The organism is Methylobacterium aquaticum, assembly GCF_001043915.1.
GTDB classification, from domain to species: Bacteria; Pseudomonadota; Alphaproteobacteria; order Rhizobiales; family Beijerinckiaceae; genus Methylobacterium; species Methylobacterium aquaticum.
Map to the genome: position 1 here is coordinate 1 of NZ_LABX01000137.1, position 43,381 is coordinate 43,381.

Annotated in this window: 38 protein-coding genes, 1 tRNA gene and 4 pseudogenes; 15 read left to right on the forward strand and 28 right to left on the reverse strand. The window is 69.4% G+C overall.

Annotation, left to right across the window (positions count from 1 at the left end; translation table 11 throughout):
* Positions 1–413: 413 nt before the first annotated feature.
* Positions 414–1,115 carry a response regulator gene (locus VP06_RS17645; RefSeq protein WP_048465095.1) on the forward strand — a complete coding sequence of 234 codons (702 nt, stop codon included), beginning with the start codon at positions 414–416 and terminating at the stop codon, positions 1,113–1,115.
* Positions 1,116–1,471: 356 nt separating this feature from the next.
* Positions 1,472–2,641: a PAS domain-containing protein gene (locus VP06_RS17650; RefSeq protein WP_245291217.1), complete on the forward strand. Its 1,170-nt coding sequence runs from the start codon at positions 1,472–1,474 to the stop codon at positions 2,639–2,641.
* Positions 2,642–2,660: 19 nt separating this feature from the next.
* On the opposite strand, the gene VP06_RS17655 is transcribed toward VP06_RS17650, so the two are convergent.
* Both VP06_RS17655 and VP06_RS17660 read right to left on the reverse strand, forming a co-directional pair.
* A complete protein-coding gene (locus tag VP06_RS17655; protein WP_425350927.1) occupies positions 2,661–3,200 on the reverse strand; it encodes a DoxX family membrane protein in 540 nt (179 codons plus the stop codon).
* A 52-nt stretch (positions 3,201–3,252) separates the two neighbouring features.
* Complete coding sequence (locus tag VP06_RS17660; protein WP_048465097.1) at positions 3,253–4,524, reverse strand: multidrug effflux MFS transporter; 1,272 nt, start codon at positions 4,522–4,524, stop codon at positions 3,253–3,255.
* A 374-nt stretch (positions 4,525–4,898) separates the two neighbouring features.
* Here VP06_RS17660 and VP06_RS17665 point away from each other — a divergent pair, with 374 nt between their 5' ends.
* Complete coding sequence (locus tag VP06_RS17665; RefSeq protein WP_048465098.1) at positions 4,899–6,347, forward strand: mannose-1-phosphate guanylyltransferase/mannose-6-phosphate isomerase; 1,449 nt, start codon at positions 4,899–4,901, stop codon at positions 6,345–6,347.
* A 426-nt stretch (positions 6,348–6,773) separates the two neighbouring features.
* Entirely contained in the window at positions 6,774–7,952 is a 1,179-nt protein-coding gene (locus VP06_RS17670; protein WP_048465099.1) for a GGDEF domain-containing protein, read from the forward strand.
* A 38-nt stretch (positions 7,953–7,990) separates the two neighbouring features.
* On the opposite strand, the gene VP06_RS17675 is transcribed toward VP06_RS17670, so the two are convergent.
* Together VP06_RS17675 and VP06_RS17680 are read right to left on the reverse strand one after the other, a co-directional pair.
* Positions 7,991–8,257 carry a hypothetical protein gene (locus tag VP06_RS17675; RefSeq protein ID WP_048465100.1) on the reverse strand — a complete coding sequence of 89 codons (267 nt, stop codon included), beginning with the start codon at positions 8,255–8,257 and terminating at the stop codon, positions 7,991–7,993.
* 47 nt (positions 8,258–8,304) lie between these two features.
* The gene (locus VP06_RS17680) at positions 8,305–9,015 is read right to left on the reverse strand and encodes a carbonic anhydrase (RefSeq protein ID WP_048465125.1); all 711 of its coding nucleotides are present in this window, start codon (positions 9,013–9,015) and stop codon (positions 8,305–8,307) included.
* A 259-nt stretch (positions 9,016–9,274) separates the two neighbouring features.
* Between VP06_RS17680 and VP06_RS17685 the strand changes: the two genes are divergently transcribed.
* Positions 9,275–10,276, forward strand: a complete 1,002-nt coding sequence (locus VP06_RS17685; protein ID WP_048465101.1) for a 4-hydroxyproline epimerase — start codon at positions 9,275–9,277, stop codon at positions 10,274–10,276.
* A gap of 15 nt (positions 10,277–10,291) precedes the next feature.
* On the opposite strand, the gene modA is transcribed toward VP06_RS17685, so the two are convergent.
* Both modA and VP06_RS17695 read right to left on the reverse strand, forming a co-directional pair.
* Positions 10,292–11,173, reverse strand: a complete 882-nt coding sequence (modA, locus tag VP06_RS17690; RefSeq protein ID WP_082167468.1) for a molybdate ABC transporter substrate-binding protein — start codon at positions 11,171–11,173, stop codon at positions 10,292–10,294.
* Positions 11,174–11,257: 84 nt separating this feature from the next.
* Positions 11,258–13,201 carry a transglycosylase domain-containing protein gene (locus VP06_RS17695; RefSeq protein WP_245291219.1) on the reverse strand — a complete coding sequence of 648 codons (1,944 nt, stop codon included), beginning with the start codon at positions 13,199–13,201 and terminating at the stop codon, positions 11,258–11,260.
* A 1,018-nt stretch (positions 13,202–14,219) separates the two neighbouring features.
* Between VP06_RS17695 and VP06_RS17700 the strand changes: the two genes are divergently transcribed.
* Positions 14,220–15,854, forward strand: a complete 1,635-nt coding sequence (locus tag VP06_RS17700; RefSeq protein WP_048465103.1) for an ABC1 kinase family protein — start codon at positions 14,220–14,222, stop codon at positions 15,852–15,854.
* Positions 15,855–15,916: 62 nt separating this feature from the next.
* On the opposite strand, the gene VP06_RS17705 is transcribed toward VP06_RS17700, so the two are convergent.
* Together VP06_RS17705 and VP06_RS36470 are read right to left on the reverse strand one after the other, a co-directional pair.
* Positions 15,917–16,114 carry a hypothetical protein gene (locus tag VP06_RS17705; RefSeq protein ID WP_048465104.1) on the reverse strand — a complete coding sequence of 66 codons (198 nt, stop codon included), beginning with the start codon at positions 16,112–16,114 and terminating at the stop codon, positions 15,917–15,919.
* A 279-nt stretch (positions 16,115–16,393) separates the two neighbouring features.
* Complete coding sequence (locus VP06_RS36470) at positions 16,394–16,642, reverse strand: hypothetical protein (RefSeq protein WP_156295661.1); 249 nt, start codon at positions 16,640–16,642, stop codon at positions 16,394–16,396.
* A gap of 46 nt (positions 16,643–16,688) precedes the next feature.
* Here VP06_RS36470 and VP06_RS17710 point away from each other — a divergent pair, with 46 nt between their 5' ends.
* The 4 genes from VP06_RS17710 to VP06_RS36475 all read left to right on the forward strand — a co-directional run bounded on the left by VP06_RS17710 (position 16,689) and on the right by VP06_RS36475 (position 18,628).
* Positions 16,689–17,198, forward strand: a complete 510-nt coding sequence (locus tag VP06_RS17710; RefSeq protein ID WP_048465127.1) for a cupin domain-containing protein — start codon at positions 16,689–16,691, stop codon at positions 17,196–17,198.
* 307 nt (positions 17,199–17,505) lie between these two features.
* Entirely contained in the window at positions 17,506–17,850 is a 345-nt protein-coding gene (locus VP06_RS17715; protein ID WP_048465105.1) for a hypothetical protein, read from the forward strand.
* A 113-nt stretch (positions 17,851–17,963) separates the two neighbouring features.
* Positions 17,964–18,053, forward strand: a tRNA-Ser gene (locus VP06_RS17720).
* Between the two features lie 269 nt (positions 18,054–18,322).
* Positions 18,323–18,628 (forward strand): hypothetical protein, encoded by a 306-nt coding sequence (locus VP06_RS36475; RefSeq protein ID WP_156295662.1) that lies wholly within the window; start codon positions 18,323–18,325, stop codon positions 18,626–18,628.
* Here the strand turns inward: VP06_RS36475 and VP06_RS17730 are convergent.
* The 6 genes from VP06_RS17730 to VP06_RS17755 all read right to left on the reverse strand — a co-directional run bounded on the left by VP06_RS17730 (position 18,591) and on the right by VP06_RS17755 (position 25,154).
* Complete coding sequence (locus tag VP06_RS17730; protein ID WP_425350928.1) at positions 18,591–19,631, reverse strand: IS481 family transposase; 1,041 nt, start codon at positions 19,629–19,631, stop codon at positions 18,591–18,593. The two genes, VP06_RS36475 and VP06_RS17730, sit on opposite strands and share 38 nt — an antisense overlap.
* Positions 19,632–19,759: 128 nt before the next feature.
* Positions 19,760–20,533: an SDR family NAD(P)-dependent oxidoreductase gene (locus VP06_RS17735; RefSeq protein WP_048465107.1), complete on the reverse strand. Its 774-nt coding sequence runs from the start codon at positions 20,531–20,533 to the stop codon at positions 19,760–19,762.
* On the reverse strand, positions 20,530–21,780 hold the full coding sequence (locus VP06_RS17740; RefSeq protein ID WP_048465108.1) for a thiolase family protein: 1,251 nt from the start codon (positions 21,778–21,780) through the stop codon (positions 20,530–20,532). Before VP06_RS17740 ends, VP06_RS17735 begins: the two co-directional genes overlap by 4 nt.
* A 15-nt stretch (positions 21,781–21,795) precedes the next feature.
* Positions 21,796–22,578 (reverse strand): enoyl-CoA hydratase/isomerase family protein, encoded by a 783-nt coding sequence (locus tag VP06_RS17745; protein ID WP_048465109.1) that lies wholly within the window; start codon positions 22,576–22,578, stop codon positions 21,796–21,798.
* Positions 22,579–22,582: 4 nt separating this feature from the next.
* On the reverse strand, positions 22,583–23,539 hold the full coding sequence (locus VP06_RS17750) for an NAD(P)H-dependent flavin oxidoreductase (RefSeq protein ID WP_245291220.1): 957 nt from the start codon (positions 23,537–23,539) through the stop codon (positions 22,583–22,585).
* Positions 23,540–23,600: 61 nt separating this feature from the next.
* Positions 23,601–25,154, reverse strand: a complete 1,554-nt coding sequence (locus VP06_RS17755; RefSeq protein ID WP_048465111.1) for a class I adenylate-forming enzyme family protein — start codon at positions 25,152–25,154, stop codon at positions 23,601–23,603.
* Positions 25,155–25,285: 131 nt separating this feature from the next.
* On the opposite strand from VP06_RS17755, the gene VP06_RS17760 reads away from it, so the two are divergent.
* Positions 25,286–25,984, forward strand: coding sequence for a nitroreductase (locus tag VP06_RS17760; protein WP_048465112.1), 699 nt, complete (start codon positions 25,286–25,288; stop codon positions 25,982–25,984).
* A 71-nt stretch (positions 25,985–26,055) separates the two neighbouring features.
* Positions 26,056–26,721: a TetR/AcrR family transcriptional regulator gene (locus VP06_RS17765; protein ID WP_053081888.1), complete on the forward strand. Its 666-nt coding sequence runs from the start codon at positions 26,056–26,058 to the stop codon at positions 26,719–26,721.
* An 18-nt stretch (positions 26,722–26,739) separates the two neighbouring features.
* Here VP06_RS17765 and VP06_RS17770 read toward each other — a convergent pair whose 3' ends face one another.
* The 13 genes and pseudogenes from VP06_RS17770 to VP06_RS17830 form a co-directional block, all read right to left on the reverse strand.
* The gene (locus VP06_RS17770; RefSeq protein ID WP_048465113.1) at positions 26,740–27,510 is read right to left on the reverse strand and encodes an enoyl-CoA hydratase/isomerase family protein; all 771 of its coding nucleotides are present in this window, start codon (positions 27,508–27,510) and stop codon (positions 26,740–26,742) included.
* Positions 27,511–27,774: 264 nt separating this feature from the next.
* Positions 27,775–28,958, reverse strand: a pseudogene (locus tag VP06_RS17775) (IS3 family transposase).
* Between the two features lie 123 nt (positions 28,959–29,081).
* Positions 29,082–30,503 (reverse strand): dihydroorotase, encoded by a 1,422-nt coding sequence (locus tag VP06_RS17780; protein ID WP_048465114.1) that lies wholly within the window; start codon positions 30,501–30,503, stop codon positions 29,082–29,084.
* On the reverse strand, positions 30,500–31,882 hold the full coding sequence (locus VP06_RS17785) for an MmgE/PrpD family protein (protein WP_048465115.1): 1,383 nt from the start codon (positions 31,880–31,882) through the stop codon (positions 30,500–30,502). Before VP06_RS17785 ends, VP06_RS17780 begins: the two co-directional genes overlap by 4 nt.
* Positions 31,879–33,249, reverse strand: a complete 1,371-nt coding sequence (locus VP06_RS17790) for an FAD-dependent oxidoreductase (protein ID WP_053081892.1) — start codon at positions 33,247–33,249, stop codon at positions 31,879–31,881. Before VP06_RS17790 ends, VP06_RS17785 begins: the two co-directional genes overlap by 4 nt.
* Positions 33,246–34,667, reverse strand: coding sequence for an MmgE/PrpD family protein (locus VP06_RS17795; RefSeq protein ID WP_053081894.1), 1,422 nt, complete (start codon positions 34,665–34,667; stop codon positions 33,246–33,248). The genes VP06_RS17790 and VP06_RS17795 overlap by 4 nt, the downstream gene beginning before the upstream one ends.
* Positions 34,668–34,670: 3 nt before the next feature.
* Positions 34,671–35,354, reverse strand: coding sequence for an ABC transporter ATP-binding protein (locus VP06_RS17800; protein ID WP_048465117.1), 684 nt, complete (start codon positions 35,352–35,354; stop codon positions 34,671–34,673).
* 4 nt (positions 35,355–35,358) lie between these two features.
* Positions 35,359–36,117 carry an ABC transporter ATP-binding protein gene (locus VP06_RS17805; protein WP_048436544.1) on the reverse strand — a complete coding sequence of 253 codons (759 nt, stop codon included), beginning with the start codon at positions 36,115–36,117 and terminating at the stop codon, positions 35,359–35,361.
* On the reverse strand, positions 36,117–37,031 hold the full coding sequence (locus VP06_RS17810) for a branched-chain amino acid ABC transporter permease (protein WP_048465118.1): 915 nt from the start codon (positions 37,029–37,031) through the stop codon (positions 36,117–36,119). The genes VP06_RS17805 and VP06_RS17810 overlap by 1 nt, the downstream gene beginning before the upstream one ends.
* A 17-nt stretch (positions 37,032–37,048) precedes the next feature.
* Positions 37,049–38,008 (reverse strand): branched-chain amino acid ABC transporter permease, encoded by a 960-nt coding sequence (locus VP06_RS17815; protein ID WP_048465119.1) that lies wholly within the window; start codon positions 38,006–38,008, stop codon positions 37,049–37,051.
* 30 nt (positions 38,009–38,038) lie between these two features.
* Positions 38,039–39,202, reverse strand: a complete 1,164-nt coding sequence (locus VP06_RS17820; RefSeq protein WP_048465120.1) for an ABC transporter substrate-binding protein — start codon at positions 39,200–39,202, stop codon at positions 38,039–38,041.
* A gap of 93 nt (positions 39,203–39,295) precedes the next feature.
* Positions 39,296–39,994: an isochorismatase family protein gene (locus VP06_RS17825; protein ID WP_048465121.1), complete on the reverse strand. Its 699-nt coding sequence runs from the start codon at positions 39,992–39,994 to the stop codon at positions 39,296–39,298.
* Between the two features lie 12 nt (positions 39,995–40,006).
* A complete protein-coding gene (locus VP06_RS17830) occupies positions 40,007–40,873 on the reverse strand; it encodes an isocitrate lyase/PEP mutase family protein (protein WP_048465122.1) in 867 nt (288 codons plus the stop codon).
* Positions 40,874–41,300: 427 nt separating this feature from the next.
* Here VP06_RS17830 and VP06_RS17835 point away from each other — a divergent pair, with 427 nt between their 5' ends.
* From VP06_RS17835 to VP06_RS17845, 3 genes and pseudogenes are all read left to right on the forward strand, one after another.
* Complete coding sequence (locus tag VP06_RS17835) at positions 41,301–41,993, forward strand: GntR family transcriptional regulator (RefSeq protein ID WP_048465123.1); 693 nt, start codon at positions 41,301–41,303, stop codon at positions 41,991–41,993.
* A 23-nt stretch (positions 41,994–42,016) separates the two neighbouring features.
* A pseudogene (locus VP06_RS17840) lies at positions 42,017–42,709 on the forward strand (IS630 family transposase); the annotation flags it as partial.
* Between the two features lie 107 nt (positions 42,710–42,816).
* Positions 42,817–43,113, forward strand: a pseudogene (locus VP06_RS17845) (transposase); the annotation flags it as partial.
* Between the two features lie 16 nt (positions 43,114–43,129).
* On the opposite strand, the pseudogene VP06_RS35120 reads toward VP06_RS17845, so the two are convergent.
* Positions 43,130–43,381, reverse strand: a pseudogene (locus VP06_RS35120) (IS5/IS1182 family transposase); the annotation flags it as partial.

Consider the following 43,381-nt stretch of genomic DNA (forward strand, 5'->3'; position numbering starts at 1 on the left):
GCTAAGCAGACTTGCGTTGGCAGGCCAACGCTTCGTCCGCTTAGGTTCCTGATTGATCGCAGATTTTTGCCGCCGAACCGGTGACCACTTCGGCGAAATCTGCTGAGGCGTCCTCTCTTCCCGCATCCCGAGGCCGCGCCGCGCATCGCCGTCTCCCCCGCTCGCCTCGTCCCAGCCCGTGCCCGGCTGCGCCGCGGTCCTCGCCCGGGACGGGGCCCCCTGCCACGCCGCAACCGGCGGCCCCCCTCGCCTTGGGAAGACCGCGCGATGGCCGGGAACATCATTTACGGCGACTGTGAACCGTGCGATAGGTCGTTGATATTGCCAGTTATTCCGTGGCTGGAGGGTACCCACCCGCCCCCGACTTGCTCTAGGATGACGCCCGCAAGGACCGGACCCAGAGACGCCACGGTATGACCCAACCGACGCCGCCAATCGCCCTGATCGCGGATGACGACGATTTCTTCCGCCTCGCCGTGGTGGCGATCCTGACCCGCAGCTTCGGCTTCTCCGAGGTCGTCGAGACCGGTTCCCTCGACGCGGCGCTCGACCAGCTCTCGACCCGCCGGGGCGCCGTGACCCTGGCACTGTTCGATCTGGCGATGCCCGGCATGGAGGGCCCCGGGAGCCTGAGTGCGGTGCGCGAGTGCTTCCCCACCGTGAAGGTGGCGGTGGTCTCGGCCTCCACCGAGCGCAACAAGATCCTCACCGCCCTCGAGGTCGGGGTTCACGGCTACGTTCCGAAAGGGATCGGCTCGGCCGAACTGACCCGGGCGGTGGGCATGATCCTCGATGGCCAGATTTTCGTGCCAGCTTCCCTGGCCGTGCTCGACGGCGCGGGGCCGAGGCCGGCGCTCGAGGCGCGGGGTCCCGCCGTCGACGGACGTCACGACGGACGGACCGACGGGCGCCAGCTCCGCATCCCCGACCTGACGCCGCGCCAGCGCGACGTGCTGGCGCTCCTGGTCGAGGGGCGCTCGAACAAGGAGATCGCCCGGCGCCTCCAGCTCGGCGAGGGCACCGTCAAGGTCCATATGGCGGCGCTCCTGCGCAGCCTCGGGGTGCAGAACCGCGCCGCGGCAGCGGTGGTCGGGGCCCGTCTGCTGGCCGACTGAACGCGGCTCGCCCCGTCGTCATTACAATCGCGACGAACCCGACACACCGCAGATTTGCAATAATATAGCATCATCTGCGCGGTCCCGGCGGATCGTTAGCCTTTCGCAGAATGTGCGCTCCTGTCGCACCGCATCAGGCACGCCTCCATCGGTATGTCTGTCGGCGGCGCCCGGGCCACTTGGCGATACTGCCCCTGGGTCAGCTTGTTAGAATGGTTTTTATCTTGACACTGATGGACAATTTCGTATCAGGTTAACATGTGTTGGGGAGGCGCCAGTGGGAGGACGCCTCGCCGGGTATTGAGCGACTGCTGCGTGATGGAGCGCAGCCGCGAGACGGAATGCGGCGGGAACGAATGATGGATCGGGAAGCGATCGGAGCCGAGACCATCAACGCGACCCTGGACGCTTTGCTGACCTTGCCGCCCTTGCGGAAGTCGCCGCAACTCTCCGCTTTCCTGACCTACGTCGTCCGGGAGAGCCTGGCCGGGCGCGGGAGCCTGCTGAAATCCTACACCATCGCGACGGATGCGCTGGGCCGATCGACCAGCTTCGATCCGGCAACCGACGCGATCGTGCGGGTGGAGGCGCGGCGCCTGCGCCAGGTGCTCCAGCAGATCTACTCCGATCCCGCCTGTCCGCTCGAGGTTCGCATCGATCTGCCGCTCGGCCGGTACGAGCCGAGCTTCCGGCAAATCGCGACGGTGGCCGGATCGACGGCGCCGGGCGATCAGCCCGCGCTGGCGGCGGGGGCCGCGCAGGAGAGCGAGCAGCGCTACCGCGCCCTTGTGGAGGCGAGCGCGGCGGTGGAGTGGCGCTCGCGCCCGGACGGCAGCCTGATCCAGACCTTCGGCCTGAGCGCCCGCACCGGCCTCACCGATGCCGAGCTTCAGGGCTTCGGCTGGCTCGACACCCTGCACCCGCATGATCGCGCCGGCGTCGAGGCGCTGTGGCGGGCCTGCTGCCAGAGCGGCACGCCGCTGGACGCAACCTTCCGCGTGCGCCACCGCGGCGGCCGGTACCGCTGGATGCTCGGCCGCGCGGTGCCGCTCGAGACCGCCGAGGGCACGATCCGCGAATGGGTCGGCACCATGGCGGATATCGACGAGCAGATCCGGGCCGCGGAGGCCCTGCGCACCAGCGAGGAGCGGCTGCGCCTCGCCATGGCGGCGGCCGAGTTGATGACCTGGGATATCGATCTGGCGACCCGCGAGGTCAGCTGCTCGGAGATCGGCGTGAGCCTGATGGGCGTGACGACCGGCCCGCTCGATGAATTTCTCGCCATGATCGTGCCGGAAGACCTCCCGAGGGTGCTGGCGAGCCTCGAACCGGCCTTGCGGGGCGAGGGAACCTACGACGCGCAATACCGCATCATCGACCACGAGGGCCGGATGCGGTGGCTCTCGGCCCGGGGCAGCCTGGCGACGGCGCCCGACGGCAGCATCCGGCTCCTCGGCGTCGCCTGCGACATCTCCGACCGCTATGGCAATCCGCGCCACGCCGACGACCAGCGGATGTCGGCCTGACGGGGCCCGCGGCCGCGGCTCAGGCCGCGGCCCTGTCCGGTCGAGGGCCGCGGGGCGCCGCGGCGCGCTTGCGGGGGGCTTTCGGCGCCGGTTCCTTCGCGGCGAGCCCCTTGGACACCGGCCCCTTCGGCGCCGGTGGAGCGGTGCGCTCGACCCCGTGCCACCAGCCCTGCCAGCTCCAGCCGCCCGGCCCCGTGACTGCGTAGAGCACGAAGCCCGCGGCGAGGCCGAGCTGGGCGAGGAAGAGTTCCTGCTCGACCCGGGCGACCGCGCCGGAGAACTCCCAGAACCGGTGCAGCAGCAGCCCAGCGGCCACCGCGTGGAGGGCGAGGCCAAGTCCGACGAGGCGCGGCAGCAGCCCGAGCGCCAGCAGCAGCGGACCGAAGAGGCCGATCACCACCGAGGCGGTCGCGACGGCATTCGGAGCCGGCATCCCGGTCGCGGCGAGCGTCAGGGCGAAGCCCGAGGGATTGAGGGCCCGCCCGATCGCCGCCGGAAGCAGGGCGGAGGCGAGGAGCAACCGCCCGGCGAGCAGGATTCCGTCGTTACGCACAGCCACCCGCCCCCTCATCCGATGCCAGGACGGTGGCGCGGGACCGGTTAAGAGGGCTCTACCGGAGCCCGCTCCCGAACAGCCGGCCGTGCTCGGTCCACAGCACCGTGGCGAGGGCGAGCCCGCTCAGGGCGCAGTAGCCCAGCGCCAGCGGGATGACGGTCCCGTCGAAGGACTGGCCGACCAGGAGGCCGCAGAAGGCCGCGAGCAGCGTGGTGTAGAAGCCGATGAACGACGAGGCGGTGCCGGCGATCGCCGCGAGCGGCTCCATCGCCAGGGCGTTGAAGTTCGGCATCGCGAAACTCATCAGAAACTGGCACGCCGCCAGGGTGGCGATCAGGAGCCAGAGGGGCGGCGTCCCGGCGAAGGCGAGGACCAGGGCGAGCTGGAGGCAGGCGGCGAGAAAAAGCCCGATCGTGCCCGCATGGGCGAGCCGCCGCATGCCGAGACGGCGCACGAGGCGCGCGTTGATCAGGGTCGCGACCCCCATCGCCCCGGCGATCAGCGCGAAGGCGACCGGGAACAGCGGCCCGAGATGGTAGAGGCCGGTATCGAAGACGGGTTGCGCCGAGCCGACATAGGCCATGATGCAGCCGGTCGTGAGGCCGAGCGCCGTGGCGTAGCCGAGGGCGGTCCGCGTCCGCACCGTGACGGCGATGCCCGCCCCGATCGCCCGGGCGGAGACCGGGCGGCGGAAAGCCGGGTGCAGGGTCTCGGGCAGGCGCGTGCCGAACCACGCGAGGGTGAGAAGCGCCAGCGCCAGCATCATGCCGAAGATCATGCGCCATCCGGCGACGAGGAGCACGGCCGCGCCGAGGGAGGGAGCGAGGATCGGCACGATGAGGAACACCATCATGCAGAACGACATCACCCGGGCCATGTCGCGCCCCTCGTGGCGGTCGCGCACGATCGCCACCGCGAGCACGCGGCCGGCCGCGCCGCCGATGCCCTGGATCGCCCGGGCGAGGAGCAGCACCTCGAAGCTCGGCGCCAGCATGGCGAGCACGCTGCCGGCGAGGTAGATGCCGATGCCGGCGATGAGGGCCGGGCGCCGCCCGGTCCCGTCCGAGATCGGGCCGTAGATGAGCTGGGCGGCACCGAAGCCCAGCATGTAGACGTAGACCAGGAGCTGGAGCCGGTTGGGATCCTGGACGGCGAAATCGTGCCGGATCGCCGGAAAGGCCGGCAGGAAGCTGTCGATGGTGACGGCGGTCAGGCCCATCATCAGCGCCATGAGGGCCACGAACTCGGCGAAGCCGGGGCCGGCCGAGCCCGAGTCGGTCCGGGTGGTCTCGGCGGGTTTCGCCTCGCCGCTCGCGCTGCTTGCCATGATCGTCCCGAGGGGCCGGCGCGCGGGAGGACGGCCGGTCACGGCCCCGAGCAGTGCCGGAGCCCGCCGGCTCCCGCAAGACGCGCCGGGGCATGGCAGCGATGCGGCCCATCCCGGCTCTCCGGCGGCGCGCCGACGGGACGTTCGGGTCACGGAAACCATGTGCCGCGACTCCCGGGGGGAGCGACCGGACGCGCCGGGACCCCTCCCTTTCGAGCCGCTTGATCGACGTGCAAAACTCGGCCACGTGGTTCGGCCTCGTGCGCGGCGTCACGATCCGGGCACCATCCGCTTCCCGACACCGGGCGCGAGGACGCCGCCCGCGATGCCCGATTCCCGCAAGGCCCCCTCGGCTGTTGACCCGGAGCCCGACCATGCCCGATGCTGGTGACCTGATCCACCCGGTGATCCTGTGCGGCGGGTCGGGGACGCGGCTGTGGCCGGCCTCCCGCGAGAGCTTCCCCAAGCAGTTCATCGCCCTCGCGGAGCCGGGACGCTCGTCGTTCCAGGCGACCGCTGCGCGGCTCCACGACTCCGCCACCTTCGCCCGGCCGGCGGTCGTCAGCGCCAACGACGCCCGCTTCCTCGTCGCCGAGCAGCTCGCGCAGGAGGGCATCGCGGCCGACATCCTGCTCGAGCCGTGCCGGCGCGATTCGGCCCCGGCGGTCGCCGTCGCGGCGCTTCACGCCGCCGCCCGCGATCCGCAGGCCCTGGTGCTGATCCTCGCCGCCGACCACGCGGTCGGGGACGACGGGGCCTTCGTCGCGGCCGCCCGGGCCGCCCGGGCCGGGGCCCGGGCCGGACACATCATGACGCTCGGCATCGCGCCGACCCATCCCTCCACCGCCTACGGCTACATCCAGCCGGGCGCCCCCCTGGCGGGCGCGGCCGGCACGGCCGGCGCCCGCACGATCGAGCGCTTCCTCGAGAAGCCGGACGCCGACCGTGCCGCCAGCCTGATCGCCGAGGGCGCCCTGTGGAACGGCGGCTACTTCCTGTTCCGTGCCGACGTGATGCTGGAGGAGCTGGCGGCCCACGCCCCGGCGGTGCTCGCGGCGGCGCGGGACGCCGTCGAGACCGCGACCCGCGACCTCGATTTCGTGCGGCTCGGCGAGGCGGCATTCGCCCGCGCCCCGCAGATCTCGATCGACTATGCGGTGATGGAGCGAACCGCCCGAGCCGGCGTGCTGCCGGTGAGCTTCCCGTGGTCGGATATCGGCACCTGGGGTGCGCTGTGGGAGGTCTTGCCCCGGGACGCCGACGGCAACGCGCTGCGCGGCCGGGTGGCGGTGCGGAACACCCGCAACAGCCTCGTCCATGCGTCGGGAGAGATCCTCACGACCGTGGTCGGCCTCGACGACGTGGTCGTGGTGACGACGGACGACGCGGTGCTGGTGACCAACCGCAGCGCCGGAGCGGAGGTGAAGGGCCTGGTCGAGGCCCTGAGGCGGCGGGGCGAGCCGGAGGCGGATGCCCATCGGCTGATGTACCGGCCCTGGGGCTCCTACCAGCGCATCGACATCGGCGCGCGCTTCCAGGTGAAGCGGATCACCGTGAAGCCCGGCGGACGGCTCTCGCTCCAGAAGCACCACCATCGTGCCGAGCACTGGGTGGTGGTGCGCGGCACCGCCGAGGTCACGGTCGACGGGGCGGTGCGGCTGGTCCACGAGAACGAGGCGGCCTACCTGCCGATCGGCTGCGTCCACCGGCTCGCCAACCCGGGCAAGATCCCGCTGGAACTGATCGAGGTCCAGGTCGGCAGCTATACCGGCGAGGACGACATCATCCGCATCGAGGACGTTTACGGCCGTGAAGGCGGCTGAGAATCCGGCAGGGAAGCCCCTCGGCATACCAAATGTGGTGCCAGGCGGATGGATGTGGCGCCGCATGTGGAGGGCGACGGCCCTCTCCAACGGATACGACGATCGACGAGGCCCTCGACCTAATTCGAGTGGTCTATGTCAATTCGGCGGCTTGGCTGAGGTCTGCGGATGGGCGCAAAGGTCGTCGTCGTTCAACCTTTGGTATAAAGAGCCTGATCGGTGCGGGATCCGATTCGGAAAGGCCAGGCCCCGTCGATGAGACGGGACATCCGTTTTGCCGGATCCCGGGTTGTCACGGCGATCGACTGTCGACGAATGGACCGTCAGGCTGATTGAAAAACGGACAACACCGATCACCTTGGGGCGGAAACGGGGTCGACCTTGAATCTCGGTGTTCCCGGAGGGCCGAGCCCGTCCGGAGCGACCATGGCGGTGCAGCTGGACTGGCTGCTGCGGTTCGACCCTGGCGTCGAGGCGCGGCACGAGGCGGAGCATGGCCGCGACCGCGTGGCCGGGCTTCGGCGTCTCGTCCTGTTCGGGATGATCATCTACAACTCCTACAATCTCTCGAGCTTCGCGGTGACGCCGGACATTGCCGGGCTGAGCGTCGTGGCCCGCCTGCTGGTGATCACGCCGATGTCGATCGCGGCCGCATGGCTGATCGCCCGCGTCGGGCCCGCCGCGCGCGAGAACATCCTCCTGTTCGGGATGATCGCCGCCGAGGCGACCCCGATCCTGCTGTTCTGGCTGACGCGGGCGCCTCTCGGCGACTACACGTTCGGCGAGGCGATCCTGGTCATCATCTTCGGCAACGTGCTGCTGGCGATGCGCTTCCGCCATGCGCTCGCCTTCACCCTCGTCTCGTGCCTGGTCGCTGCGGTGGCCGTCTCGACGAAACCGGGCCTCGACCCGGCCTTGCGCGACGTCCTGGCGATGCAGTTCGCCACCGCCTGCGGGTTCAGCCTCTACGCCAATTACCGGATGGAGCGGCTGCGCTGCCGGGACTATCTGCGGACCCTGACGGCCCAGCTCGCCTCGGAGGCCGCCGAGGCGGAACGCCGGATCTACCAGGGATTGTCGGGCACCGACGCCCTCACCGGATTGCCGAACCGCCGCGTCCTCGACGAGACCGCCGATCTCTGGTTCGGCGAGGCGGGCACGGCCGCCGTGCTGATGATCGACATCGATCACTTCAAGCCGCTCAACGACACCCTCGGCCACCCCGAGGGCGACGCCTGCCTGCGCCGGGTGGCGGCCCTATTCGCCACCGTCGCGTCGGGCCCCGACATCCTGGCCGCCCGGTTCGGCGGCGAGGAATTCGTCGTCATCATGCGGGATGCCGGGGGGGCGGAGGCGGCCCGGCTCGCGGCCGCCCTGGTGCGCGCCGTGGAGGCGCTCGGCATCGTCCATCCCGGACGCCCGGACGGCCTCGACGTGGTCACGATCAGCGTCGGCGTCGCGCTCAAGCCCGCGGGCGCCGCCGGCCTACGGAGCGCGCTGTTCGCCGAGGCCGATCAGGCCCTCTACGAGGCCAAGCGCCGGGGGCGGAACCGCTACGCCGTCGCGCCGGGAGCGGATGGCGCAACCGCCGCGACATCCGCCTGATCGGCGGAACTCGGGTGAGCCTCCGCGGCGTCGCCGCGTTACCGCCGCGTGCAGCGCAGGGCTTCGCGCTGGCAGGCGAAGCCCGGGGTCGAGCAGTGGAGGCCATCGCCGTCCCGGGTGCAGACGCGGCAGGAATCGGTCCATTCGCGGCAGCCGGGATCCTCGGCCGGGGACGTGGCGACCGGCCGGGGGGCTGTCCCCCGGGCCGGTGCGACATGGGCCACGAGAACCGTCGCCAGGGTGGCGGCAGCGGCGATCCAGGCGAAGGCGGCGTCGCGGGAGCGGTCGGGTCGGAAATCGGCCATGCCGGGGGTCCTCACCCGCCGCTCCGCGCCTGTCAATCCGGCTCCGTCTATTCGGCCGCCCGGAGGTCGGGCGCGCGCACGCCGGCGGCGGCGAGCCGGGGCGTGGCCGCGGCCTCGGCCACCGGCAGGTCCTGCTCCTCGGCGAGGACCACGAAGCGTCCGGCCTCGCCGTCATAGACCAGCAGGTGCCCGGTCTCGATCTCGAACAGCCAGCCGTGCAGGGTGAGCTGGCCCGCGGCCAGCGCGCTCGCCACCGACGGGTGGGTGCGCAGATGGTTGAGCTGCGCCAGCACGTTCTCCATCGCCAGGGCATGGAGGCGGCGCTTGTCGTCGATGTCGTCCGGGTAGGCGTCGCAGACGATCTTGCGGGCGGCCTCGCCGTGGCGCAGCCAGGCCGCCACGCTCGGCATCGTCTCGGTGAGGCCCGGCGTGAGCAGGCCCTTCATGGCGCCGCAATCCGAGTGGCCACAGACCACGATGTCGCGCACGCCGAGCGCCATCACCGCATACTCCACCGCCGCGGTCACGCCGCCCATCATCGTGGCGAATGGCGGCACGATGTTGCCGACGTTGCGGGTGACGAACAATTCTCCCGGGCCCGCCTGGGTGATCAGTTCCGGCACGACGCGGGAATCGGCGCACGAAATCACCAGGGCCTTCGGCTTCTGGCCGTCATGCACAAGGCGCTGATAAACCGAACGCTGGCTCGGAAACACCTGCTCGCGGAACTGCGTGAACCCCTGAACAATATTGTCCATCATCGGCAATCTCCTCTCTGCGGTCGCAGCGGCACGGGCCCGCCGGGGCCGCACCATGATGCCGAGAACGTCGCGAGAGGCCGCCGGGTTGCTCCGGGGCGGCGCCTCTCTCGCTGCGTCATCTGGCCCGGCGGCCGGCCGGGATGAGACGGCGGTCCTCGACCGTGACCGCTGGTCGGCGGCCGGCCGGCCTGCGTTGACGGCGCGGCGATTTCTGCGACGAAGGGGCGGCCGCGCATCCCCGGAGACCACCCCCGCCATGCACCCGCACACCTTCCTCTGCGTCGACGCCCATACCTGCGGCAACCCGGTGCGTGTGGTCGCCGGCGGGGCACCGGTCCTGCCCAACGTGCCGATGGGCGAGAAGCGGCAGATCTTCGTCGCCGAGCACGATTGGGTGCGCCGGTCCCTGATGTTCGAGCCGCGCGGCCACGACGCGATGTCGGGCTCGATCCTCTACCCGTCCTCCCGGGAGGATTGCGAACTCGGCGTGCTGTTCATCGAGGTCTCGGGCTGCCTGCCGATGTGCGGCCACGGCACCATCGGCACCGTCACGGTGGCGCTCGAGCAGGGCTTCGTGGTGCCGCGGGTCGAGGGGCGCTTGTCCCTCGAAGTCCCGGCCGGCAAGGTCGAGGTCGAGTACCGCCGCAACGGCCGCTTCGTCGACGAGGTCCGCCTCTACAACATTCCGAGCTACCTCCACGCCGCCGACGTGCGGGTCGAGGTGCCGGGCCTCGGGCCGCTGACGGTCGACGTGTCCTATGGGGGCAACTTCTACGCCATCGTCGAGCCGCAACCCGGCTGGGGCGGCCTCGACGCCATGACCTCCGCCGACATCCTGACCTGGAGCCCGAGGGTGCGCGAGGCGGTGCAGCGGGCCGTCGCCCCGGTCCATCCCGAGGATCCGCGCATCCAGGGCCTGAGCCACGTGCTATGGGCCGACCGCCCGAAGCACCCGGAGGCCCATGCCCGCAACGCCGTGTTCTACGGCGACAAGGGCATCGACCGCTCGCCCTGTGGCACCGGCACCTCGGCCCGGATGGCGCAGCGGGTCGCCAAGGGGCTGCTGCGGGTCGGCGAGGATTTCGTCCACGAGAGCATCATCGGCACGCTGTTCCACGGCCGGGTCGAGGCGGCGGCGGAGGTCGGCGGGCGCCCCGCCATCCGCCCGAGCATCGGCGGCTGGGCCCGGGTGATCGGCCACAACACCATCCTGGTCGACGAGCGCGACCCTCTCGCCTTCGGCTTCCAGCTGACCTGAGACGGGCGGGGCGTTCTACTGCGACGCCCCCTCCCCGATCATCGTGAAGCCCCGCGCCTCGAAGAAGCGCCGGGCGGCCTTGCTTCTCAGATAGGCGAGGAAGCGAGCACCGCCCTCGCCCTTGGCCTCCGCCGTCACCGCGAAGGGATAGACCACCGGCGGGTGGCTCCCTTCTGGGAACACTCCCACCACCTTCACCCCCGGATCCGCCTTCGCGTCGCTCTCGTAGACCACGCCGAGCGGCGCCTCGCCGCGGGAGACGAGCGCCAGGGCCGCCCGCACGTTGTCGGCCTGGGCAAGCCGCGGCTGCACCTGCGCCCACAGGCCGAGTCTCTCGAATGCCGCCTTGGCGTATTTGCCGATCGGAACCGAACTCACCTCGCCGGTCGCGAGCCGGCCGTCGGGCCCGAGCGCCCGGGCGAACCAGTCCGGCGTGAACGACGCCTCGGCCACTGTCGCATCCTTCGGCGCCACCACGACGAGGCGGTTGGCGAGCAGGTTCACCCGCGTCTCGGGCCGGATCAGCGTGCGGGCGGCGAGGTAGTCCATCCAGTCGAGGTCGGCGGAAGCGAAAAGGTCGGCCGGCGCGCCCTGCTCGATCTGGCGGGCCAGCGCCGACGAGGCGGCGTAGCTCGCCCGCACCGGGATTCCACTCTCGGCCGTGAAGGCTTTGCCGGCCTCGTCGAGGGCGTTCTTCAGGCTCGCGGCCGCGAACACCGTCGCGGGCTCCGCCGCCGAAGCCGGGGCCGCGAGGAGGAGCAGGCCTAAGCAGACTTGCGTTGCCAGGCCAACGCTTCGTCCGCTCAGGGTCTTGTTTGATCGCAGATTTCTGCCGCCGAACCGGCAACCACTTCGGCGAAATCTGCTTAGGGCCCAGAGGGCCCGGGCAGGGCACATGGCAGGAAGTCCTTCGCACGTCGCGACCCGCAGGTCGGGGCCGCTCCGTTATATGCCGCCATGCATAGCGGAGGCCAGAGGCCGCTACTGCCAGAGGCCGGCCTTGCGCGCCTTCGCATTCGCTTCCGCCGCCTGCAATTCCGGCGGTGCGCCCGCCGCGGCCCGACCCGCCCCGTTGAACAGGACGACCTCGGAGAGGTCCTGGTCCCCGGTGCGGCAGCGGTAGAGATCCGCCCCGCCGGCCGGCTGGCACGTCACCTCGCGCCGACGCAGGTACTGGCGGAACTCGCGGGCGAAGGCACCGCCCTGACCCTCGACGCCGGCAAGCCGCACGCTCTGTCCGTCGAGACGCAGCCGGCCGGTATCGATGACCCGCGGCACGCCGCGCAAGGACGGCGTCGCGGCCGGGCGCTCGTCGGGGCTCTGCCAGGCCAGGCGGCCGACGCTGCGGGCCGTGCTGCCGGTCTCGCGGGCCGCCTCGCGCGCCTCGGCCACCGGCGCCGGGCGGGCCTTCGCCACCTGGGCCGCCAGATCCTGGAACAGTGCCTCGGGCCCGTCTCCGGCCCCGTTCTCGGTGGTCGTGCCGGACAGGGAGATGCCGACCAGGAGATCGCCGACCGGGCCGACGAACATCCCGTCCCGGCTGGCCGGATCGTCGGCGCCCTCCGGGGGGCGAGCGAGGCTGGCGAGCAGCGTGAGCAACGCTCGTCGCCGCTCCGCCGCCGGCATCGGCCCGGCGACGAGCCGGTCGTAGACCGGCCGGCCGTCGCGGTCGAGATGGCGCAGGCTGGCGCTCGCGGCGCGGCGGGCCTCCGGCGTCGGGCCGAGCGGAGCGCCGCCGGCGACGACCGCCCGCACGCCGCCATCGGGACCGAGGACCAGGAGGCCGGCCCGGGCGGCGCCCCGGCCGGCAGCGTCGAGGCGGCGTTCGACCGCCTTCTCGGCCATCGCCTGAAGGTCACGGTCGAGGGTCGTGCGCAAAACCGCCTCCCGCGGCGGCTCGGGGCCGAGACGGTCGGCGGCGGCGGCCAGGACGAGGTCGGGGACGCCGCTGCGGGTCACCGGCGTGGTGCCGGCAGGGCTGAGACCGTCGAGGGTGCGGCTGGCCTCCGCCGCCTCCGCCGCGCTCAGCGTCCCGCGCATCACCATGCCGTCGAGCACGGCGTGGCCGAGAGTCCGGATCGCCGCCACGTCCCGGTCGGGCCGGAGATCGGGGTTCAGGCTCAGCCCGGCGAGATAGGCCGCCTCGGCGGTGCCGAGGGCTGCGGCCTCCTTGCCGAACAGGATTCTGGCGGCGGCGTCGATGCCGGTCAGGCCGGGACCGAACGAGGCGAGGCCGAGGGCACGGGCGAGAATCTGCCCGTCGCTCTCCCGCGCGGAGAGCCACAGGACCAGGATCGCCTCTCGCACCCGGTCGGCGAGGCTGCGGGCATCCCCGGGAGCGGCTCCGATGAGGTCGTGGCGGACCAGGCGCTGGGTCAGGCGCGGACCACCCGAACGGGGGCCATCGCTGATCGTGTCGCGGAAGGAACGACCGACCACCGCCGCGATGCCCCCGGCATCGAGCCGGTACTCGTCCTCGAACCACGGATCCTGCGCGGCCAGGAATGCCTGACGCATGGCCGGCGCCACCGCCTCCAGAGGCAGCAGCTGCCCCTGCACCAGCCCACGACGGGCGACTGGCGTGCCATCCTCCGCCTGCACCGTGATGGTACGGGGCGTGGGCTGCGTCCCGCCTAAGGGCGGCAGCGTCGCGGCGCACCAGCCGAGGAAGACCGCAGCGCCTCCGAGTGCACCCAGGCCCGCGAGCACCAGGGCGCGTCCCCAGGGCAGCGCCCCGGCCCGCCGCGCCGCGCCGGCGACGCGCGACGCGAGCGGATGGGCGCCCACGCGCCCGGCCGCGTCCTGCCATGCGGGGGCGACCCGGCGCAACGGCGCCGCGGCAACGGACATGGCCGGGTGGAGATGCCCGGCGATGGCGCTCCCGGCGCGGGCGGCGCCGGTGCGGATCTGGTCCAGGCCGGTCACGAGCCCCCGACCGACGGCGGAGACGCGGGAGGGAGCGGAAGCCCCCGGCCTCTCCGGCGGCCGCGCCGGTGGGCGCGACAGATCTATCCAGTCCCGCCCGGGCTGCGTCGTCATCGGCTCCGCCACCATCCTGTCCGCTCAACTCCCGTCCCGACGCAGCCGTGCCCATCACGCCGATGCAGACGGCGCAACGGCTACGGTCTCCAGCAACGTTGGCGTTGCGGAAACAGTTCCGCGCCGGCAGGACCGCGCCTGCGCAAAGACCCGCGCCTGCACACAGACCGGCCTCCGGTCAGTCAGAGGGATGTCGCGCGCCGTGGCGGCACGTCTTCGCCCGCATGATCGGCCATCTTCAGGCAATTACGTCAGATGACGCGCGAATAATCTTGAACTATATTTTACTATCAGCATCTCAAGCATCATCGAAGCGCCATCGTGTTCATTCCGGCGCGCGTGAGGCCAACTGGCCCTGAACAGATTGACAGTCGGACGGCCCGCGCGGCTGCTCGGCACTTTGGCCCATGCGCAGAGGACCGGGAGTCCGGGCATGGGTTGAGCGCCGGGGCGCGGCCGCGACATGGGCCGGTCCCGCGCCGAGCCGGGCGCCGGCAGCACGCAGACTGACCGGGCGGACAGCACAGACGGATCGCGCGACCGCGACGAGACCACCAGCACCGCATGGATCGCCGCGGCGACCGGGCGGACCGCGTGGCGGGCAAGGAGTACCGCACCGGGTTGCGGCAATGGACCGCCCGGGTCCCGATGCGATTGTGCTGATCCGGGTCATGCGCTACCGCCGAGGATCTGCGGGCCGCCCCCGTTCCGCCCGGTTGAGGCCGCAGGGATATGGCCGACCATGCCGCGGCGTGCGGGACGTGTTCGGGAGGACCAGGATGCCGGGGCGTGCGCCCATCTCCATCGTCGGCCCGGGCGGTCCACCCGTCCGCGTCGCTCCGTCCGTCCGGCTCGCCCCGGCCGGTGCCCCCATCCAAGCCAGCCGAGCAGAGTCGACGCACCGATGCTGAAGACCGCCATCGTCGCGGCGCGGGACCGCCAGCGCCTCCAGGAAATCGCCGGCATCCTGATCGGGTTCGGGGTCAACAAGGTCGTCGATCGGCTCGGCCTGCGGTCGATCCCGCGGCTCGCCTGGCGCAGCACGCCCGCGGTCGACCTCGCCCGCCTGTCCCAGCCCGAGCGCCTGCGCCGGGCGATCGAAGCCCTGGGGCCGACCTTCATCAAGCTCGGCCAGGTGCTGGCGAGCCGCGCCGACCTGCTCGCCCCGCAATGGACCGAGGAGCTGGGCAAGCTCCACGACAAGGTCGCGCCCCTGCCCTGGGACGTGATCCGTCCGCAGCTCGAGGCCGATCTCGGCGCCCCGCCGGCCGAGATCTTCTCGGAATTCGACACCAACCCGATCGCCTCGGCGTCGATCGCCCAGGTCTATCGCGCCCGGCTGGAGACCGGCGAGGAGGTGATCGTCAAGGTCCGGCGCCCGGGCTTGCAGAAGATCATCGAGGCGGACCTGCGGCTCCTGTCGCACGCCTCGCGCATCGTCGAGACCGAATGGCCCGAGATGTCCCGCTACCGGCCGACCGAGCAGATGCGTCACATCGCCAACGGCCTGCGGGAGGAGCTTGATCTCGCCAACGAGGGCCGCAACTGCGAGATGCTGGCGGCCCTGTTCACCGATCGCGAGGACGTCGTCTTCCCGAAAGTCTATTGGGAATACACCTCCGAGCGGGTGCTGGTGCAGGAATTCATCCACGGCATCCCGCCGACGGACACGCGGCGCCTGGAGGAAGCGGGGCTCGACCGTAAGGTGCTGGCCCAGCGCGGGGTCGACGCCTTTCTGCAAATGGCGCTGATCGAGGGCCTGTTCCATGCCGACCCGCATCCCGGCAACCTGCTGGCGATGTCTGGCAACCGCATCGCCTTCATCGATTTCGGGATCGTCGGGCGGCTGTCGCAGCGTCGGCGTTCGCAACTGCTCGTCCTCATCGGCGCGATGCTGCAAGAGGATGCCGACGGGCTGATGGCGGTGCTGCTCGACTGGACCGGCGCCAGCAATCCGGACCTGACCCGGCTGGAAGCCGCCTCGCAGGCGTTCGTCACCCGCCACAACGGCGCGACGCTCAATCTCGGCCTCGTGCTGACCGACTTCATGACCATGGCGCGCGAGAACGATCTCGCGATGCCGACCGACCTCGCGATCCTCTTCAAGGGCCTCGTCACGGCGGATGGCGTGATGCGCCAGCTCGACCCGGCCTTCGACCTGTTCGCGGCCGCAGGCCCGACGGTGAGCCGCCACATGCGGCAGCAATTCTCGGTCAAGGACCTGAAGGGCCGGTTCCAGGGCCTGGCGACGGGGCTCTACGGGGCAGCCTCCGAATTGCCGACCCTGATCCACCTGATGCTGGTGCGGCTCAAGCAGGGCCGGGTCACGGTCGAGATCGAGCTCAAGGGCATGGACAAGCTGACCCGCGGCATCGAGCGCGCCGCGGCCCGGGTGGCGGTCGGCCTCGTGGTGGCGGCCTTCGCCACCCAGCTCGCACCGCGGCTGATGGAGCACGGCACCCCGGCCTTCGCCACCATCGGCATCCTGGTCCTGACGATCGGGATCGGCTGGATCCTGCTCCTCGCCCGCAACCGCTGACGACGAACAGGGCCGCCCCGCTGCCGGGACGGCCCCCTGCCCTGTCGCCGGGCGCGCTTCGCTCAGGCGGCGAGGCGGCGGTTGCGCTTGCGGGCGTGCAGGTCCTGCGCCGCCCGGGTGGCATGGCGCGGGCTGCGGAAGATCTGGCCGTCCAGGGTCTGGAAGTCCGGATGGGCGGAGAAGAAGCGGAAGCCGTCGGTTTCGGGAACGACGATGCCGGCGGAGGTCTCGCCGACCTCGACGATGCGGGCAGGCTGCATGGGCGTGTGTCTCCGGTCGCGGCCGCCGCTCGGGGCGCCGCGGAAATTCGGTCTCGGGTCGAAGCTCAGCAAAAGTCGGGCCGTCCTTGCGCGGCCCAGGCGGACGGCGCGCCCCTCAGACGCGGCGGCCGCCGCGGCGACACGGTGTCCGGGAAACCAGAACGGCGCAGCCGGCGACGGGGGGGCGGCAGGTCAGCATCGCTGCAATCTCCGGGTTGGACCACTGGCGCCGGGCGGGCGCCAGGGTGCTTTAGCGTTTGGTCTCGCGGCGCAATCGCCTCAAATCACCGCGGCGCCGGGGGCCGTGCGATCGACCCCGGATGCCCAGGAAGAATCGGCCGAATGGGCATCTCTGTCAACGAGAATGTTCTTTTTATAGAACAGCTTGAAAGACAAGGCGCTTTCCCTTGCACCCTCTGCCCGAGAAGAAAGCGATAGGCCGACTCGGTCCGGCGCCGTCGCCTCGCGCACGACCGAGAATCGTTCTATAAAACAAACAAGGCGGCGCAGAGCGGTCTGGCGCATCATCGCCGGGTGGCGCAGGATACGGTCCTGGACGGACCGGAGAATGCCGATGTCGGACGCTCCCCACGATCACCCCCATCCTCATGCCTCCTCTCACGACGGACCGCGCTGGAAGCATGACGGCGTCCGGGTGATCACGGGCGACAAGCTCGACCCCAATACGGCGCAGACCCCCGGGATGTTCCGTCAGGCGGCGATCAACCACGCGCGGGTCGGGGCTCAGAAGATCTGGGCCGGCACCGTGGCGATCGAGCCCGACGCCAAGACCGGGGTCCACCATCACGGCGCGCTCGAGAGCGTGATCTACGTGGTGCGCGGCCGCGCCCGGATGCGCTGGGGCGAGCGTCTCGAATTCGTCGCCGAGGCGGGCCCGGGCGACTTCATCTACGTGCCGCCTTACGTGCCGCACCAGGAGATCAACGCCTCGCCGGACGAGGCGCTGGAATGCGTCCTGGTGCGCTCGGACAACGAGGCCGTGGTGGTCAACATCACCGACATTGAGCCCGTCGAACGGCCGGACGCCGTCTACTGGATCGATCCGATCCACACGCATCCCTGACCCCATGCGCCCGCGGAGGGCATCGACAACGCAGGAGAATAGTCCGGGTTCCATGCTGCCGGTTTCGAGAGCCCGCAGTTTCCCATGGAGCGATGTCGCAGATTTCGCCTCGATCCCGGACCGTCTTCATTGAGGCGGCAGCGGATCGGCCGGGCGGGGGGCGGAATCCGGGGCCAGGCAGGACAGTGCCCCCCGCGCATCACGTCTCAGGACGACTTGCAGGTCCGGGATTTCCGGGCGGTGCTTAACCCCCTGTTAAGCACGCTGCGCGACCCTCGGGGCAATTCCTGATCATCCCGAGGTTCCCATGCCCGCCCCGCAGGCCCGCCTGCCCTTCTCGGACGACTGCCCGGTCTCCCTCGACGTGCTCGGCACGCTCTATCGCGGCGACACGGAGGCGGTGGAAACGGTCCTCGCCGACATCCCGTCGGCGACCCGCGCCCGCCTGGCAGCCTACCTGTACGGCAAGAGCCACCTTCATGCCCTCGGACTGCGCGTCGCCTCCGCCTGCACCGAGACCGACCTCGTGCGGGTGGCCGGCCATGCCGGGGCCGTGCTGTTCGCCCAGTCCCGCACCGCCCCGCCCGCCTCCGAGACCCGCCCGACCGGCCAGCGCCGCATCAGCCTCGCGGGCAGCCGCACGGTGGCCTGACATTGGCCTGTGGGCCGTGCGGGTTTCGCCGGCTTCAGCTTCTCGCCGTTCCCCGCTTGTGGTTCGGCGCGAACCCGTGCTATTGCCCCGCCTGCGCTGGCGATGGCGCCCGCGGAGAGGTGGCAGAGCGGTTGAATGCACCGCACTCGAAATGCGGCATGGGCGCAAGTCCATCGGGGGTTCGAATCCCTCCCTCTCCGCCAAACTTGCTAAAAGCTCAATCATTCCGGTAAGTTGCTGTCCCGCAACGGTTTTGTACGGCCCGCTTGGTACAAACGGGTGGTACAAATGCCCCTACCGATGGCCCGTTCCTGGAAGCACCACAACGGCGTCTACTACGCTCGCAAGGGCGTGCGGGCCCACCTGCAGGCGCTCGTGGGCAAATCGACCGTGATGGTCAGACCTCGGGACGAAGGACTCCGACGAAGCCCGCCGGCTGCACCCCGAGGCGATCCGCGAGATCCAGGAATGGTTGGCGGCGCTTGAGGCCGGACCGAAGGAACTGAGCGAGCGAGAGGCTCACGAACTCGCCTCCCGTGTCCGCGACGACTGGGTCGCCCTTCACCGCGATAATCCGAGCCGCAACCCGTGGCGGACCGATCTCTTGGAGCGCCTGTGGTGGAACAGGAGAGCCGGACTGTGGGGTCGGCCTGACCTGATCCATCAGGTGCTGCATGGCGAGTACGCCGATCGTGGTGAGAACGGGATGGAGGTGCTTTGCTACGAGCAGGCCGATCAGCTCATCGAAGCAACGGGCTTGCCCGCCTCGACCGCATAGGCCACGTCGCGAGCGAGGTGCGCTGGGTGTATGGTCCCGGAGTGAGGTGGTGCGGGTCGATGTTGGACCGGTCTGGATCTTTGGTCCAGGCCTGACAGATGGTTTGGGACGGGGTTTTCCAGCGTAGCGCCTTGAGGTGCTTGGCGAAGTTGTAAGCTGTGACGAAGGCCAGCACGTGCGCCTTCAAGCTCTGCAGGTCATCGTCGTGGAAGACCTTGACGGTCGCATCCTTGATCGTCCGGTTCATGCGTTCAGCCTGACCATTGGTCCAAGGATGGTACGGTTTGGTCAGGCGGTGTTCGATACCATGCTCGATGCAGACGCGATCGAAGATATGCGGACCTAGAAAGCGCCGGCTCGGCCCTGTCCTGTTTTTTGGCAGATCAGCGAAGGCCATGCCATTGTCGGTCAGGACCGTGTGGATCTTGCAGGGAACGGTTGACACAACGTTCCGGAGGAACGCCGATCCTTCGATCTTACTGGCACTCTCGTGGAACTCGACGTAGGTGAACTTCGAGACGCGGTCGATCGCCAGGAACATGACCAGCTTGCCCTGGGCATGGCGCGCCTCGCCGCTGTCGATATGCACGTAGCCGATCTCGTAAGTCTTGAACCGCTTGCGCGTCTGCGCCGTCTCGGCTGCCGGAAGACGAGAGATGCTGTGCCGTTGCAAACAACGATGCAGGGCGGAGCGACTGAGGCTCGGGATCGTGTCACGCAGGCAGGCCAGAACATCGTCGAGTGGCAGCCATATCCGCCGCCGGAACTCAACCACAATCGCTTCTTCGGCCGGTGTCAGGACCGTGCTTCTGGACGTCTTCGGTCCCATTGGCGCATCCGTCGTCACCGTCCGTTTGTGCCATTTCGCGACTGTCTTGGGGTTCAGTCCGTACTGGGCAGCAAACGCGCGGCTACTTTCTTGCGACGCTTGGAGCTCGGCTCGACTACGCGGTGCAGCCGGGAAGAACTCCTGCCATAGTGCATCCTCCGTCTGACGCGTCAGCGCCAATAATGCACCATCACACTCCGGGACCAAACATCTAGGTGGAAACGGCAAGGTGAGCAGGGATGGCTAAGCCCCGTGAACGGCGGCTCATACGGGTTTGCCACACGCCGATTTTTCACCCAGCCTTATCGAGCCGACATCCTGGCCCCGGCGTCGAGGCTGATCGTGGTCGCGTTGAAGTACGTGTTCTCGACGACGTGCCGCACCAGCATCGCGAACTCCGCTGCGTGCCCCATTCGCTGGGGAAACGCGAGATTGCGTTCGATGATGCCTTGTGCCACCGGCGGCGGCAGGCCCGCGACCAGCGGCGTCTCAAACAAGCCAGGGGCAATCGTAACGACCCGGATGCCGTACTCCGCCAGGTCGCGGGCCACCGGCAGCGTCAGGCCGACGATGCCAGCCTTGCTGGCGCTGTAGGCGGCCTGACCGATCTGCCCCTGTGTCGCCGCGCCGGACGCGGTATTGACGATCACCCCACGCTCACCGGTCACTCCGTCGGGGGCGTTGGCCGCCATGGCGACGGCAGCCAGGCGTATGAGGTTGAACGTGCCTGTCAGGTTGATCGCGATCACCTTGTCCCACACCGCCAACGGGAACGGTGTGCCGCGCGACACGGTCTTGGCCGCGTCGCCCACGCCGGCGCAGCTGACGACCACATGAACGGAACCGAACGCCGCGAGCGTCGCATCGATCCCGGCTTGAACGCTCGCCGCCTCCGTCACGTCCGCCGTCATGGTCACGACGCTGCCCTTGAGCGCCTCGTCCAGGTGCCGCAGCCGCTCCGCATCGCGGTCCAGCGCGCCGATGCGCGCACCGGCCTCCGCCAGGGCCCGGCAAGTCGCGAGACCAAGGCCCGAGGCCGCTCCGCTGACGACTGCAACCTTGCCGTTGAGGTTCATGCGCGAGCTCCATCGTGCCGGGCGAGAATGGTGACCACGGCTGCCGCCTCCTCCACGCCGTGGAAGCCGCCGCCGTTCTCCGCAACCGCCAGCCGCGCGCCCTCCACTTGGCGCGGTCCCGCCCGGCCGCGGAGCTGCTGCACCAGCTCGAACACCTGGCCCAGCCCGGTGGCCCCGATTGGGTGGCCCTTCGACTCCAGCCCGCCCGACGGGTTAACCGGAATGCGCCCGCCCAGGCTGGTTTCGCCGCGTTCGGCTATCCAGCCGCCCGCGCCGATCTCGCACAGGCCCAGGTTCTCCACCTGCACGATCTCCGCAAAGGCGGAGGCGTCGTGGACCTCGGCGACGGACATGTCGCCGGGCCCGACCCCGGCCTGTTCGTATGCCTTCAATGCCGCCACCCGGCACAGGTGGCGATCAAACGCATTCCAGGCCCGGTCGCTGCCGCTGGTCAGCACGCTCGCCAGCAGCTTGACGGGGGCCGCGTCCGGGAAGCGGGACAGGGCCGCCTTGGTGCAGAGGACCGCCGCGGCAGCGCCGTCGCTGATGGGCGAGCACATCGGCAACGTCAGCGGCCACGCGATCACCGGGCTGGCGAGCACCTCCTCGACAGAGAATTCCTTCCGGAACTGCGAGAGAGGGTTCATGGTCGAGTGATGGTGGTTCTTCGCCGACACCGCCGCGATCTGTCGCTGCGTGGTGCCGAACGCCTTCATGTGGCCCCGTGCCATGGAGGCGTACAGCTGCATGAAGGGCGAGTGGACGCCGGGCCCGATGCCCTCCGGCGGGGACACGCCCGCGCCGATGCCGGACAGGTTGGCCAGCACGGATTGCGTGTCATGCACGTCCCATGCGCCCTCGAAGATGGCCGAGGACTTGGTCTTGTCCGCGTCGTGCATCTTCTCGACGCCCACCGCGAGCGCCACCTCCGACATGCCGGCGCGCAGGCTGGCGACGGCCTGGTAGAGGGCCGTACTGGCGCTGGCGCAGGCGTTCTCGACGTTGATGATCGGCAGGCCCGAGAACCCCATCGCGCGCAGTGCTACCTGCCCGGCCACGGCGTGCTGGCCTTCCATGATCGCCTGGGTGGTGTTGGAGAAGAGCGCCAGCTCGATGTCGCCGACCGTGGCACCCGCGTCCCGGAGGGCGGCGGTCACGGCCTCGTTCACCAGCGACTTGACCGAGCGGTCCAGCATCTTGCCGAACGCGGTCATGCCGGCGCCGATGATGAAGATTTCCTCTGCCATGCGGTGTCCTCTGATTCATCGTCCCTGAAATGCCGGTTCCCGGCGTTCTGCGAACGCGGCGAGGCCTTCGTTCCGGTCGAAGCTCGCGGCGTAGCCGGCGTTGACGGCAAGCTCCCGCTCCAGCGCCTCCTCCAGCGTCCCGTCCAGGCTGGCCCGGGACAGTTCCTTCATCCGGCGCAGGCCGAGCGGGCTGCGCGCGGCGATCTCGGCGGCGACGAGTTCGGCAGCGGCGGGCAGTTCGGCATCGGGCACCACTTTGTTCACCAGCCCTGCCGCGACCAGCTCCGCTGCGGGCAGCAACGCCCCGGTGAAGAACAGCCAGTTGGCCCGCGACACACCGATCCGCCGGGGAAGGCGGGCGGAGGCGCCGGCGCCGGGCAGCAGGCCGTATTTCGCGTGCCCGTCGCCGATGCGGGCGGTCTCGGCCGCCAGAACCACATCGCAGCACAGCACGAGCTCCAACCCGCCCGCGACCGTCACTCCGTTGACCGCCGCGACGACCGGTTTGGGGCACGCCTCGATGCGCGACATGGTGGCGCTGGCCCGGCGCAGGAACGCCATCGTCGCCGCGTCCCGCTCGGCCATCGGCATGGCGTGGACGAAGGCGAGGTCGGCACCCGCGCAGAAGGCGCGACCGCACCCGGTGACGACGAGGCAGCGCACGGACGGGTCGGCCTCCACCTCGTCGAGGATGGCATGAAGCCGGTCCAGCATCGCGGGGCCGATCGCGTTCAACTCGCGCGGGCGGTTGAGGGTGATCCAGGCGGCCGGGCCGCGCCGGTCCAGAAGGGCATCCATGGCTCTACGCCGCCTCCCGCCGGACGGCGCCGGACGCGATGCGGCCGAGCCGCCCCGCCGCCGCATGGAATTCCCGTTCCAGCCGCGCCACCAGCTCTGCCGCAGGCACCGTATCCCGGGTCGCGCCGACGCCCTGCCCGGCGCTGAGGATGTCGCGCCAGCGCTTGGCCCCCTCGCCCAGAACCCTGGTCACGTCCATGGTGCCGACCGCCGCACCGTCGCGCAGGTTGGTCGTCGGCATGGTCTGCCGCAGCCAGTTGGCACCCACCCCGTCCACCTCGGCCGAGTACTCGATGTCATCGATGTTCGAGGCGATCACCATCTGCTTCATGCGCGCCGAGGCCAGGCTCTCGGTCGTGTTGACGAAGCGGGTGCCGACATAGGCGAGGTCCGCCCCGGCCGCGATGGCGCCGGCGATCGCTGCGCCGTCGATCATGCAGCCCGACAGGATCAGCGCCTTGTCGCCCAGCAGCGGCCGCAGCTCGCCGATGAAGGCGAAGGGATTGTATAACCCGGCATGTCCGCCCGCTCCGGCGCACACGGCGATGATGCCGTCCACGCCCGCCTCCAGCGCGCGTTTGGCGTGCCGCATGTTGATCGCGTCGTGGAACACGAGACCGCCATAGGCATGGACCGCATCCACCACCTCGCGCGTGATGCCCAGCGCGGTGATCAGGATCGGCACCTGGTACTGCACCGTGAGGGCCATGTCGGCGTCCTGGCGGCGGTTGGTGCGATGAATGGCGAACTGCGCCGCCCAGGGCGCTGCACCGGGCGCCGCACCGCCGCCCAGCCGGCCGCGTATGTCCTTCAACCAGGCCTCGTAGCCCTCGGGCGTGCGCTGGTTGAAGCTGGGGAAGGTGCCGACCATGCCGGCGCGGCAGGTTTCCACCACCAGGTCCGGCCCGGACACGAGGAACAAGGGCGAGGCGATAGCCGGGAGGCGCAGGCGGCCGGCCAAGGAAGCTGGGATCATGGGTCAGGACTCCGTTGCACGGTCGCTCGGGTGGCGCGGAGGATGATCAGGGGGCGGTTGCGTGTCCCTCCCAGTACCGGGCGCGGACGGCCCGGCGCAGCACCTTGCCAACAGTGCTGCGCGGCAGCTCGTCCACCACCTCGACGAGCTTGGGCGCCTTCACGCTACCCAGTTCTGCCTTGCAGCAGGCGATCAGCTCGTCCGCGTCCAGTGTGCAGCCGGGCTTCAGCTCCACGGCGGCCAGCACGGCCTCGCCCCACTTGGGGTGCGGGACGCCGACCACCACGCAATCCCGTACGGCCGGGTGGGCCAGGACCACCTGCTCGATCTCGGTCGGGAAGACGTTGAAGCCGCCCGTGATGATCATATCGCTCTTGCGATCAACGATGTAGAGGAAGCCGTCCGCGTCCTTGACGCCGATGTCGCCCATGCGGTGGAAGCCGTTGATGCGCGTGGCCACGGTCTTCTCCGGCTCGTTGTAGTAGCCGGCCATGACGAACCCGCCGCGGATGGCGATCTCGCCCCGCTCGCCCGGCGGCAGTACCGTGCCCTCCTCGTCGATGATCTCCACGCGCGCGAACGGTCCTTCCCTTCCGCACGACGCGATGCGCCCGGCATGGGCGGGCGTGACGAGAACGTCCGCCAGTTCGTCCGGGCGCAGAACGGTGTTCATCACCAGCGTCTCGGTCGAGCCGTACAGGTGGCAGAGGATCGGGCCGAACCGATTGATCGCCTCGCGCAGCTTTTCCGCCGACATGGGCGCGGCGCCGAAAGCGAAGTGCTTGAGGGTGGAGCAGTCGTAGGCGTGGAGCCGCGGGTGGGCCAGCAGCATGTAGATGATCGTGGGCGGCAGGAACAGGAACGTCACCCGGTGACGCTCAATCAGCCCCAGCACAACGTCCGGGTCCGCGGACGGGCTGAGCACGGTGGTGGCGCCCAAGCCGGACAGGGCCCAGTGGATGACGCCCGCCGCATGAGTGAGCGGGGCGACGACCAGGTGCACAGGTGGAGCCGTGAAGTCGAACGCCGCCCAGTAGCCGGCGGTGTTCATCTCGTATGTGCGGTTGGTGTGCACGGCACCTTTGGGCACCCCGGTCGTGCCGCCGGTGGACAGGATGGAGACCGGGTCATCCATCCTGCGATCCGGCAAGGGAGCGCCGGGGGCGAACCCAGCTGCCCACTCCATCATGGCTGGCCCGGCGCCGTCGGGAGCGTCGATGGGAATGGCGCCCAGGAGATCCGGCATGCCCTCGCGCATCGCTTCGACATGGGCGCACAGGCTGGAATGGTAGAAGACCCAGCGCACATCCAGCGAGATGGCCTGACGCACGGTGTCCGCGACCGTGTTGCGGTAGTTGAAAGGAACCCACACGCAGCCGGCTTTGATGATGCCGTACTGCGCGACGAGCCCGAGCGGGTGGTTGGGCGTGAGAAGACCGACATGGAGCCCGGCGCCGGCACCGGCGCGAACCAGGGCATTGGCGACCTTCTCCACACGGGCCGCCATCTCGCGGTGGCTCAGGGTCTGCCTCTCGTCAACGACGAACGCCCGTTCAGGAAAGCGCCGGGCTGCCCTTTCGAATTGTTCGATGACGAGCATGACCCCTCTCCCTGTTCCGCATGCGGCGCCTGCGGCACCTCGCTTTTCACGGATGATAGGCAATATGACTTTCGAGTCAATCGAATTGACTCTATGGTCGGACGACCGTGAGGGTCTCGAGGGAGGAAGGCATGGAAGACAGTGGAACCATTCGCGCTATCGACGGGGTCATCAGAGCCCGACGCTCCGTCCGCGCCTTCCTGAAGCGCTCCGTGCCGACGGCGCTCGTCCGCGAGATCCTAGAGGTGGCCGCCCGCGCTCCCTCCGGCGTCAACACGCAGCCCTGGAAGGTCCACGTGCTGACCGGTCCGGCGCTGAAGGGGCTATCTGACGCGATCGTCGCGGCGTTCGATCGCCCGGACCCTGGCGACCCGCACGTCGCGGAGTTCACGTCCTACCCCGACCAGTGGCTATCCCCTTACCAGGAGCGCCGCCGCAAGCTCGGATGGGACCTCTACGGGCTGCTCGGCATCGCCAAGGGTGACGCAACGCGCATGCACGCCCAGATTCGCCGCAACTACGAGTTCTTCGATGCGCCGGTCGGCCTGATCTTCGTCATCGATCGCGTGATGGCCAAGGGTAGCATGCTGGACTACGGCATGTTCATGCAGAACGTCATGCTGGCGGCCAAGGCGCGTGGGCTCGACACCTGCCCGCAGGCGGCGTTCGCGACCTATCACCGGGTCATCACGCGGCAGCTCGGCATCCCGCCGGAGCAGGTGGTGGTCTGCGGCATGTCTCTCGGCTACGCCGACGGGGACGCCGTCGAGAACACGCTGAAGACGCACCGCGAAACGGTGGACAGCTTCGCCGTATTCCATGGAGGCTGATGCGGCGAGCCGGGACGATGACGGGCGAGCCGGACCGTGGTAGGTCCGCGCACTCATCCCGGAGCCTGCGCTTGAGCCGTTGGAACAACCTGAACACGAACGAGGAGATCCAGCGGCTCAAGCGGGAAGCCGTGCTGCGCGAGGCCGGCCAAGCGTTCGGCCGCAAGGGCTACCACAACACCTCGCTCGACGACGTGGCCCGCGCGCTCGGCATATCCAAAGGCACGCTCTACAATTACGTGCGGGACAAGCAGGAAATCCTGTTCGCCTTCCACCAGCTCGCCTACGACCTGTCGGATCGGGCGTTCGCCTTCGGTCGCGCCCAGGGAGGCACAGGGGCGGAGGTGCTGCGCGCCATCCTGGCGCACTACATCGAGCTACTGACTGGCGAACTGGGGGCGTGCGGCGCGCTGATGGAGGTGGACGCGCTGCGGCCGGAGGACCGCGCCGAGGCAGCCCGGCGCCGAAATGCATTCGAGGCCGCCTTCGTTGCCATCATCGAGGACGGGATCGCGGACGGCTCCATCCGCCCGGTTGACCCCAAGCTGGCCGTGTTCACCTTCATGGGCGCCATCAACTGGCTGCCGCGGTGGTACGTGCCGGGCGGACGCCTCACGGGCAACGAGGTGGCCGAGCAGATGACGGACCTGCTCATGTCCGGCCTCACGGTTGCCGCGGCGCGTGCCGGGAAAGCCGCTCGCCTGCCCGGCTCTTCCGCACGTGCGCCTGCTGCCTGAGGCGGGTCCGCGTCCCGATCAGGCCGGCCGGAACAGGGGCGGCCGCTTCTCGAGGAACGCTCGCGTCCCTTCGACGAATTCCTCGCCGCCCAGGCACGCCGCCGCAGCGGTCATTTCGTCGTCGAGATACCGGTCGAACTCGCCTTCGAGCTGGCGAGTGAGCCACTTGGTTTGGCGGAAGGCGCGCGGTGCGAGGGCCCCGAGCCGGGCTGCAAGCGCCACGCTTTCCGCGTCCAGCACGTCGTCGTCCACCAGCGCATCGCACAGCCCGAGATCCCCGGCTTCCTCAGCACGCACCAGCCGGTCGTCGAGGATCAGTCGGTAGGCGCGGCGGCCGAGCCGCTGCCGCAGCAGAAAGGCCGTGCCCATGTCGGGCGTCAGGCCGATACGCATGAATTGAACGCCGAAGAACGCCGTGCGCGAGCATATTAGGACGTCGGCGCACAAGGCGAAGCCGACGCTGCCCCCGGCGCAGGCGCCCCGCACGGCGGCGACGAGCGGCTTCGGGAACGACGCCAGTTTCCTCACCAGCACGAGCGTGTCGCGGTGAAATGCAAGGGCACCTGCCCGATCCAGCCCTTGGAGGAACGCGATGTCGCCTCCGGCCGAGAAGTGTGGACCATTCCCCGTCAGGATGACCGCTCGCACATCCTTGTCGGCGGCCGCTGCGTCGAGGCCCGCCAGGAGTTCGTCCCGCATTGCCGGGGTGATCGCGTTGCGCGCTTCAGGCCGATTGAGCGAGATGCGGAGGACGCCGGCGTCGAGCCGTTCGCTTTGTGTGGGTGTCACGCCGGAGACCTCGCTTATTGCAACCCGGTTGGTCTGCGTCCGTCAGATCATAGCGACAGTTCGAAGGTAAACGGAGTCTTCAGGCCACGGCTTCGAGGTCTTGCGTGCTGGCTTAGGCCCAGGGCAGCAACTCGTCGAGGCGGCGGTTGGGATGATCCTCCCCCGATTTCGCGGACACAGGTTTTAGAGCCTTCACCAAAACCCGCCTCGGCACCCGCTAAGCGATTGAACTTGCAGCAGAGAATGCGGTTCTGATAGGTGCTCTTAGCTCGCGTTCCGCTCGGCTTGCTCGGGTGTGACGTAGCCGAGAGCCGAATGGAAACGTTGCCGATTGTAGTCGCCCTCGATGTAAGCGAATAGGTCGCGCCGCGCTTCATCGCGGGTCCCCCACCGTCGCTGGTGGACGAGCTCCACCTTGAGGGTGTGGAAGAAGCTCTCCATCGGGGCGTTGTCGTAACAGCAGCCCGTCAGGCTCATGGGTCGCCTCGCCCCCATGCCGGCGAGCTGCTGTCGGCAGGCCTCAGCCGCGTACTGGCTGCCGCGGTCCGGGTGACAGATGAGCCCAGCGGCTGGCCGCTGTCGCTGGGTTGCCATCATCAGAGCAGCCAAGGTTAGCTCGGCCCGCATGTGATCGCGCATCGCCCAACCGACGATCTTGCGCGTAGCAAGATCGGGAACAGCGGCCAGGTAGAGCCAGCCTTCTCCAGTCGGCAGGTAGGTGATGTCGGGCCAGCCAGATTGTGTTGGGCTTCGCGGCCGAGAAATCCTGCTTCAGAAGGTTCGCGGCGACTGGCAGGTCGTGACGACTGTCGATCGTGCAAGGCCGGAGCCGACGCCTTGCCAGGGCCGTGATGCCGTAACGGGGCATCAGGCGCTCCACCCGCCCGCGGCTCACCGTGTGGCCCTCGGCTCGTAGGGCAGCATGCACGGCGGCGCGCCGTAGCGTCTTGTGATGCCCGGCATACACACGCCGGACATCCTTCAGGAACTGGCGCTTGCACGCCGACCGGGCGCTCTCCGGGCGTGATCGCCCTGCGTAGTCGCCGCTGGAGGACACTTCGAGCACGCGGCACATGAGACGCACCGGCCAAATGCGTGCATGCTGCTCGATGAAGGCGAACATCACTTGGGCATCTCCGCGAAGATGCCGATCGCTTTTTTAGCACGTCGCGCTCCACGCGCGTCCGGTCGAGTTCACGCCGCAGGCGGGCGATCTCGGCGACTTGGTCGCCCGGAGATGCAATGGGGCTCACCAGCGAGGTCCCCGCCGATCCTGCCGACCGCTGTCGAGGCCAGACCTCGCTCAGCGCCGCGCGCCACTGCCGCAACATGGAGGGTTGGATCCCGAGGTCGGCCGCGATCTGCATCTGCGACCGGCCACTGCTCTCCAGCAAGGCGACCGCGTCGCGTTTGAACTCGGGGGTGAACTTCCGTCTCGTCTTCGCCATCCGACACCTTCCCCACCCGCAACGAGTGTATCGGGGGTGTCCGTCAAACCGGGGGAGGATCAGTCCACTCATCCCTGTCTCGAGCTGCCGAGCTCTCTGCAGATCAGCTGGTATGATCGTCTTTCAGGCAGAAGCGGCAGAAAGCCGCCGTGGAACGTAGCGGCCAGTGCCGATGGAGTCGTCCTGAAGGGTACGGTCTCGCAGCACCATCCGACCGCGCACGACGGTGTGGAGCACACGTCCCCGAAATCGCCGGCCCTCGTAGATCGAGTAACCGGCGCTTGAGCGGACGTCCCCAAGGGTAAGGGTCCAGTCGCCGTCGAGGTCGATGATCGCGAAATCGGCATCGAGGCCCGGCGCGATCGCGCCCTTGCGATGGGCAAGCCCCATGATCTGCGCCGGACGGGTGGAGACCAGGTCGACCACCCGAGCGAGGTCGAGGCCACGGGCGTGATAGCCCTCGGTGAGCAGCACCGGCAGCAGGGTCTCGAGGCCGGGGCAGCCCGGCGAGGCGGACCAGATGCCGCCGGCCTTGGCGTCGAGGCCGCGATGGACGTGGTCAGTCGCCACGGTGTCGATGGCGCCCGACAGGATGCCGGCCCATAGGGCCTCACGGTCGGCGGCCTCGCGCAAGGGTGGGTTAATCTTGGCCGTATCGCTTTCCCCGGTCTCGCCCCCATCCCAATCGACATCGTGGGTCAGGTAGTGCGGGCAGGTTTCAAGGAAGATCTGCGCGCCCGCCTCGCGCTGGCGCAAGCCCGCCGCGAGGGCCTCCGCCGAGGAGGTGTGAACCACGTAGAGCGGCGCACCGGCCGTGCGGGCGATGAAGCCCGCGCGCTGCACCGCGTCGGCCTCGACGAAGGGCGGCCGGCTGGCGTTCCAGGTGGCGAGGCCCCCGGTGCCGTCCGGGTCTGCGGCCTTGGCGCGCTCGCGGGTGACCCAGGCGAGCTCGATCGTCTCGGGGTGCGGGCAGACCATGCCGCCGGCCCGCGCCGCCGCCTCGCACAGGCGCAGGAGGAAGCCGTCGTCGATGTCCGGCAGGCCGAGGCGGGCCCCTTCCCCGCCGCGGTTGTTCATGAAGATCTTGAAGGTCGGCGCCCCATGGTCCCGGGCGCACGCCTCGACCTCGGCGAGCTGCGCCTCGGTCGAGATGATCGGGTGATAGCCGAAATCGATCCGTGATCCGGCCTCGGTCACCCCGATCACCTCAGGCAGCACGCTCGCGAAGGGATCGCTCGTCATCAGGTAGGGGATGAAGCAGGTGATCCCACCGACGACCGCCGCCGCGCTCTCCTGGGCGGCATCCGCCGGCACGCGCGGCCGCGCGATGTCGCGGCCGTGGCCGAGATGGAGGTGAACGTCGATGGCACCGGGCAGGACGACGAGGCCGCGCGCGTCGAGCGTGGTCGCTGCCGAGGCCGGTGCGCCGGGCGCGAGGATCGCAGCGATGCGGCCGTCACGGACGGCGATGTCGCATGGCGTGCGCCCGCGCCCGGGAAGAACGGCGTCGCCGCCGCGGATGAGGAGGTCGTATTCCGTGCTCATGCGTCGCTCCGAACGGAGTTGGACAAGGCCAGGGTAAGAGCGTCGAGACGCGGGACCTGGGCGAGCGCGTCGATGGCAGCTTCCAGGGACGCAGTTCCTTCCGGCGCGAGGATGCGGGCGGCGTTGCTGCGGAACTTCCCCCGCACCGCGTCGTCGCCGGCAGGTCGTCCGGCATTGCCGTAGACGTCATCAACCCGGATCTCGTGCCGGAGGCCATCACTCGTCTCGGCGATGATTTCGGCCTCGAAGACGTCCGGAAAGCGGGCGTCCGCGAGCGGCTCCCAGGCAATGCGGCGGGCGAGCGCCAGAACTGGCTCGCTCGCCGGTGCCTCGAAGGTCGCGAGGTCGACCCGGCCTTCGACGAGGCGGGCCGCTACCGTAACCGGCAGGCTCCAACGTGCAGCGTGCCCGCTGGCGGTAGCCTGCTTGGCGTCCCAGGGCTCGCAGATGATCGGCGCTGCACCCGCAGGCACCCGGCAGGTCAGCGCGGTGACGTCGTCGGCGGTTACGCCCCGATCCGCTAAGAGCCCGGCCGCCTCGATGAAGGGGTGCAGGTAGTGGCAGCAGGGATGAAACTTGAACGCCGCCCGCGGCAGGTGCCACTCCGTGCCGAGCCCTTCGAGGGACGACGAGAAGACCTCGGCGAAGCGCGCGTCGCCGGCGAAGGCCGAAAACAGTCCGCAGCGTCCCTCAAACGCGGTCTCCGGCCCGGTGAGACCGGCCCGCGCCAGGTCGGCGGCATTCAGCCCGGCTTGGGCGGCGAGGCCGGGATGCAGTGACTTGACCGAGGCGCCGTTGGTGAGGAATTCGAACACGCCGGATGCGCCGCTGAGGCCGATCCCCATGGCCGCCACCGTCTCGTCCTCGGTGAGGCCGGCAAGGTCCGCCGCGACGAGAGCTGCCACCAGGGCGCCGCCGACCGAGGTGACCTGGAAGCCCCTGGCCTGGAAGGCTCCGGGCGCGGCGAGGCCGATGCGGACCAGCACCTCCCAGCCGACGGCATAGGCCGTGGTCAACGCCGATCCAGACACTCCTGCGGCCTCAGCGGCGGCGAGAGCCGCCGGCGCGAGCACTGCCGAGCCGTGGACGATCGAGCCGGTATGGGTGTCGTCGAACTCGAGCCCGTGCATCAGCCCGCCGTTGACGAGCGCCGCCGCTGCCGGCGCGACACGGCCGGGAATTCCGATCAGGCTGGCACTTCCCGGCCCGAGCCCCGCAGCGTAGCGCCGGTAGGGTGCACCGGCCTCTGAGCCCGCGGAGGCGAGGCCGACCCCGATCGCGTCGAGGAGGTGGAGGCGCGCCATGGCCGCCACCTCCGGCGGCAGGCTGCCGCGGGAGAGCGCCCGGACGCGCCGGGCAAGGTCGCGAGCGAGCGTCACGACGTACTCCCGAGTTCGTGCGCGGCAGCGAGCGCCGCGAGGCGCCCGAGCGCGATCGCCGACAGGAGGCCGTTGCCCGAGGCGTAGCCGAGCGCCCCGGCTCGACCGCTGATCCCGGCCGCTGCACCACCACCGGCGAAGAGGTTCGGTACCGGAGCTCCGTCCTGCCGCAGCACGCGCGCGTCGGCATCGACCCGCAGCCCGCCCTGGGTATGGAATAGCCCAGGCACGACGCGGCCGAGATAGTAGGGTGGTGTCAGGGCTCCAAGGCCGAAGTCCCGCCGTCCGTGCGGGTCGGGCGCGGTTCCGGCCGCAGCTGCGTTGCGCTGAGCGATCTCATCGGCGAGCCCTCGCGGATCGAGGCCGAAGGGCTGAGCGATCTCCTCGGCCGTGTCGCCGCGCTTGAGGCCGCCGTAGGTCCAGAGCTCCATGAACTCTTCCTCGGCGGCGGCGACGTCAAAGATTTTTTGGTCGAACACCGCGTAGGCGCGCCCGCCCCGGGCCAGAACCTCCCGGGCATAACCGGAATAGCCGAGGCTCTCGTCCCCGAACCGGCGTCCATCATCGCCGACGATGATTCCGCCCTTTTCCACCGTGGTCCAGGACAGGAGGCTGCCCTGCGGATAGGCGACGGCAGCGTAGCCCTGGTAGGCCGCCATGTTGGCGAGCGCCGCCCCGAGCTGCTCGCCCCAAAGAACCGCCTCGCCGGTCGAGCCGCGGGCCCCGAAGTACTCTGCCCCGGCGATCTCGGGGCAGAAGCGCCGGACCAGCTCCGGGTTTGCCGCAAAGCCGTTGAGGGCGAGGATCGTCTTGCCGGCTCGAATCTCGACCGTCTCGCCGGCAGCCTCGACGAGGGCTCCGCACACGATTCCGTCCTCGACGATCAGCGCGCGGGCGCCGTTGCCGACTGCGATCGGGATGCCGCGCCGCTCAGCGGCCGCCACGAGGTCGTCGACGAGATCCTGTCCACGGCGCGAGACCGGCGCGTGCAGGCGGGGCACCGAGTGCCCGATATGCTTGTAGGCGGTGATGAGGGTGAGCTTCGCCTCCACCGTGTCGACGAGCCACTCCACGGTCTCGGCCGAGACGCCCGCAAGGCGCTCGACCAGGGCGCGATCGTCGGTCTCGCCGCCGGCAATCGCCATCAGGTCCGCGACCATGCGAGCCGGCTCGTCCTCGATGCCCGCCTCGCGCTGGAACCGACTGCCCGCCGCCGGCACCGAGCCGGTCGAGAGTGAGGAGTTCCCGCCGGGCCGTTCCTGCTTCTCGATCACCGCCACGCTCGCGCCGGCATCGTGCGCGGCGATGGCCGCCGCGAGGCCGCAGGCTCCGGCGCCGATCACCAGGATGTCGAGTTCGTCGCTCACCGTCCCACCCCGCCCGTCATCTCGGTCACGCAATCCCGCCAGGGTCTTTGCAAATCCCGCTCGTCACCCTCGGCCCCGCGCACGATCCATTCGAGGACGGCAGCCATCCGGGGGTACGCCCGGCTGGTCTCGGCCAGCTTGGCCAGCATCGTGTCGGTGTCGAAGGGCTGATCGGCGCCGCCGCGGGCGCTCTCGCAGAGCGCGCTCAAGGCAGTTCCGTCGCGCAGGCGCCAGGTTACCCGCGAGGGTCGGTCGTTCGGCGGCGGGCCGATCTCGGGCAGGGGCGCCAGCCGGACCCGGCGGCGCAAGCTCGCGATCCGCGGCTCGTGCAGCGTGGCTTCGTCGAAGGCCCCCTGCCCGCCCGTCCCGGTGATGGCGGCGGCGGCGAGCGCGTGCGGCATCGAGAACTTCGCCGCCAGCACGGTCGCCGGCTCGACGGTAGTGAGCGTAAGGCCGCGGGGATGGGTCTCGACCAGGATCTCGTCGATCTCAGGCGTCGGATCGACCGCCCCGCCGCGGCCGGCAATCTGCTCACGCAGCGACAGGGACGCCTCGATCGCTCCGTGGGCGTACTGGCAGCAGGCGAAGACCTTGTGGTAGCCTCCATCGATGGCCCAGTCGGTGCCGAGGCCGGCGTCGAGCGCCTCGGGCACGCAGTCGGTGCCGAGGCTGCCGACGAAGACGTCGTGGAAGGTCTCGGGCAGGCCGGCGATCCCGGCCTCCGCCCCATCGGCGGCGCGCAGGCCGATCCAGGCGCCCGCCGACGTCCAGGCGTTGCGCACCAGCGCACCCTCGATCGCGTGGCCGTAGGGGCCGGCGAAGGTCATGCTGGCGGCAGCCGACACCGCGTCGAGGAGGAGCTTGCCGGAGAAGCCGCGCAGGATCCCGATGCCGGCCGCCGCCCCGATCGTCGCAAAGGCGGCGTGCGGGTGGACCGTCATGGTGGCGAACGGGAAGGCGCGGGCGCAGCGCACGGTGATCTCGTAGGCCAGCGCCAGTGCGGCCAGTACCCGCGCGACGCTCGCACCCTCGGCCTCGGCCTCGGCCAGCAGCGCGGGAAGGATGTAGGCCCCGGCGTGGCAGGGCGCGCCGCGGTAGCCCTCGTCGAGTTCGCACCATGTCGCCGCCAGGCCGTTGGCAGCTGCCGCCGAGGCCCGGTCGAGGGGCGAGCTACCGGGGGCGAACACCGTCGCCTCGGGGCGGCCCGAGGACCGCGCCAGCACGGCGCGCATCCGCGCCACCGGCGGCTCGCCGGCAGCGGCCACCATCGCCCCGAGATCGTCGGCAAGAACAAGCGCGGCACGGGCACGGACGGACCCGGGCACCGTCTCGTGGGAGTACGCGGCAGCCCAGGTCATCAGCACCTGCACGGCAGCGGCGCTGCGTGCCCGCAGGGCGAGCTCAGAATCGGGTACCATGGTCTAGAACCACTCCCAGAGGTCGGGCTTGGCCGCGAGCGTTGCGGCCTCGCCCGAGAACACGGTCCGGCCGGACTTCAGGATCAGGCCGTGCTCGACGACCTTCAGGGTCGCCGGCACGTTCTGCTCGACGATGATGAGGCCGGTGCCGAAGGCCGCGTTGACCTTGGCGAGCTGGCTCATCACGTTGCGCACGATCACCGGCGCGAGGCCCGTGGACGGCTCGTCGAGGAGCAGCCATTTCGGCTGCGTCATCAGGGCCATGCCGAGCGCCAGCATCTGCTGTTCGCCGCCCGAGAGCGAGCCGGCGCGCTGGCCGCGACGCTCCTCGAGCAGTGGAAAGATCTTCAGCACCTCGCCAGCGAATTTGCCGTCGAACAGGAGACCCGCGGTGGCGAGGTTGTCCGCCACGGTCAGGTTGGGGAAGACGTTGTGGCCCTGCGGCACGAAGGCGATGCCGCGCCGGATCGTGGCCGGCACGTTGCCGGGCAGCACCGGCTCGCCGTCGAAGACGACCTCGCCGGCATGGGCGGCGTGGGCGCCGACGACGCAGCGGAGCAGCGTTGTCTTGCCGGCGCCGTTATGGCCGAAGACGCCGAGCCGGCCGCCCGGTTCGAGCCGAGCCGAGACGGCGTCGAGGGCGGTGAGCGTGCCGTAGCCGGCCGACAGCGAGCGGATCTCCAGCATCGGATCAGGTCCCGAAATACAGTTCGGTGAGACGGGGATCGGCGATCAGGTCGGCGACCGGCCCGCGGGCCAGGACCTTGCCGGCGAACATGAACACGCCTTCGTCGCAGAGGTCGCGAATGAACGCGACGTTGTGCTCGACGACGCAGACCGCGACGCCCCCTTCGGCGACCTCGCGCACCACCTGCTGCATGATCTCGTAGGCCTGACCCTCGACGCCGGCCATCGGCTCGTCGAGGAGCAGACAGCGGGCGTCGTTCATCAGCGCACGGGCGACGCCGACGAGCTTCTGCTGGCCGAACGTCAGGTCGGCCGCCGGGGTCGCGGCGACGCCCGAGAGGCGTGTGCGCTCCAGCACCTCCTCGGCCCGCCGTCGCGTTCCCGCCTCCTGCGCGCGGACCCCGGCCGGGTCGAGGGCGAGGCGCAGGAGGCGGTCGCCGAGGTAGCGGCGCGGCCCGACCATCAGGTTGTCGAGCACCGACAGCGACGGGAACAGCCGCAGGTTCTGCCAGGTGCGGGCGAGGCCCAGGGACGCCCGGCGGTGCATCGCCAGCCCGTCGAGGCGCTGCCCGTCGAGCCGGATCGTGCCGGCGTCGGAGGGGAACACCCCGGAGATCAGATTGAACAGCGAGGTCTTGCCGGCGCCGTTCGGCCCGATCAGCCCGACCACCCGGCCGGGATTGAGCGTCAGGTCGATGCCGTCCGCGACCACGATGCCGCCGAAACGCTTGTCGAGGCCGGCGATCTCGAGGACCGGGGTCATCACGCGTCTCCCCGGGTCTTGGCGGAATATTTCTCGGCGGAATACTTCTTCGCCGGATGCCAGGCCTCGCCCGCCGCGATCAGTCCCTGCGGCCGCAGGACCATGAAGACGAGGACGAGGCCGGTGAACAGCAGGCCCTGGAGCGGCCCGAGGATGGCGGGCGGCAGGTCGACGAAGGTGATGGCCTGCGGCAGCGCCTGGAGCAGCACTGCGCCGAGGACCGGGCCCCAGGTCGTCCGCACTCCGCCAACCACCACCATGGTCAGGAGCGCCGCCGATTGCAGGATCTCGAACTGCTCCGGCGTGACGAAGCGGAAGTAATGGGCGTAGAGGGCGCCCGCGAGGCCGGCGATGCCGGAGCCGAAAGCGAAGACCGCGACCTTCATGGCGACCGCGTTGCGGCCCAAGCCCGCGAAGGCGGTCTCGTCGTCGCGCATCGCCGAGAGGGCCCGGCCATAGGGGCCGTGGGCGATGCGCCAGTTGAGCCACACCGTGAGGGCCGCGAAGGCGATGACCAGGGCCGCGTAGGCGCCCTTGCCGCCGTCCTGGACCAGGAAGGCCGGGATGTTGGTGAGTCCGCCCGCACCGCCGGTGACGGAGATGTTCTTGATGGCCTCGAGCACCCCGAGCTGGAAGCCGATCGAGGCGATCAGCAGGTAGTCGCCCGAGACCCGCAAGGACGGTAGCGCGACTGCGGCGGAGGCCGCTGCCGCCGCGAGTGCCCCGCACAGCATGGCGAGCGGAACCGGCAGGCCGAGTTCGCGGGCGAGCAGCGCCGAGACGTAGGCGCCGATGGCATAGAAGACCGGGTGGGCGATCGAGACCAGGCCGGCATAGCCGATGATCAGGTTGAAGCTCGAGGCGAGCGCGACGCTCAACCCGATCAGGATCGCGAGGGTGATCAGGTAGTCCATGTCTTACGCCTCTCTTCTTACGCCTCTCTGCGGGCAGGCGCCGGATCGGGAGCGGGATCGCCGAGATCGACACTGGCGACCCGGCGCGCGAGGCCGCGCTTGCGCTCCGGCAGGCGGATGCCGTTCGGCAGGAACACGATGGCGAGGAACAGGAAGACGTAGAGCAGGAAGCCCTGCCACTCGGCCGGGATGAACAGCACGCTGGCGTTCTGCACGACCCCGAGCGCCACTGCGGTCAGGGCCGCGCCCCAGAGGTTGCCGATACCGCCGATGATGGTGGCCGCGACGGCAAACAGCATCAGCTCGATCGAGGTCGTCGGCTGGACCTGGGCGCGGGCGCCGTAGAGGGACATGCCGACGCCGACGAGAAGGCCGGCGATCACCACGGTGGCGAGGTAAACCCGGTCCTTCTCGATGCCGTAGAGCTCGGCGAGATCGGGGTTGTCGGCAACCGCGATCATGAACCGGCCGGTCCGGGCGCGGCGAAGGTAGGTGAAGAGGAGCGCGAGCGAGACGAGCATCGCCCCGATTGCCGGCCCGTCCCAGGCGCTGATCGCCACGTTGCCGACCAGCGTCACCGGCCAGAACAGCGACGGGAACACCGTGGTTGGCCAAGTGCCGAACACGAGCATCGCCAGGTAGGCGATCAGCTCGGACACGATCAGGGTGAAGATGAACACGAACATCGGCGTCGCGCGCCGCCGCCGCAGCGGCCGGAACCCGACCCGTTCGAGGAGCGCGCTCACTCCCGCCGAGGCAGCGAGCGCGAGCGGGCAGCCGACCCAGCCGGGCAAGCCCGCCATCGAGACGGCGGAGTGGGCGGCGTAGAACGCCACCGTCATCACGCCGGCCTGGGCGAAGTTGAAGATGCGGTTGACCTTCAGCACCAGCGCGAAGGCGACCGCAAACAGCACTAGCGGCGCGGAGGTCGCGAGCGACGTCCACAGCACCTGCGCGAGGATGTCGAAGGTCAGCATGGTGTCGCTTCCCGCATCGTTGACTGCGCCCTACTCGACCACCGCCTTCTTCACCCAGGCGCCGTTCTTCACCTCCATCAGGTAGACGGTCTTGTTCACCGTGTGATCGTCGTTGATCGTCAGCTTGCCGGTGAGCGGCAGGTCGAAGGTGCGTATCGCCAGCATTTCCTTGCGGAAGTTTTCGCCGGTGAGCGGCATCTTCTTGTCGATCATGCCGGAGTAGACGGCAGCAATGAGGTAGGGCGCGTCGTAGAGGTACTGGGTGTAGGGCAGGCCGTTCGGCTCGCGGCCGACTTCTTTCTTCCAGCGCGCCAGATAGGTGGCGACCGCCGGGTCGTCGGCAGCCCCGGGGGCGAGCGAGGTGGCGATGACGCCCTCGGACGCCTTACCGAGCTGCTCGATCAGCTTCGGGTTGTAGACCGCCGAGTAGGACGAGACCGGTATCGTCAGGCCGAGCTGGCGCATCTGGGCGATGACCTGCGGCGTGTCGGCGACGAGGCCCTGGATGTGAACGATGTCGGGCTGGGCCGCTCGGACCTTGAGCAGCGGCCCAGTCCAGTCCGAGGCGCGCGGGTCGTAGGCCTCGTAGGCGACCACCTGACCGCCGGCCTTGCTGAAGACGTCGCGGTAGATCTGCGCCGCGACCGTGCCGGTCTCGTTGTTGATGTAGAGGACCGCCGCCCGCTTCTTGCCCATCTCCCTGGCCGCGTAGTTTGCCACCGCCGTGATGTCGACGGCAGCGAGCGGGAAGGTCGTGTAGGTGTAGTCGCCGAGCCGGGCGATCTCGGCCGAGTTGGCACCGACCGAGAGCTGCACCGTGCGGGTGTCGTTCGCCACCGGAGCGATTGCCTTGACCACCGCCGACCAGGCGCTGACGAAGGCCGGAACTTTGTCGACCGAGATCAGGCGGTTGGCGGCCTGGATGCCGGCCTGCGGATCCGCCCGGGTGTCGAGGACGATCATCTCGAGCTTGCGGCCTGCGACGCCGCCCTTGGCGTTGATCTCCGCCACCGCCCATTCGGCAGCCTTGACCTGGTCCTGGCCGTAGGTCGCCTGCCCGCCCGAGAGCGGCATCGCCATGCCGAAGCGAAGCGGCTCCTCGGCGTGCGCTGCCCCGGCAACGCCGAGGGACGCCGCCAGGGTGCCGGCCACCAGGGCCCGGCGGCTCAAGGATGCTGCTGCGCGCGCTCTCATCGGTCCCACTCTGAATGCAGGGTTCATCGGCAAGGTTCGTCGGGGCTTTCGACCAGGGCGCGAGGCGCGCCCGGGACACGTCTCGGGGGCGGCTCAGGCGAGGGCGCGCAGAGCGTCCAGGGCCTCGTCGGTCGACATCACGTCGGCGTATTTCGACGCCATGTCGAAGAGGTTGACCGCGTGCGAGGTGGCGCTGCGGTCGTAGACTGCGTTGTGCGGAACCATGACCCGGAAATTGTACGCGAAGGCATCGACGACGCTGCCGCGCACGCAGCCGCTGGTCGAGCAGCCGGTCACCACCAGGCTGTCGGCCTGGAGGTTGATGAGGTAGCTTGCGAGCGGCGTACCGAAGAAGGCGCTCGGATGCTTCTTCGGCAGCAGGATGTCTCCGTCTCGCGGCGCGACTTGGGCAGGGAACTCGTAGCCCTTGGCGGCGACGTTCATGATCGCCGGCACCTTGTCCGACAGCCGGCCCTGATCGAAGCCGGCCTTCGGCGCGACGAGGGGATAGAGGACCGGCCAACCGCGCTCGCGAAACAGCCCGATCAGCCGCTCGATCTGCGCCACCGCCGCCCAGGCGACGTCGCCGCAGGACGTGGGATATTCCTCGATCGCCTGCCAGAACGGCATCGGCGCCGTGCCGGTCGTGCGGTACTGCACGTCGATCACGAGGAGTGCCGGACGCTTGCCCAGGCCGGTGGTTCGGCCGAAGCCGGCGGCGTTGTAGGCCCGCTGCTCCTCCTCGGAGATCAGGCCGTCCCAGGGTTTCGGGTTCGGGTGTTCGCTGCTCATCGGTGATCTCGTTCAGGCGATCCGGTAGCGGGCTTCGCGGGCGTCCCAGGCATCCTTGTCGACGGCCCGCTGGCGCTCCTCGAACGACGCGAGCCGGTCGGCCACCGCCTCGAGCGAGCCGTCGCGCTTGAGTGCGCCGAGCACGTCGAACGACGCCTTGAGCGCCGCCTGCAGGGCAGCGTTGGCGTAGAGGACGATCGAGAAACCCATCCCGGCGAGCGCCTGCCGGCCCGGATCGGGTGTGCGCCCGCCGAACACGATGTTGGCGACCTGCGGCACCGGCAGGTCGCGGGCGATGCGCGCCAGTTCCTCAGCCGAGACCGGCGCCTCGACGAAGGTCGCGTCGGCGCCCGCCTCGATGTAGGCCCGCGCCCGCTCGATCGCCCGGTCAAGGTCTTCTATCGCCCGGGCATCGGTGCGGGCGATGATCTGGAGGTCGCCGTCACGCCGCGCATCGACCGCAGCCTTGACCTTTTGCACCATCTCGCTGGCCGGGATGACATCCTTGCCGGTGAAGTGGCCACACTTCTTCGGGAAGACCTGATCCTCGATCTGGATGCCGGCGGCGCCCGCTCGCTCGAGCAGGCGCACGGTTCGGACCATATTCACAGCGTTGCCAAAGCCAGTGTCGGCATCAACGATGATCGGCAGGTTCACCGCGTCCGCTACCGCGGCGACGGCGCTCGCCACCTCGGTGACGGTGGTAAGCCCGATATCCGGGGCACCGAGATGCATGTTCGCGACGCCGGCACCCGTCACATAGACCGCCTCGTAGCCGAGATCCTCGATGACGCGGGCGAACAGCGCATTGGCGGCGCCGGGTACGCTCACCGCCTCGCGGCGCGTCAGGATCGATTTCAGGGTCTGGGTGGCTCGCATCGGTTGGCGTCGTCCTTGATGGCATCGAGAGGGCAGCTCGCCCTCGCAAGCGCACTGTTTCGGGCGCGGCGGCCCGATCGATGCCACAGGTTTTCGCATGTTCGGCAAACTGTCAACAGTTTGCCAGCGTGATCGACGGTTTCATGGCTTGAGCTGCCCGATAGCCGAATCTGCGTGCATAGGACGCCGCTTCACCCCGCGGAGGCGCCCAGGAGAAAAATTTTCGTAGCGCGAGCCCGACTCTTGCTTATCTATTTCGGTCGGAGGAAAGCGGACGTCGTGTCAGCACTTGCGGCGACCCTCAGCCTGTTCAAGGCTCGGGCGATGCCAAATCCGGCGCGCCGACGCCCATTCCGTAGCTAAGCTGCCCATCCGGTTGACAGTCTGCACAGAACATGAGTTCGTGGCCTGGCATTTCGGTGACCGAATGAGCAATCTCTATCCGATCTTATCAACCTCCCTCGTCGACGAGGCGTTCGCGAAGCTCGTGGAAGCAATCACGTCAGGCGAGTTTTTGCCGGGTGAGCGGCTCTCCGAGGCGAAGCTGGCACGCCAGCTTGGGATCAGCCGAGGGCCGCTGCGCGAGGCCCTGCATAGGCTCGAAGGCCGGCTCGTCGTACGCACTCCGCGGATCGGCGTGCGGGTGGTCGCATTCGACCGCGATACCCTTGAGCAACTCTTCCTCGTGCGCGAGGCGCTCGAGGGTATGGCGGCACGCCTCGCAGCCGAACGCATGACGGGGCGGGAGCAGGACGAACTCGCCGACCTACTCAACCGGCACGCCGAGCAACCAGATGTCGCCTCCGGCAGGAGCTACGTTCAGGGTCGCACCGACGAGGATTTCCATTTCGCCATCGTGCGCGGCGCGCGCAACCCGCGCCTGGAACAGCTTCTCCTCGACGAGGTCTACTACCAGCTGCGGCTTCAACGCCTGCGCTCGAGCACCCGTCCCGGGCGGGCTCAAGCTGCCCTATCCGAGCACCGGGAGATCCTTGCGGGCCTGCAATCTCGTGACCCGGATCGGGCGGAGAGCGCCATGCGTAAGCACATCCGCAGCGCCCGTTTCAGCGCCCTGGCTGATATTGACGCCACTCACTCCGCGACCGCGAAGACGGCATGAAAGCCTATGCACGTTCGACGAGGCACGCCTTCGGGCTCAAGCCGCACTGCACCAAGAGCTTCAAGCTCTCCACCGACCCCGACTTCGTCGGCAAGGTCCGCGACATTGTCGGGCTCTACCTCGATCCGCCGACCCGCGCCGTGGTGCTGTGCGTCGACGAGAAGAGCCAGATCCAGGCGCTCGACCGCTCGCAGCCCGTGGTGCCGCTCCAGCCGGGCGACATCGAGCGCCGCACCCACGACGACAAACGCCACGGCACAACGTCCCTGTTCGCCGCCCTCGACATCGCCACCGGGCAGGTGATCGGGCAATGCCAACCGCGCCACCGCGCCAGCGAGTTCCTCACCTTCCTCGACACGATCGAGGCCAACGTGCCCGCCGATCTCGACGTGCATCTGGTGATGGACAACTACGCCACTCACACCACACCCGAGGTCCGCGAGTGGCTGGCGCGCCGACCACGCTGGCAGGTCCATCACACCCCCACCAGCGCCTCGTGGCTCAACCAGGTCGAACGCTTCTTTGCCCTGGTGACCGAGCGCGAGATCCGGCGCGGCGTCTACCGCAGCGTCGAGGACCTGGAGCAGGCGATCCAAGCCTTCCTGGAGGCCCACAACGCCGATCCCACGCCGTTCCGCTGGACCAAGTCCGCCGACCAGATCATCGCATCGGTCAAGCGGTTCTGTCTTCGAACCGCTCAGCTGGAGGACGCCTGATCCGGTTCATTGCCGAACTTCAGTGCCAGGATACTAGGGTCAAAACCCATTCAAGGTATTGCAATAACGAACGAAATGTGATTTGAAGCGCTTCCCAGAAGGAGGCAATGGCAGAGCTGTTCTGGCTGTCGGACGAGCAATGGCAGGCGATGGCGCCGTTCATGCCCACCAACCAGCCCGGCGCTCGGCGCAAGGACAACCGCACCATCGTGTCGGGCATCCTGCACGTCATCAAGTGCAACTGCCGCTGGAAGGATTGTCCAAGCGAATACGGTCCGTCCACCACCGTCTACAACCGCTTCAACAGGTGGTCGCGCCGCGGCTTCTGGACCCGCATGCTGGAGACCTTGGCCAGGGCCGGATGGTCTGGTGAAGCCACCGCTCTCGACGCGACTTACGTCAGAGTCCGTTAGGAAAGAGTTAACTCATAGTGATTGATGCGAGCATCCGCCCGATTGATGCAAAAGCATCGTACCGGCCGAGACGTGGAGCAACGTTTCATAGTCGACCTTGAGGCGGCGCGAGCCCGTGAGAACGCCAATGCTCTGCTCGACCCGCCATCGTTTCGGCAGGAGAACAAAGCCCTTCGACCCCTTTGGTCGAAGAACCACCTCGACCGCACGTTTCAACCCGGATTGAACGGCATCGATGAACCGTTTCTTGTACCCGCCA

What these genes read in the sequence shown, in the direction of transcription:
- VP06_RS17780 (WP_048465114.1), bottom strand. Translation starts at nt 30,503, where the DNA reads ATGAGCACGGAATACGACCTCCTCATCCGCGGCGGCGACGCCGTTCTT.
- VP06_RS17665 (WP_048465098.1), top strand. Translation starts at nt 4,899, where the DNA reads ATGCCCGATGCTGGTGACCTGATCCACCCGGTGATCCTGTGCGGCGGG.
- VP06_RS17760 (WP_048465112.1), top strand. Translation starts at nt 25,286, where the DNA reads ATGGAAGACAGTGGAACCATTCGCGCTATCGACGGGGTCATCAGAGCC.
- VP06_RS17830 (WP_048465122.1), bottom strand. Translation starts at nt 40,873, where the DNA reads ATGCGAGCCACCCAGACCCTGAAATCGATCCTGACGCGCCGCGAGGCG.
- VP06_RS17735 (WP_048465107.1), bottom strand. Translation starts at nt 20,533, where the DNA reads ATGAACCTCAACGGCAAGGTTGCAGTCGTCAGCGGAGCGGCCTCGGGC.
- VP06_RS17835 (WP_048465123.1), top strand. Translation starts at nt 41,301, where the DNA reads ATGAGCAATCTCTATCCGATCTTATCAACCTCCCTCGTCGACGAGGCG.
- VP06_RS17820 (WP_048465120.1), bottom strand. Translation starts at nt 39,202, where the DNA reads ATGAGAGCGCGCGCAGCAGCATCCTTGAGCCGCCGGGCCCTGGTGGCC.
- VP06_RS17800 (WP_048465117.1), bottom strand. Translation starts at nt 35,354, where the DNA reads ATGCTGGAGATCCGCTCGCTGTCGGCCGGCTACGGCACGCTCACCGCC.
- VP06_RS17810 (WP_048465118.1), bottom strand. Translation starts at nt 37,031, where the DNA reads ATGGACTACCTGATCACCCTCGCGATCCTGATCGGGTTGAGCGTCGCG.
- VP06_RS17700 (WP_048465103.1), top strand. Translation starts at nt 14,220, where the DNA reads ATGCTGAAGACCGCCATCGTCGCGGCGCGGGACCGCCAGCGCCTCCAG.
- VP06_RS17715 (WP_048465105.1), top strand. Translation starts at nt 17,506, where the DNA reads ATGCCCGCCCCGCAGGCCCGCCTGCCCTTCTCGGACGACTGCCCGGTC.
- VP06_RS17710 (WP_048465127.1), top strand. Translation starts at nt 16,689, where the DNA reads ATGTCGGACGCTCCCCACGATCACCCCCATCCTCATGCCTCCTCTCAC.
- VP06_RS17815 (WP_048465119.1), bottom strand. Translation starts at nt 38,008, where the DNA reads ATGCTGACCTTCGACATCCTCGCGCAGGTGCTGTGGACGTCGCTCGCG.
- VP06_RS17705 (WP_048465104.1), bottom strand. Translation starts at nt 16,114, where the DNA reads ATGCAGCCTGCCCGCATCGTCGAGGTCGGCGAGACCTCCGCCGGCATC.
- VP06_RS17795 (WP_053081894.1), bottom strand. Translation starts at nt 34,667, where the DNA reads ATGGTACCCGATTCTGAGCTCGCCCTGCGGGCACGCAGCGCCGCTGCC.
- VP06_RS17685 (WP_048465101.1), top strand. Translation starts at nt 9,275, where the DNA reads ATGCACCCGCACACCTTCCTCTGCGTCGACGCCCATACCTGCGGCAAC.
- VP06_RS17755 (WP_048465111.1), bottom strand. Translation starts at nt 25,154, where the DNA reads ATGCTCGTCATCGAACAATTCGAAAGGGCAGCCCGGCGCTTTCCTGAA.
- VP06_RS17650 (WP_245291217.1), top strand. Translation starts at nt 1,472, where the DNA reads ATGATGGATCGGGAAGCGATCGGAGCCGAGACCATCAACGCGACCCTG.
- VP06_RS36470 (WP_156295661.1), bottom strand. Translation starts at nt 16,642, where the DNA reads ATGATGCGCCAGACCGCTCTGCGCCGCCTTGTTTGTTTTATAGAACGA.
- VP06_RS17675 (WP_048465100.1), bottom strand. Translation starts at nt 8,257, where the DNA reads ATGGCCGATTTCCGACCCGACCGCTCCCGCGACGCCGCCTTCGCCTGG.
- VP06_RS17740 (WP_048465108.1), bottom strand. Translation starts at nt 21,780, where the DNA reads ATGGCAGAGGAAATCTTCATCATCGGCGCCGGCATGACCGCGTTCGGC.
- VP06_RS17645 (WP_048465095.1), top strand. Translation starts at nt 414, where the DNA reads ATGACCCAACCGACGCCGCCAATCGCCCTGATCGCGGATGACGACGAT.
- VP06_RS17680 (WP_048465125.1), bottom strand. Translation starts at nt 9,015, where the DNA reads ATGGACAATATTGTTCAGGGGTTCACGCAGTTCCGCGAGCAGGTGTTT.
- VP06_RS17745 (WP_048465109.1), bottom strand. Translation starts at nt 22,578, where the DNA reads ATGGATGCCCTTCTGGACCGGCGCGGCCCGGCCGCCTGGATCACCCTC.
- VP06_RS17660 (WP_048465097.1), bottom strand. Translation starts at nt 4,524, where the DNA reads ATGGCAAGCAGCGCGAGCGGCGAGGCGAAACCCGCCGAGACCACCCGG.
- modA (WP_082167468.1), bottom strand. Translation starts at nt 11,173, where the DNA reads ATGTGCCCTGCCCGGGCCCTCTGGGCCCTAAGCAGATTTCGCCGAAGT.
- VP06_RS17670 (WP_048465099.1), top strand. Translation starts at nt 6,774, where the DNA reads ATGGCGGTGCAGCTGGACTGGCTGCTGCGGTTCGACCCTGGCGTCGAG.
- VP06_RS17805 (WP_048436544.1), bottom strand. Translation starts at nt 36,117, where the DNA reads ATGACCCCGGTCCTCGAGATCGCCGGCCTCGACAAGCGTTTCGGCGGC.
- VP06_RS17825 (WP_048465121.1), bottom strand. Translation starts at nt 39,994, where the DNA reads ATGAGCAGCGAACACCCGAACCCGAAACCCTGGGACGGCCTGATCTCC.